Origin of the sequence: Pseudomonas arsenicoxydans, from assembly GCF_006438915.1 — a bacterium.
Classification (GTDB): Bacteria; Pseudomonadota; Gammaproteobacteria; order Pseudomonadales; family Pseudomonadaceae; genus Aquipseudomonas; species Aquipseudomonas arsenicoxydans_A.
The window spans coordinates 113,681-169,504 of sequence record NZ_RCZE01000002.1 but is presented as its reverse complement, the minus strand read 5'-3'; the positions used below and the strand labels follow the sequence as shown (position 1 = coordinate 169,504).

The 55,824-nt window shown below is 59.9% G+C and carries 52 protein-coding genes, 1 tRNA gene, 1 pseudogene and 1 riboswitch (2 of these 55 only partly in view); of the genes and pseudogenes, 32 read left to right on the top strand and 22 right to left on the bottom strand.

Annotation, left to right across the window (positions count from 1 at the left end; translation table 11 throughout):
* The 8 genes from EAH78_RS04225 to EAH78_RS04185 form a co-directional block, all read right to left on the bottom strand.
* Positions 1–1,144: the 5' portion of a sensor domain-containing diguanylate cyclase gene (locus EAH78_RS04225; RefSeq protein ID WP_140666057.1), read on the bottom strand. It extends 344 nt beyond the left edge of the window; 1,144 of the gene's 1,488 nt are visible here — the first part of the coding sequence; its start codon is at positions 1,142–1,144; its stop codon lies off the left edge, out of view.
* A gap of 193 nt (positions 1,145–1,337) precedes the next feature.
* Positions 1,338–3,116, bottom strand: coding sequence for an allophanate hydrolase (gene atzF, locus EAH78_RS04220; protein WP_140666055.1), 1,779 nt, complete (start codon positions 3,114–3,116; stop codon positions 1,338–1,340).
* Positions 3,117–3,141: 25 nt separating this feature from the next.
* Positions 3,142–6,780: an urea carboxylase gene (gene uca, locus EAH78_RS04215; protein WP_140666053.1), complete on the bottom strand. Its 3,639-nt coding sequence runs from the start codon at positions 6,778–6,780 to the stop codon at positions 3,142–3,144.
* A 306-nt stretch (positions 6,781–7,086) separates the two neighbouring features.
* The gene (locus EAH78_RS04205; protein ID WP_007979832.1) at positions 7,087–7,740 is read right to left on the bottom strand and encodes an urea amidolyase associated protein UAAP2; all 654 of its coding nucleotides are present in this window, start codon (positions 7,738–7,740) and stop codon (positions 7,087–7,089) included.
* 11 nt (positions 7,741–7,751) lie between these two features.
* On the bottom strand, positions 7,752–8,477 hold the full coding sequence (locus EAH78_RS04200; protein ID WP_140666051.1) for an urea amidolyase associated protein UAAP1: 726 nt from the start codon (positions 8,475–8,477) through the stop codon (positions 7,752–7,754).
* Between the two features lie 12 nt (positions 8,478–8,489).
* Positions 8,490–9,278, bottom strand: a complete 789-nt coding sequence (locus tag EAH78_RS04195; protein WP_140666049.1) for an ABC transporter ATP-binding protein — start codon at positions 9,276–9,278, stop codon at positions 8,490–8,492.
* Complete coding sequence (locus EAH78_RS04190) at positions 9,275–10,090, bottom strand: ABC transporter permease (protein ID WP_140666047.1); 816 nt, start codon at positions 10,088–10,090, stop codon at positions 9,275–9,277. The genes EAH78_RS04195 and EAH78_RS04190 overlap by 4 nt, the downstream gene beginning before the upstream one ends.
* 16 nt (positions 10,091–10,106) lie before the next feature.
* The gene (locus tag EAH78_RS04185; protein WP_140666045.1) at positions 10,107–11,174 is read right to left on the bottom strand and encodes a putative urea ABC transporter substrate-binding protein; all 1,068 of its coding nucleotides are present in this window, start codon (positions 11,172–11,174) and stop codon (positions 10,107–10,109) included.
* A 61-nt stretch (positions 11,175–11,235) separates the two neighbouring features.
* A riboswitch (guanidine-I (ykkC/yxkD leader) is annotated at positions 11,236–11,336 on the bottom strand.
* A 389-nt stretch (positions 11,337–11,725) separates the two neighbouring features.
* Here EAH78_RS04185 and EAH78_RS04175 point away from each other — a divergent pair.
* Positions 11,726–12,169, top strand: coding sequence for a hypothetical protein (locus EAH78_RS04175; protein ID WP_140666043.1), 444 nt, complete (start codon positions 11,726–11,728; stop codon positions 12,167–12,169).
* A gap of 51 nt (positions 12,170–12,220) precedes the next feature.
* On the opposite strand, the gene EAH78_RS04170 is transcribed toward EAH78_RS04175, so the two are convergent.
* Positions 12,221–13,333 carry an enoyl-CoA hydratase/isomerase family protein gene (locus tag EAH78_RS04170; RefSeq protein WP_140666040.1) on the bottom strand — a complete coding sequence of 371 codons (1,113 nt, stop codon included), beginning with the start codon at positions 13,331–13,333 and terminating at the stop codon, positions 12,221–12,223.
* A gap of 132 nt (positions 13,334–13,465) precedes the next feature.
* Between EAH78_RS04170 and ung the strand changes: the two genes are divergently transcribed.
* Positions 13,466–14,158: a uracil-DNA glycosylase gene (gene ung / locus EAH78_RS04165; protein ID WP_140666037.1), complete on the top strand. Its 693-nt coding sequence runs from the start codon at positions 13,466–13,468 to the stop codon at positions 14,156–14,158.
* 123 nt (positions 14,159–14,281) lie between these two features.
* Here the strand turns inward: ung and EAH78_RS04160 are convergent, their stop codons facing one another.
* From EAH78_RS04160 to EAH78_RS04145, 4 genes are read right to left on the bottom strand one after another with little or no spacing between them, the layout of a single operon-like run.
* Entirely contained in the window at positions 14,282–15,316 is a 1,035-nt protein-coding gene (locus EAH78_RS04160; protein WP_140666034.1) for an AbrB family transcriptional regulator, read from the bottom strand.
* Positions 15,309–16,823: a tripartite tricarboxylate transporter permease gene (locus EAH78_RS04155; protein WP_140666031.1), complete on the bottom strand. Its 1,515-nt coding sequence runs from the start codon at positions 16,821–16,823 to the stop codon at positions 15,309–15,311. Before EAH78_RS04155 ends, EAH78_RS04160 begins: the two co-directional genes overlap by 8 nt.
* A 1-nt stretch (position 16,824) precedes the next feature.
* Positions 16,825–17,283: a tripartite tricarboxylate transporter TctB family protein gene (locus tag EAH78_RS04150; protein WP_140666028.1), complete on the bottom strand. Its 459-nt coding sequence runs from the start codon at positions 17,281–17,283 to the stop codon at positions 16,825–16,827.
* A gap of 58 nt (positions 17,284–17,341) precedes the next feature.
* Complete coding sequence (locus tag EAH78_RS04145) at positions 17,342–18,319, bottom strand: Bug family tripartite tricarboxylate transporter substrate binding protein (protein WP_140666026.1); 978 nt, start codon at positions 18,317–18,319, stop codon at positions 17,342–17,344.
* Between EAH78_RS04145 and EAH78_RS04140 the strand changes: the two genes are divergently transcribed.
* From EAH78_RS04140 to EAH78_RS04130, 3 genes are read left to right on the top strand one after another with little or no spacing between them, the layout of a single operon-like run.
* Positions 18,307–18,663 (top strand): hypothetical protein, encoded by a 357-nt coding sequence (locus EAH78_RS04140; RefSeq protein WP_140666024.1) that lies wholly within the window; start codon positions 18,307–18,309, stop codon positions 18,661–18,663. The two genes, EAH78_RS04145 and EAH78_RS04140, sit on opposite strands and share 13 nt — an antisense overlap.
* A gap of 51 nt (positions 18,664–18,714) precedes the next feature.
* Positions 18,715–19,386 carry a response regulator gene (locus tag EAH78_RS04135; protein WP_140666022.1) on the top strand — a complete coding sequence of 224 codons (672 nt, stop codon included), beginning with the start codon at positions 18,715–18,717 and terminating at the stop codon, positions 19,384–19,386.
* A complete protein-coding gene (locus EAH78_RS04130; RefSeq protein ID WP_123433856.1) occupies positions 19,379–20,764 on the top strand; it encodes a sensor histidine kinase in 1,386 nt (461 codons plus the stop codon). Before EAH78_RS04135 ends, EAH78_RS04130 begins: the two co-directional genes overlap by 8 nt.
* A gap of 141 nt (positions 20,765–20,905) precedes the next feature.
* On the opposite strand, the gene EAH78_RS04125 is transcribed toward EAH78_RS04130, so the two are convergent.
* Both EAH78_RS04125 and EAH78_RS04120 read right to left on the bottom strand, forming a co-directional pair.
* The gene (locus EAH78_RS04125; protein ID WP_140666019.1) at positions 20,906–21,727 is read right to left on the bottom strand and encodes an HDOD domain-containing protein; all 822 of its coding nucleotides are present in this window, start codon (positions 21,725–21,727) and stop codon (positions 20,906–20,908) included.
* 34 nt (positions 21,728–21,761) lie between these two features.
* Positions 21,762–22,703 carry a YgfZ/GcvT domain-containing protein gene (locus EAH78_RS04120; RefSeq protein WP_140666016.1) on the bottom strand — a complete coding sequence of 314 codons (942 nt, stop codon included), beginning with the start codon at positions 22,701–22,703 and terminating at the stop codon, positions 21,762–21,764.
* Between the two features lie 149 nt (positions 22,704–22,852).
* Between EAH78_RS04120 and EAH78_RS04115 the strand changes: the two genes are divergently transcribed.
* Both EAH78_RS04115 and EAH78_RS04110 read left to right on the top strand, forming a co-directional pair.
* Positions 22,853–23,107, top strand: coding sequence for a succinate dehydrogenase assembly factor 2 (locus tag EAH78_RS04115; protein WP_007944081.1), 255 nt, complete (start codon positions 22,853–22,855; stop codon positions 23,105–23,107).
* On the top strand, positions 23,091–23,543 hold the full coding sequence (locus EAH78_RS04110) for a protein YgfX (protein WP_140666013.1): 453 nt from the start codon (positions 23,091–23,093) through the stop codon (positions 23,541–23,543). Before EAH78_RS04115 ends, EAH78_RS04110 begins: the two co-directional genes overlap by 17 nt.
* Here the strand turns inward: EAH78_RS04110 and nadB are convergent.
* Entirely contained in the window at positions 23,512–25,128 is a 1,617-nt protein-coding gene (gene nadB, locus EAH78_RS04105) for an L-aspartate oxidase (protein ID WP_140666010.1), read from the bottom strand. The genes EAH78_RS04110 and nadB overlap by 32 nt on opposite strands.
* A gap of 557 nt (positions 25,129–25,685) precedes the next feature.
* Between nadB and rpoE the strand changes: the two genes are divergently transcribed.
* The 4 genes from rpoE to EAH78_RS04085 all read left to right on the top strand — a co-directional run bounded on the left by rpoE (position 25,686) and on the right by EAH78_RS04085 (position 29,457).
* Positions 25,686–26,267: an RNA polymerase sigma factor RpoE gene (rpoE, locus tag EAH78_RS04100; RefSeq protein WP_007944079.1), complete on the top strand. Its 582-nt coding sequence runs from the start codon at positions 25,686–25,688 to the stop codon at positions 26,265–26,267.
* A gap of 30 nt (positions 26,268–26,297) precedes the next feature.
* A complete protein-coding gene (locus EAH78_RS04095; protein ID WP_140666007.1) occupies positions 26,298–26,885 on the top strand; it encodes a sigma-E factor negative regulatory protein in 588 nt (195 codons plus the stop codon).
* Between the two features lie 8 nt (positions 26,886–26,893).
* Positions 26,894–27,850, top strand: coding sequence for a MucB/RseB C-terminal domain-containing protein (locus EAH78_RS04090; protein ID WP_140666004.1), 957 nt, complete (start codon positions 26,894–26,896; stop codon positions 27,848–27,850).
* Positions 27,851–28,032: 182 nt separating this feature from the next.
* Positions 28,033–29,457, top strand: coding sequence for a DegQ family serine endoprotease (locus tag EAH78_RS04085; RefSeq protein ID WP_140666001.1), 1,425 nt, complete (start codon positions 28,033–28,035; stop codon positions 29,455–29,457).
* Between the two features lie 75 nt (positions 29,458–29,532).
* Here the strand turns inward: EAH78_RS04085 and EAH78_RS04080 are convergent, their stop codons facing one another.
* Positions 29,533–30,966 carry a M48 family metalloprotease gene (locus EAH78_RS04080; RefSeq protein ID WP_140665998.1) on the bottom strand — a complete coding sequence of 478 codons (1,434 nt, stop codon included), beginning with the start codon at positions 30,964–30,966 and terminating at the stop codon, positions 29,533–29,535.
* Between the two features lie 98 nt (positions 30,967–31,064).
* On the opposite strand from EAH78_RS04080, the gene EAH78_RS04075 reads away from it, so the two are divergent.
* A complete protein-coding gene (locus EAH78_RS04075) occupies positions 31,065–31,304 on the top strand; it encodes a sulfurtransferase TusA family protein (RefSeq protein ID WP_020300476.1) in 240 nt (79 codons plus the stop codon).
* A gap of 31 nt (positions 31,305–31,335) precedes the next feature.
* On the top strand, positions 31,336–32,406 hold the full coding sequence (locus tag EAH78_RS04070) for an AI-2E family transporter (RefSeq protein ID WP_140665995.1): 1,071 nt from the start codon (positions 31,336–31,338) through the stop codon (positions 32,404–32,406).
* A gap of 131 nt (positions 32,407–32,537) precedes the next feature.
* Here EAH78_RS04070 and EAH78_RS04065 read toward each other — a convergent pair whose 3' ends face one another.
* Entirely contained in the window at positions 32,538–33,011 is a 474-nt protein-coding gene (locus EAH78_RS04065) for a peroxiredoxin (RefSeq protein WP_140665992.1), read from the bottom strand.
* Between the two features lie 10 nt (positions 33,012–33,021).
* The gene (locus EAH78_RS04060) at positions 33,022–33,582 is read right to left on the bottom strand and encodes a glycine cleavage system protein R (protein ID WP_027925530.1); all 561 of its coding nucleotides are present in this window, start codon (positions 33,580–33,582) and stop codon (positions 33,022–33,024) included.
* Positions 33,583–33,907: 325 nt separating this feature from the next.
* On the opposite strand from EAH78_RS04060, the gene dapA reads away from it, so the two are divergent.
* The 8 genes and pseudogenes from dapA to EAH78_RS04015 all read left to right on the top strand — a co-directional run bounded on the left by dapA (position 33,908) and on the right by EAH78_RS04015 (position 39,645).
* Entirely contained in the window at positions 33,908–34,786 is an 879-nt protein-coding gene (gene dapA, locus EAH78_RS04050) for a 4-hydroxy-tetrahydrodipicolinate synthase (protein ID WP_140665989.1), read from the top strand.
* A 17-nt stretch (positions 34,787–34,803) separates the two neighbouring features.
* On the top strand, positions 34,804–35,919 hold the full coding sequence (gene bamC, locus EAH78_RS04045; protein WP_140665986.1) for an outer membrane protein assembly factor BamC: 1,116 nt from the start codon (positions 34,804–34,806) through the stop codon (positions 35,917–35,919).
* Between the two features lie 4 nt (positions 35,920–35,923).
* The gene (locus EAH78_RS04040) at positions 35,924–36,682 is read left to right on the top strand and encodes an MBL fold metallo-hydrolase (protein WP_123433871.1); all 759 of its coding nucleotides are present in this window, start codon (positions 35,924–35,926) and stop codon (positions 36,680–36,682) included.
* A gap of 28 nt (positions 36,683–36,710) precedes the next feature.
* Positions 36,711–37,424 carry a phosphoribosylaminoimidazolesuccinocarboxamide synthase gene (purC, locus tag EAH78_RS04035; RefSeq protein ID WP_007944067.1) on the top strand — a complete coding sequence of 238 codons (714 nt, stop codon included), beginning with the start codon at positions 36,711–36,713 and terminating at the stop codon, positions 37,422–37,424.
* An 84-nt stretch (positions 37,425–37,508) separates the two neighbouring features.
* Positions 37,509–37,598 (top strand) — tRNA-Ser (locus EAH78_RS04030).
* Positions 37,599–38,087: 489 nt separating this feature from the next.
* Positions 38,088–38,632: pseudogene (locus EAH78_RS04025) on the top strand (PAAR domain-containing protein).
* Positions 38,633–39,361 (top strand): peptidoglycan recognition protein family protein, encoded by a 729-nt coding sequence (locus tag EAH78_RS04020; protein WP_140665983.1) that lies wholly within the window; start codon positions 38,633–38,635, stop codon positions 39,359–39,361. It abuts the pseudogene before it with no gap.
* Complete coding sequence (locus tag EAH78_RS04015; protein WP_140665980.1) at positions 39,358–39,645, top strand: hypothetical protein; 288 nt, start codon at positions 39,358–39,360, stop codon at positions 39,643–39,645. Before EAH78_RS04020 ends, EAH78_RS04015 begins: the two co-directional genes overlap by 4 nt.
* A 94-nt stretch (positions 39,646–39,739) precedes the next feature.
* Here EAH78_RS04015 and EAH78_RS04010 read toward each other — a convergent pair whose 3' ends face one another.
* Positions 39,740–40,030, bottom strand: coding sequence for a DUF3077 domain-containing protein (locus EAH78_RS04010; protein WP_140665977.1), 291 nt, complete (start codon positions 40,028–40,030; stop codon positions 39,740–39,742).
* 574 nt (positions 40,031–40,604) lie between these two features.
* Here EAH78_RS04010 and EAH78_RS04005 point away from each other — a divergent pair.
* Positions 40,605–40,937, top strand: coding sequence for a hypothetical protein (locus EAH78_RS04005; protein ID WP_140665974.1), 333 nt, complete (start codon positions 40,605–40,607; stop codon positions 40,935–40,937).
* Positions 40,938–40,952: 15 nt separating this feature from the next.
* Here EAH78_RS04005 and EAH78_RS04000 read toward each other — a convergent pair whose 3' ends face one another.
* Both EAH78_RS04000 and EAH78_RS03995 read right to left on the bottom strand, forming a co-directional pair.
* Positions 40,953–41,558, bottom strand: a complete 606-nt coding sequence (locus EAH78_RS04000; protein WP_140666802.1) for a cupin domain-containing protein — start codon at positions 41,556–41,558, stop codon at positions 40,953–40,955.
* 65 nt (positions 41,559–41,623) lie between these two features.
* Complete coding sequence (locus EAH78_RS03995; protein WP_140665971.1) at positions 41,624–43,585, bottom strand: FAD-dependent oxidoreductase; 1,962 nt, start codon at positions 43,583–43,585, stop codon at positions 41,624–41,626.
* 217 nt (positions 43,586–43,802) lie between these two features.
* On the opposite strand from EAH78_RS03995, the gene EAH78_RS03990 reads away from it, so the two are divergent.
* The 10 genes from EAH78_RS03990 to EAH78_RS03940 all read left to right on the top strand — a co-directional run.
* On the top strand, positions 43,803–44,852 hold the full coding sequence (locus tag EAH78_RS03990; RefSeq protein WP_140665967.1) for an ABC transporter substrate-binding protein: 1,050 nt from the start codon (positions 43,803–43,805) through the stop codon (positions 44,850–44,852).
* Positions 44,853–44,927: 75 nt separating this feature from the next.
* Positions 44,928–45,710, top strand: coding sequence for a class II aldolase/adducin family protein (locus EAH78_RS03985; RefSeq protein ID WP_140665964.1), 783 nt, complete (start codon positions 44,928–44,930; stop codon positions 45,708–45,710).
* A 249-nt stretch (positions 45,711–45,959) separates the two neighbouring features.
* Positions 45,960–46,607 (top strand): TetR family transcriptional regulator C-terminal domain-containing protein, encoded by a 648-nt coding sequence (locus EAH78_RS03980; RefSeq protein ID WP_140665961.1) that lies wholly within the window; start codon positions 45,960–45,962, stop codon positions 46,605–46,607.
* Positions 46,608–46,699: 92 nt separating this feature from the next.
* Positions 46,700–47,416: a response regulator gene (locus tag EAH78_RS03975; protein ID WP_140665958.1), complete on the top strand. Its 717-nt coding sequence runs from the start codon at positions 46,700–46,702 to the stop codon at positions 47,414–47,416.
* A gap of 5 nt (positions 47,417–47,421) precedes the next feature.
* On the top strand, positions 47,422–48,195 hold the full coding sequence (locus tag EAH78_RS03970) for a substrate-binding periplasmic protein (protein ID WP_140665955.1): 774 nt from the start codon (positions 47,422–47,424) through the stop codon (positions 48,193–48,195).
* The gene (locus tag EAH78_RS03965) at positions 48,192–50,453 is read left to right on the top strand and encodes an ATP-binding protein (RefSeq protein ID WP_140665952.1); all 2,262 of its coding nucleotides are present in this window, start codon (positions 48,192–48,194) and stop codon (positions 50,451–50,453) included. The genes EAH78_RS03970 and EAH78_RS03965 overlap by 4 nt, the downstream gene beginning before the upstream one ends.
* A 193-nt stretch (positions 50,454–50,646) precedes the next feature.
* The gene (locus tag EAH78_RS03960) at positions 50,647–52,059 is read left to right on the top strand and encodes an amino acid permease (protein ID WP_140665949.1); all 1,413 of its coding nucleotides are present in this window, start codon (positions 50,647–50,649) and stop codon (positions 52,057–52,059) included.
* A 333-nt stretch (positions 52,060–52,392) separates the two neighbouring features.
* Positions 52,393–53,184, top strand: coding sequence for an enoyl-CoA hydratase/isomerase family protein (locus tag EAH78_RS03950; RefSeq protein ID WP_140665946.1), 792 nt, complete (start codon positions 52,393–52,395; stop codon positions 53,182–53,184).
* A 41-nt stretch (positions 53,185–53,225) separates the two neighbouring features.
* Positions 53,226–54,386, top strand: a complete 1,161-nt coding sequence (locus EAH78_RS03945) for an acyl-CoA dehydrogenase family protein (protein WP_059181450.1) — start codon at positions 53,226–53,228, stop codon at positions 54,384–54,386.
* 18 nt (positions 54,387–54,404) lie between these two features.
* A protein-coding gene (locus EAH78_RS03940) for an acetate--CoA ligase family protein (RefSeq protein ID WP_140665943.1) crosses the window boundary here: on the top strand, positions 54,405–55,824 show its 5' portion. Its footprint extends 680 nt past the window's final position; the window shows 1,420 of its 2,100 coding nt (coding positions 1–1,420); the start codon lies at positions 54,405–54,407; its stop codon lies beyond the right edge, outside the window.

Genomic DNA, 55,824 nt, shown 5'->3' with positions numbered 1-55,824 from the left:
CGGCCAGATGGCCGTAGGTGTCGTTCAACACCTTGAAGTGGTCCAGATCCAGCAGCAACGCGGTCAGCGGTTTCGGCTCGCGCTGGGCTTCGTGCATGGCTTGCGCGGCCAGCAGGTCGAAGCCGCGACGGTTCGGTAATTCGGTCAGGGTGTCGAGAGTGGCCTGGGCCTGGATCTTGTCCTGATATCGCTTGATCACCCGGTTCAGCAGGGCCAGCACAATCAGCGTGACGAGCAGGCAGATCAGCAGGTTGAGGTACAGCGACTGACGGATTTCACTGAGCGCACCGTCTTCGCGCTTGTCGACGAACAGGTACCAGTTCAGCTCCGGAATGAACCGCACGTTGAGGAAATGGCCCTGGCCCTGCACGGAATATTCGTAGCTGCCGCTGTGGGGTTTGGGCAGTTGGCTGACCAGGGTTTTCATGCTGTCGAGCTCAGCGAGGCTCTGCCCGATCTTCGCGCCTTGCGGGCCGCCCTCGGCGCCAGTGAGCACCAGGCGCCCGAAGTTGTCGACGAAATACACACTGCGCTGATAGCGCTGCTGATACTTGTCGATCAGCTTGATCACCGCATCGACTGTCAGGCCGACGCCCGCGGCGCCGATGAAACGGTCGTTGTAGTCGTAGACTTTGTAGTTGATGAAGAAGGTCAGGTTGTCCTTGTTGGCCATGTCCGGGTCGACATTGATTTCGTACGGTTCGGCCATGTCCCGCACGCGGAAATACCAGGTGTCCCGGGGCTCAGTGGCCTTGATCTGTTTGAGCACGCCTTTGGCGTGGTAGTAGGTCAGGGTGCTGTTGGAGACGAAAAACGCGGTGTAGGCGCCGTAGTGGGTCATGACCTCGTTAAGGTAACGGGTCATTTTTTCCGGGTCGTGCTCGCCGTTGACCACCCAGTCCCGCATGAAGGTGTCGCGGGACATCATCGAGGAAATCAGGATTGGCCTGACCAGGTCTTTCTGGATTTCCGAGTAGACCGTGTCCGAAGTCAGCGGCAATTCGGTGTTGACGATGTTGTCGCGAATCGACGCTCGCGAGGCGTAGTAACTGAGGAAGGACGTGGCGAGGAAGCCTGCGCCCAGTAGCGCAATCAGTGTGAGGACCAACGAACGTTGCGAATACAGCGGCGAGCGAAGCGGCATGACGATTCCGTTGGCAGTGACCCGATGGCAGGCATTCTAATGGCACTGCCGGGAAATAACTGCTCTATGCGAATGATCGTTCCCACGCTCTGCGTGGGAACGCATCCTGTGACGCTCTGCGTCACGACCGCAAAGGGACGCGGAGCGTCCCGGGCGGCATTCCCACGCAGAGCGTGGGAACGATCTCACGATCTCAGGCAAGGGATTGCAGGTAGGCGCGCCAGCCGCCTAGATGGCTGATATCCACCGCGCCTTCCAATCCATATGCCTCGCAGATAAACCCGCTCTCCCAACGTCCGTCGGCTAGTTGCACTTTGCCCAATCCGAGCGGTGCCGGGATGCCGGTTAAAAACGAACCCAACTCGCTGCTCGGCAGTTCCCAAACCTCCACCGCAATCGCCACGCCGCCATCCTTCACCCGGACCATCCCCGGACGAAACGGCGGGCCGCCGGCCAAGGCATGCAGTTGATAGTCCGGCGAACTGAACGTCGTCTCGACCAACCGGGCCCCGCGGCGTTTCAATTGCCAGTTCAGCGCCAAACCGTCCAGATGCGCGCCACACACCACCAACCGCGCCCGGTCATTACGCGCCACCGTTGTTGACGCCGCAGTGGTCAGGCCTTGCTGGCGCTGGAAAGCATCCGCCACGCTTAGCAAATATTGATCGGTAAACGCCCGGCCAAACAATGTCACGCCCCATGGCAGGCCATTGCCCATAAAGCTGCTGGGCACGGCGACGGCGGCGTAGTCGAGCAGGTTCATGAAGTTGGTGTAGTAACCCAGTTCCGAATTGCGCAGCACCGGTTCGGCGTCCAGTTGCGCCAGTGTCACCGGGCGGCCGATGGTCGGCGTGAGCACACAATCGAGTGCTTCGAGCGCCTTGTCGCACAGCGCTTTCAAGGCTTGCAGTCGATACTGCGCGCGAAAGGTTTGCACACCTGTCACCGCCGGCGCCTTGGCCAGCACTGCACGAATCACCGGCAGCACCGCTTGTGGATTTTGCTCCATCAGTTCCCCGGCGACGCTGTAGCGCTCGGCCACCCACGGTCCTTCGTAGAGCAAACGGGCCGCTTCGAGAAACGGCGACATGTCCAGTTCGACCGCTTCACCGCCCAACGCCTTGAGCCGGTCGATGGCATTTCCAAACAACAGCGGGCCTTCGGCGCAGCCGAAGAATTCCAGGTCCTGCGCGCGCGGCACACCGAAGCGGAAAGGGCGCGGCGTACCGAATGCCGCACCGTCATTCCACTGCGGGTTGCTGCGGCTGTATTCATCTCGCGGGTCGAGGTGGGCGGTGAGCGCGAGCAACTGGCTGGCCTCGCGAGCGGTCGCGGTGAAGGTCGTGACGCAATCGAGCGTGCGACAGGCCGGCACCACACCCGCCGTGGAGATCAAGCCTTTGGTGGCTTTCAATCCCACCAGATTGTTCAAACCAGCCGGTACGCGCCCCGATCCCGCCGTGTCGGTGCCCAACGAAAAACTCGCCACGCCGAGCGCTACCGCCAGCGAAGAACCGGCGCTGGAACCGCCCGACGGATACTCCGGCAACATACTGTTCGGGCACGCGCCATACGGTGAGCGGCTGCCGTTGAGGCCTGTGGCGAATTGATCAAGGTTAGTCTTGCCCAACGGAATCGCCCCCAGCGCCAGTAACTGCTCGACGATGGTCGCCGATTGCTCCGGCACATAGGCAAAGTCGGGGCACGCCGCGGTGGTCGGAATGCCGGCCAGGTCGATGTTGTCCTTGATCGCAAACGGCACGCCGTACAGCGGCAGGCTGTCGATGTCGCGGCCGTCGAGGGCGGCGAGGTACGGTTCCAGTTCTTCGACACTGAGCAAGTGGATGAACAGGTGATAGTCCGGGTTAAGGGCCGCGGCTTTGTCGCGCAGACTCAGCAGCAATTGACGGGGCGTGATGTTGCCGAGGCGATAAGCACTGCGCAGGGCGTCGAGTTGCAGATTGATGTTCATGGCGTTAATCCTTTTCGAAATGGGTTCAGTCGCGTTCAAGCACCACGACGCGCTGTCCGGCGCGCACGGCGGAACCGGGCTGCACACGAATCTCACGCACCACGCCAGCGGTCGGCGCGAGCAGCGGAATTTCCATCTTCATCGACTCCAGAATCACCAGTACATCACCGGCTTCCACGCGACTGCCGGTCTCCACCTGAACCTGCCAGAGGTTGCCGGCAATGTGGCTGTCGACGCTTATTTCACCGCTGGCGAGGGCGGCATCTTCGGTCGCTTCCGGGACCAGTTCTTCGCTGTCGAAATGCGCCTGGCCGCTGGCAATCCAGCGTTCGCGTTCAGCGTTGAATGCACCTTGCTGCTGATCGCGAAACGCAGCGATGGTCTCGGCTTCTTTCGCCAGGAATGCCTGGTAATCCGCCAGGTTCAACTGGCTGTGTTCGATGTTCAGCTCGAAACGCCCGAGCGGGAAGTCCTTGCGGATGCGCAGCAGTTCATCGGCGCTCACCGGGTAGAAACGGATCTGGTCGAAGAAGCGCAGCAACCACGGTTTGCCATCGAACGCAGCGACTTCGCGGTAGCGGTTCCACATCTGCAGCGTGCGCCCGACAAACTGATAACCGCCGGGGCCTTCCATGCCGTAGACGCACATGTAGGCGCCGCCGATGCCCACCGAGTTTTCGGCGGTCCAGGTGCGGGCCGGGTTGTATTTGGTGGTCACAAGGCGATGGCGCGGATCGAGTGGAGTGGCGACGGGAGCACCGAGGTAGACGTCGCCCAGGCCCATCACCAGGTAGCTGGCGTCGAACACCGTGCGCTGCACTTCGTCGAGGTTGGGCAGGTCGTTGATGCGGCGGATGAACTCCAGATTGCTGGGGCACCACGGCGCGTCCTTGCGCACGGTGGTCATGTATTTCTCGATGGCGAGCTGGCAGGCCGGATCATTCCAGGACAGCGGTAAATGCACGATGCGCGAGGGCACTTGCAGGTCCTTGGCGGCGCACACGGCATCCCACTCACCGGCGACGATACCGAGCAGGTCGGCCAGCGGCAGTTGCTCGGGTTGGTAGTGCACTTGCAGCGAACGGATGCCGGGGGTGAGGTCGATCACGCCGTGCAGGTGTTTGCTTTCCAGGGCTTGCATGAGGGCGTGGGCGCGGAAGCGCAGGACGAGGTCCAGTTCCGGCGCGCCGATTTCGAGCAGCAGGTGAGTGTCCCCGGAAAGGCGTGCAACCAGCCGCGTATCGCCCTGACCCAAATCCAACACCACGGGCGACACAACCCCCGGTGGGAGCGGGCTTGCTCGCGAAGAGGGCGTGTCAGTCGAAATAGATGTGTCTGATACACCGCTTTCGCGAGCAAGCCCGCTCCCACATTGACTCCATTTCAAGGCGAGGGTGCGGGCGGTCTGAATATCGACGGGGAGGAACTGCACTTTGTCCCCTGCCTTGAGCTGCCCAAGCTGCCAAAGGTCCGCCTCGATCACCGTCACCGGGCACACAAACCCGCCAAGACTCGGACCGTCCGGCCCCAGAATTACCGGCATATCCCCGGTAAAATCCACCGCACCAATGGCATACGGATTGTCATGAATGTTCGACGGATGCAGCCCCGCTTCACCGCCGTCGGCACGCACCCACTCCGGCTTCGGCCCGATCAGGCGCACGCCGGTTCGGCTGGAGTTGAAATGCACTTCCCACTGGGTCGCGAAGAACGTGCCGATGTAGTTTTCGGTGAAGTATTCGGGGGCGCCATGCGGGCCGTAGATCACGCGAATTTTTCGTACGGCGGGCAACTCGGCGATTTCAGACAGTTCGGCACCGACACTACGGTCACTCAACCCCGGCACATGCAACACATCACCCGCCCGCAACGCACGACCGCCATGCCCACCAAACTGACCGAGGGTGAAGGTGCTTTTACTCCCCAGATAATCCGGAACCTGCAAGCCACCGCGCACGCACAGATAGCTGCGCGCACCCGCACCGGACATCGTACCGAGGCTCAACGTGGCGCCGGCCGGAATCAACAGCGTGGTGTTCATCGCGACGCTTTCACCGTTCAGCGTCAGCGGAATTACCGCCCCCGTCACCGCTATCACCGCATCACAATTGAAGCGCAGCAACGGCCCGCTCATGGTGATTTCCAGCGCGGCGGCACCTTCTTCATTGCCCAGTAAAAGATTGCCCAGACGCAACGCGCGACTGTCCATCGGCCCCGACGGCGGCACGCCTACGGCCCAATAACCGAGGCGGCCTGGATGGTCCTGAACGCTGGTCTGCGTCCCGGCGCTGAGCACTTCAAAGGTGTTGGCCTGATACACCAGACCTTCCAGGCAACGCGTCCACGGCTGGCCGCTGGCGAAAGGCGCATCCAGCAAAATCTGCCGCAGGTAATCGCGGTTGGTTTCCACGCCATAGAGCAGGCTGTCACCCAATGCCTGATGCAGATCGGCGCGTGCTTCTTCGCGGGTTGGTGCCCAACTGATGACCTTGGCGATCATCGGATCGAAGTACGGCGGGATCTCGCAACCGGCCTCGACCCAGGTGTCGATGCGCAGCTGGATGCCGTTGGCGACCGGGAAATTCACGGCGGTGAGCAAGCCGGGGCTTGGCTGGAAATCACGACCCGGATCCTCGGCATACAACCGCGCTTGAATCGCATGCCCCTCGGCTTTCAGCCCTTGGCTCAACTCACGCAGCGACGGCAAATCACCCGCCGCGAGTTCGACCATCCAGCGCACTAGATCGACGCCCCAGACTTGTTCGGTAACGCCGTGTTCGACCTGCAAACGGGTGTTCACTTCAAGGAAGTAGAAGCGCTGGTCTTCGCTGTCGAAGACAAATTCCACGGTGCCGGCGCTGCGGTAGCTCACCGCTTTAGCCAGTTTGATCGCCGCTGCGCACAGGTCGTCGGCCATGCCTTCGGGCAGGTTCGGCGCCGGGGTTTCTTCGAGGACTTTCTGGTTGCGGCGCTGTACCGAGCAGTCGCGCACGCCGAGGGCAATCACCTCGCCGCGACCATCGCCGAACACCTGGACTTCCAGGTGCCGCGCACGCTGGATGTACTTTTCGATGAACACGCCGGCATCGCTGAAGTTGTTCTGGCCGAGGCGTTTCACGGCTTCAAAGGATTCGCTCAGTTCAGCCGCGCTGCGGCACACGCGCATGCCGATCCCGCCACCGCCGGCCGTGCTTTTGAGCATCACCGGGTAGCCGACCTGTTCGCCGGCGATCAGGGCGGCGTCGAGGCTGTCGAGCAGTTCGGTGCCTTCGAGCATCGGTACGCCGTGTTGCTTGGCCAAGGCGCGGGCGGTGTGCTTGAGGCCGAACACGCGCAGCTGTTCCGGAGTCGGGCCGATGAAGGCGATGTTGGCGGCTTCGCAGGCTTCGGCGAACGCGGCGTTTTCCGAGAGGAAACCGTAGCCGGGATGAATCGCCGTGGCCCCGGTGGCTTTGGCGATGGCGAGGATCTTGTCGACCGCCAGATAGGTGCCGGCGGCCGCGCCTTCTCCGAGGCTGTGGGCCTCGTCGGCTTGCAGGAGATGCAGGCTGGCGGCATCGGCTTCGGAATACACGGCGACGCCTTTGACCTGCAAATCACGCAGGGTGCGCAGGATGCGGCAGGCAATGGCGCCACGGTTGGCAATCAGGACTTTTTCGAACATGGCATAACCCCCGGAGGCGATTGCGCATCAGCCTCGACCTGGGATGCGGGCCGTCCCGCAGTTTTTCTTGATGCACCAGGGCCGTCCCCGGTGAAAAAACAGTTCATTCCAAACACCACTGATCAAATGTGGGAGCGGGCTTGCTCGCGAAGGGGTCGTCACATCCAGCATTGATGTCGACTGACACTCCGCTTTCGCGAGCAAGCCCGCCTCCCACATTTGAGTTGCGGTGTTTTTACTTTTTCAGGCACTGGCCGGATCGGGCCTGGCACAGGGTGAACAACCATTTACGCAACCGCGCGATTTTCAGTTCCATACCAGTAACTCCGCAGGTGTCGGGTTGTAGGCGTTGCACGGGTTGTTCAATTGCGGGCAATTGGAGATCAGCACGATCACGTCCATTTCCGCCCGCAGGTCGACGTACTTACCCGGCGCCGAAATCCCGTCTTCAAAGGTCAGTCCGCCGTCCGCCGTGACCGGCACGTTCATGAAGAAGTTGATGTTCGGCCCGATGTCGCCCTTGCCCAGGCGCCCGTCGTGGACGCAGGCGCGCAAGTAGTTGTCGCGGCAGCTGTGCATGTAGCGTTTTTCCAGGGCGTAGCGCACGGTGTTGCTCTCTTGCGCGCAGGCGCCGCCGAGGGTGTCGTGACGGCCGCAGGTGTCGGCAACGATGGTCAGCATCGGTTTGCCGAGGTTGGAATACAGGACGCTGCCGGTGCTCAGGTACACGCTGTTTTGCCGACGCAGCGTGCGTTGCACGTCGTAGCGTTCTTTCGGATTGGCCACGCTGTAGAACAACGTATCGACGGCTTGATTGCCTTCCAGATCGAGGATACGCAACGTCTGGCCGGCCTTGACCTCCATCAGCCACGGTTCACCGGCCGGGATGGTTGCACGGTAGATCGCGGTGTCGGGTTGTCTGCTGGTGTGAACGGCAGCGGTAGCGATTGCAAGTGACATGGCAGCGATCCTCAGGCGAACAAACGGTCGGTGTTGATGAAGCCGCGCTCGTTTTCCGGGCGCGAAGTGCGGCAGTGTTCGGCGACGCTGGCGTCGGCGTTCATCCAGCTGAGCTTCAGCGGTTTTGGCGCGTAGTCGGGCGACGGGTCCATCGGGTGTTGCAGGGCGGTGAGCACCACCAGTGTGTCCATCGGCGCGTACAACTCGATGTAATCGCCAGCCCGCGAATTGCCTTCGACGAAGTGGAAACGCCCGGCTTCGTCGACGTCGACGCGGCTGAACAGGTTCAGGGTCATCAGCAAGTCCGACAGGCCTAATCCCCACTTGCCGAGTTCCACCAACAGGTTGTCGGTGCCATTGCGGAAGAAGCCGTTGCGCAGTTCTTGATAGCGGCCGGCACCGTATTTTTCCGCGACCTCTTCAGCGCAGAGCACGCCGCCGAGGCTGTCGCTCCAGCCGCAGGTGTCGGCGGTGATTGCGGCCAGTACGCGGCCCATGTCCGAATACAGGCAATGGCCGCGGGTGAGCTTGGCGGTGTGTTGGCATTTGAGGCTGTCGGGCAGGTTCAGGCGTTCGGTTTTTTCATGGGCGTTAAGCAGCGTCAGGCTGACGTTGGCGCCGCCGCGCAGGTCGGTCAGGCGCAGCAGTTGGCCGCGCTTCAGCACGAATGAACGATGGCCGCCACCGGGCAGCAATTCTTCGGCGAAGGGTGTGAACAGTTGGGTCGAATCAGTCATGTGCAGAGTCCTCTAAGCGATACGAAGCGTGCCTGCCATTGGCATCGGCAAGGCGTCGACGGCGGCACGGGTGGTGCGGCGGTCGCTGTTCAAAGGGATGTCGTAGGTGATGCGCGCGCCATAGGCACCGGGGGCATGCGGGTCGACGCGAACCTTGTCGAACACCAGCAGACGCGTGCCGAGGCTGAAACCTTCGGACAGGTCGTGGGTGACCATGAAAACGGTCAGTTGCGTCTCGCGCCACAGCTCCAGCAGCAAAGCGTGCATGTCTTTGCGGATACCCGGATCAAGCGCGCCGAAGGGTTCGTCGAGCAGCAACACGCGGGGTTTCATGATCAGCGCCTGGGCGATGGCCAGCCGTTGCTGCATGCCGCCGGACAGCTGCGCCGGGTATTTGTCCAGCGAGTGACCGAGGCCGACTTTGTGCAGCAACACCGACGCCTGTTCCCGCGCGTCACGCTTGGCGCTGCCGAACAGGCGTCCGAGCAACGGCGAGCGCGGCAGTTCGAGGCCGAGGGCGACGTTGTCCAGCACCGTCAAATGAGGGAACACCGAGTAGCGCTGGAACACCACGCCACGGCTCGAATCCGGCTCGCCGGCCAGCGCCTGGCCATCGAGCAGAATTTCGCCGCGACTGGCGCGTTCCTGGCCGAGCAGCAAGCGCAGGAACGTCGATTTGCCACAACCGGAGGCACCGACGAGTGTGCAGAACTCACCCTCGTTGACGTTCAGGTTCAGGCCCTCAAGCACCACCTGATCTCCATACTGCTGCCAGACGTTTTTCACCGTGATGAAGCTCATGCGCGCGCTCCTTCATACCAAGGGAAAGCACGTTGGGTCAGGCGCTTCAGGCCCCAGTCCATCAGCCAGGCGAGGAGGGTAATCCACACCACGTACGGCAGGATCACATCCATCGCCAAGTAGCGGCGCACCAGGAAAATCCGGTAGCCGAGGCCGTCGGTCGAGGCGATGGCTTCGGCGGCAATCAAGAACAGCCACGCCGAACCGAGCATCAGCCGCAACGAGATCAGCAGACGTGGCAACAGTTGCGGCAGCACTACGCGCAGCATCAAGGTCCAGGTCGAGGCACCGAGGGTCTGGGCCTTGATCAGCAACTCGACCGGAATTTCCCGGGCGCGCTGTTCCAGATCACGGGCCAGGGCCGGGGTGATGCCGATCACGATCAGCATCACTTTCGACAACTCCCCAAGGCCGAACACGATGAACAGAATCGGCAGGATCGCCAGCGGCGGCACCATCGACAGCACCGTCAGCAAGGGTGACAACGGCGCGCCGAACAGCGGCAACGTCCCGGCCGCCATGCCCAGGCACAACCCTGCCAATGCGCTGATGCCAAGGCCGATCGCCAAGCGCCGCAGGCTCGAAGCGCTGTCCTGCCAGAGCAGGTATTCACCGGTACGGGAGTCGGCGACGAAGGCCAGGCGTTTCACCGCGTCGGTCATCTGCACGGCGCTCGGCAGCAGCTTGTCGTTGGGGTTATCCGTCAGCCGCTCGGCCGAGCCCATGAAGTAGGCGAACAGCACCAGGGCGAACGGCAGGATCACCAGCAACAGGCGACTCGGGCGATCCGGGTGGCGATTGATCAGGCGCATGGCCAGCTCCTCGTGATTACAGCTTGGCGTCGGCCGCCATCTGCACGTAAGTCGGATCGAAGCGCAGCTTGAGGTTGGACTTGTCGCCGCTGGTCACGCCATTGGCGAACGCCATGCCGACCGCACTGGTGTCCTTGGCGCCTTCGCCGAGCAAGCCATGCTGGAGCGAAAACTCGGCGACTTTGCGCATGGTTTCCGGCAGTTGCTTGCTGGTGGAGAAGTCCAGGGCTTCTTTAGGCGTGGCGAACAGTTTGGTGGTGTCGAGTTGCGCCTGGAAACCCGGCAGGTCGGTGCCGGACGCCTTGGCCATGTGTTCAAGCGCGGCTTTGCTGGCGGCATTTTTCGCGTTCATCAACTCGACCACTTCGAACCAGGCGCCGGTCAGCGCTTTACCCAGGGCCGGGTTGTCTTTGAGGGTGGCGCTGTTGACCACCATCATGTCCATGATTTCACCGGGGATCTGGCTGGAGTTGAACACTTCGGTCACGTCCGGCTTGGCCTTGATGTCCGAGAGCATCGGGTTCCAGGTGGTGACGGCGTTGACCTGTTCGGTGTTGAAGGCGGCCGAGATGTCAGCGTCGGAGGTGTTGACCACTTTCAGGTCTTTCTCGGTGAGGTCGACCGAATCCAGCGCGCGGGCCAGCAGGTAGTGGGAAACCGAGAGCTCGACCAGGTTGACGTCCATGCCCTTGAGGTCGGTGATTTTCTTGCCGTCACCCTTGAGCACGATGCCGTCATTGCCGTTGGAGAAGTCGCTGACGATCAGCGCGGTGCTGTCGACGCCGCCGGCGGCCGGAATGGTCAGCGCGTCCATGTTGGTCATGGTGCAACCGTCGAACTGGCCAGCGGTGTATTGATTGATCGATTCGACGTAATCGTTGAGCTGCACCACATCAATCTTGATGCCGTACTTCTTCGCCCATTTGTCGACGATGCCTTGGCTGCCGGCGTATTCCCACGGCATCCAACCGGCGTAGATGGTCCAGCAGACGCTGAAGTGGTCTTTCTGAGCGGCCTGGGACGAGAAACTCACGAAGGCTGCGAACGCAGCGGCGAGCAGGGCGGGTAAACGAAGCTGGGACATGGTGATTCTCCAGTTGATCAGGGGCGGGCAGGAGTCAACGCGGCACCGCGAACGGTGGCTTGTCTCCCGGGCTTTTGTCCCGCCGTGTAACCTCAACTGGAGGTCGCCAACTCTCGGACCAGCCACTCGCTCAAGCGAGCCGGAACCCTAGTCAGCCATTGCAAATTGTGGTGCCGCGAACCTGTGATGAACTCCTGCACACTGTTACTAAAGCGAGAGGCGTGCCAAGTCCATGCGGGCGCTCTAGCGCGGGGGCGGACATGCGGACTGGTGCCGGAAGAGTAGGCGGGTTGCCTTCTGATGGTGCGCGCCTGCACCGCAATGGGACGGGCGGGTCACGGATCGCGTTATTACGGCGGTGGATATCACGGCTGGCACCATTAATCAGCGTGTGAATAGATGAAAAACCTTTCATCGGGCAGATGTTTCAATGTGTTTCATGGGCGCACCAGATTTCGAAATCGATGTCTGATCTATCGACAGTCACCGAATAATTGACTGTCGCTCGCCAGCGTCGCTGGTGTGGCTCACTCGCGGTCCAGGAGGCCGCCATGAACTGTCGAAAACAGCTCAGCCGAATTCTTCTGATTGCTCTGTCCGGATTGTCGCTGGGTGCGTGCGTGCCCTATTCCGATGGAGGAGACAGCTACTACAGTTCCGAGGTCTATACCTCGCCAGCGCCCACCTATTACGCCGGTGGCAGTTCTTACTATTCCGGTGGCGGCGGTTACTACTCACCGCCACCCCGGTACTACTCACCGCCAGCGCGGTATTACCAGCCGACACCGCGCTATTACTCTCAACCAAGGGTGTATCAACCGGCCCCGCGTTATTACCAATCGCGGGGTGATTACCGGGGCCATCAGAATCAAGGGTGGGACGGTCGTAACCGAGGCAGTTGGAACAATGACTACCGGGGTGGCGGCGGACGCAACAACAACCACGGGGGACGCGGGGACCACAATGGTCGTGGTGATCACGATGGCCACCGTTAATTCGAACTAAATACAAAACCTGTGGGAGCAAGCGCGCTCCCACATTTTTGTTCAGTATTCCGACAAATCCGCCAATGGATGCCGGCCTTCCCAAGCCTTCTGGAAGTGCGCCTCCACCACCGCATCCGGCACATTATTGATGTCCGGCCAATGCCAATGCGGTTTCTGGTCCTTATCAATCAACCGTGCCCGCACCCCCTCGCTGAATTCCGGATGACGGCAGCAGTTGAGGCTCAGGGTGTATTCCATCTGAAAAACCTGAGCCAGCGACATGTGCCGGGCCCGAACGATTTGTTCCCAGACCAGATGCGCGGTCAGCGGCGAGCCTTCGCTCATGGTTTTTGCCGCACGGCTGAGGAGCGGGTCGGCGCTGTCGCGTTGCAGGCTGATGGTCTTCCAGGCGCAACTCACATCACTGACATCCAGCAGTTCATCGATGTGCTGGCGCCGTGGCAGCCACTGGGCTTCGGGCATTTGCGCAACCGCTTCCTGCTGCAAAGCCTTGAGCAAACTGTTGAGCTGCATCGGCGTTTGCTCCTGCCAGTTCAGCTGCAGCAACCCTTGGATCAGTTCCTCTTGCTGTTCATCGAGCAGGAAACGGTCGGCCAGGCCCAGGTCGATGGCATCGCGTCCGTTCATGTGAGCGCCGGTAAGGCCCAGAAACAGGCCGAGTTTGCCGGGCAGTCGCGAGAGGAACCAACTGGCGCCAACGTCCGGGTACAGGCCAATACTGATCTCTGGCATCGCCAGTCGACTGCTCGGCGTGACAATCCGGATGCTCGCGCCTTGCAACAACCCCATCCCGCCGCCGAGCACATAACCATGACCCCAGCAGATCAACGGTTTCGGGTAGGTGTGCAGTTTGAAGTCCAGGCGATATTCCGCTGCAAAGAAGTGCGCGGCCAGCGGCGGCACCTCCCCGGGATGCGCGCGACAGGCTTCCACCAGGCTGCGCACTTCGCCGCCGGCACAGAAGGCCTTGGCGCCGTTGCCGCGCAGTAACACGCAGACTATTTGCGGGTCCTTGGCCCAGGCGTCCATTTGATCGCTCAAGGCGTTGATCATCGGCAAGGACAGGGCATTGAGAGACTTTTCGGCATCGAGGCTGGCGATGCCGATGCGTGCGCCGTCGGTGCCGGTGAGTTCTTCGAAGTGCAGATTCATCGTGACCTCGATCGGGAATTTGAGCGTTCAGTATGATCGCTGTTGAGGAAAGTGCCGGATGTGCGTCAGATCAATTGACAAGCGTGATGGGCTTTCCTAGGGTTCGCCCCATTGTTTTTGCCGGATGTAACCATGACTGCTGACGACCGTATCAAACTCGAACCGAGCTGGAAGGAGGCACTGCGTGCCGAATTCGACCAGCCCTATATGGCGCAGTTGCGTGAATTCCTGCAACAGGAGCGTGCGGCGGGCAAGGAGATCTATCCACCGGGCCCGATGATCTTCAACGCACTCAACTCCACGCCGCTGGACAAGGTCAAGGTCGTCATCCTCGGTCAGGACCCGTATCACGGCCCGGGCCAGGCCCATGGCTTGTGCTTCTCGGTGCAACCGGGTGTGCCGGCGCCGCCGTCACTGGTGAACATCTATAAAGAGTTGAAGCGCGACCTGAATATCGATATTCCCAACCATGGCTATTTGCAGAGCTGGGCCGATCAGGGCGTGCTGATGCTCAACACCACCATGACGGTTGAGCGCGCCAATGCCAACGCGCACAAGGACAAGGGCTGGCAGTTTTTCACCGACCGGATCATAGAGGTTGTCAGTCAGCAGCAGCCGCACCTGGTGTTCATGCTGTGGGGCGCGCATGCCCAGAGCAAGCAGAAACTGATCGACGCGACCAAGCACCTGGTGTTGACGTCGGTGCATCCGTCGCCCTTGTCCGCGTATCGCGGATTTCTGGGATGCGGGCACTTTAGCCGCACCAACAAGTTTCTTGAGCAGAATGGTGAAACGCCGATTGAGTGGCGGTTGCCGCCGGTTTGATGCGTTGGCGGTGACGGCCTCTTCGCGAGCAAGCCCGCTCCCACACTTAACCGAATTGGCCGGACGAACTCGGTCAAATGTGGGAGCGGGCTTGCTCGCGAAGGCGGAGACTCGGTTTATCGCCTAATCCGGCATCCGGTTCCAATACTTGAACAACGGCTCCGCCAGAAACAGCACAAACAACAACCGCATCACCTGCATCGCGGTCACCAGCGGCACCGACAATTGCAGCGTCTCCGCCGTCAGGCTCATCTCCGCAATCCCGCCGGGCATCATGCCCAGGGTCAGCGAGCGCAGATCCAGATGGGTCAACGCACTCAACCCCAGCGCCGCTGCCGTGGCGATCAACATGGTCAACACCGTGCCGATCAAGGTCCGGCCCATGAACGAAGGCGCACGCCGGAAAAACTGTCGGTTGAAGTGACAGCCCAGGCCGCTGCCAATCAGCCATTGGCCAATCTGACTGCCGCCATGTGGCAAACCGATGTGCAAATCCCAACCGATGCTCACCGCCGCACTCACCAGCAACGGCCCGAACAGCCACGGATTGGGTTGACGAAGACGCTCCCAGAGCCACGCCGCCAGGGCGCCCGCCGGGAACAAAAGGGCCAGCCACCACCAATTAATGGCTGTCGGATGAACAACCGGCGCACCGTCCCCCAACAAATACTTGAACGCCGCCGGCACACACAGCACCACCACCAGCACCCGCAGACTTTGCCCCGCCGCCACGCGGCTGAGCACTGCACCGTTGCGGGCGCCGAGATTGACCATCTCCCCTGAGCCGCCGGGCATGCTGGAAAAAAATGCAGTGGCGCGATCCTCACCGGTACGGCGCATCAACCAGACACCGACCACGGCCGACAGGCTGGTGATCAACGCACCGAAGAAGATCAAACCGAAATGACTCAACACCTGCTCCATCACCACCGGGGTGAAGTGCAGGCCGATGCCGATACCGACAATCCACTGGCCGCACTTGCGGCCGCCAGGGATTTCCGCCAATTGCCACGGCGTTAGACAACGCACGAGGATGATCGCCAGCAACGAGCCGACCATCCACGGCAACGGCCAGCCGATCTGGCTGGCGAGGTAACCGCCTAACAGACCGACCAGCGGTGTTCCCCACCAGGCGTTGAGCGGTGTTCGATCAGACATCGGCAATCGCGCGCTGAGCGGCCGAACGCTTGCGCCAGATGCGGATAATCGGCATCAACAGCATGATCGCGGTCAATACCCAGACACCGAAGGTGATCGGACTCGACCAGAGGATTTCCAGCGCGCCGTTGGAGATCGACAGGGCGCGACGCAGGTTCTGCTCCATCAGGCCGCCGAGGATGAAACCCAGCAAGACCGGCGACAACGGGAAGTCCAGCTTGCGCAGGATGTAGCCGAAGATACCGATGCCAATCATCAGGAACAGGTCGAACGTGGTGGCGTGCACTGCGTAGACGCCGATCCCGGTGATGATGGCGATTACTGGCACCAGTGCCCAATTCGGCACGGCGAGGATGCGGGTGAAGATGCGGATCATCGGAATGTTGAGGATCACCAGCATGATGTTGGCGACGAACAACGAGGCGATCAGACCCCAGACGATGTCGGGTTGCTGTTGGAACAGCAGCGGCCCCGGTGTGATGTTGTACAGCGACAAGGCGCCGATCATCACCGCCGTGGTGCCCGAACCCGGAACACCGAGGGTCAGCATCGGCACGAGTGCGCCGCACGCAGCGCCGCCGATGGCGGTTTCCGGTGCCGCCAGGCCACGCATGTCGCCTTGGCCGAAGGTGCCTTTGGCGCCGGCGATACGTTTTTCGGTCATGTAGGCCACGGCGCTGGCGAGGGTCGCGCCGGCGCCCGGCAACACGCCCATGATGAAGCCCAGCACACCGCAACGAATGTTCACCACGAACACCGCCGACGCTTCCTTGAAGTTGAACATCATGCGTCCGGTGGCTTTCACCGCTTCCTGGCCGTGATGGGTTTTTTCCAGCAACAGGAGAATTTCACTGATGGAGAACAGCCCCAGCACCAGCACGACAAATTGAATGCCGTCAGTCAGGTGGATGTTGTCCCCGGTGAAGCGGTACACGCCGCTGTTGGCGTCGATGCCGACGGTCGACAAAAACAGGCCGATCAACGCTGCAATAAACGTCTTCAGCGGTCGGTCACCCGCCATGCCGCCAAGGCAGACGATGGCGAATACCATCAGCACGAAATATTCCGCCGGGCCAAAGGCAATCGCCCATTTCGCCAGTAGCGGGGCGAACAGCACCATGCCACAGGTGGCGATGAACGCACCGATGAACGAACTCCATGCCGACAACGACAGCGCGACACCGGCCAGGCCTTTGCGGGCCATCGGGTAACCGTCGAGGGTGGTCATGACGGTGGAGGCTTCACCGGGAATGTTCAGCAGGATCGAGCTGATTCGCCCGCCGTATTCGCAACCCAGGTACACCGCCGCCAGCAGGATCAATGCCGATTCCGGTGGCAGCCCCAAGGCAAACGCGATCGGGATCAACAGCGCCACGCCGTTGATCGGGCCCAGGCCCGGCAACAGGCCGACCACGGTGCCGATCAGGGTGCCGCACAAAGCGGTCACCAGGTTGTACGGGCTCAGCGCGACGCCGAAACCCTGACCCAAATAGCCAAGCGTATCCATATCAGTTCTCCAGAACGTCGAGCACGCCCAAGGGCAGCGGGACATCCATCACCTTGTCGAACAGCAGATAAAGGCCGACGGCCATTAGCGTGATGATCACAATGCTGGGCACCCAGCGACCGCCGTACAGGCGCGCCATCGGAATGCCGATCAGGATGCTGGCGACGATGAAACCAAGGGGTTCGAAGGTGCCCGCGAACACCAGCAACAGCACCACGCAGATGCCGATTTTGGTCAGGGTCTCGCGGTCCATCGGGGGTTCGTCAGCGTCGTGCTTGATCGGTGCGGGACGAAACACCATGTACATCAGCGCAAGGCCCATCAGCCCGAGCATCAGCAGCGGAAAGGCTCGCGGCCCTACCGGTTCGTAGGAAAAAGCCGCTTGATACGGCCACGCCATTAGCGCCAGGCCAACACAGGCCAGTAGCAGCACCGAAGCAAAAATGCGTTGTAAGAGCATGGGAAACTCCTGTGCCGCAGCCCCGCGAAACGGGGCTGCAGCCGCTAGACAGAGGCGATCACTGGATCAGGCCGAACTCTTTGGCCAGCACTTTGTAGTCCGCTACCTGCTTCTTCACGTAGGTGTCCAGCTCCGGACCGGTCATGGCGAACGGGAACAGTTCACGCTGATCGCGCAGTTTGGCGAAGTCTTCGGAAGCCAGAAGCTTGTCGAAGGCCGCTTTCCACCAGGCGTAGTCTTCGTCGCTGACTTTTGGCCCGAGGTAGAAGCCACGAACCACCGGCCAGACGATGTCGTAGCCTTGCTCTTTGGCGGTCGGGATGTCTTTCATTTCCGGCTCATTCAGACGCTTGTCGGCGAACACCGCCAATAAGCGCATGTCGCCGCTCATGATGTGCGGCATGGAGTCGGAGATGTCGGTACTGCCGACCTGGATGTGGCCGCCGAGCAGGGCAGTGGCGATTTCACCGCCGCCTTCTAGGGCGACGTAACGCAGGTCACGCGGGTTGATCCCCGCGGCCTTGGCGATCAGCGCGGTTTGCATCCAGTCTTGACTGCCCACAGTGCCGCCGGAGCCGATCACCACTTTGCTCGGGTCTTTTTTCAGCGCCTGAACCAGATCGTCCAGGTTCTTGTAAGGCGAATCACTTTTCACTGCGATGGCGCCGTAGCTGGTGCCGACAGCGGCCAGCCAGCGAACGTTGGTTTCATCGAAACGTCCGAACTTGCCTTGGGCCAGGTTCAGCAACGAACCGCTGGACCATGCCACCAGCGTGCCGGCGTCGGCCGGGCGCTGAGCGACCACTGCGTTGTAGGCCACAGCGCCGACACCGCCGGGCATGTAGGTCACGCGCATTGGTTTGGTCAGCAGTTTTTCATTCACCAGCGCGCTCTGCGCCAGTTTGCAGGTGAGGTCGAAACCACCACCCGGTGACGCCGGGGCAATACATTCCGGACGTTTTGGTTCGGCCATGAGTTGGCCGGCGAACAGCATGCAGCTGGCGGCGAGGGCGAAACGGCGCAGTGAACGATTCATTTTTTGTCTCCACGGGAGTTTTTGTTTTTGGGGATGTTTCAGGCGCGGCAGTTTCGCGCCGTGCAGCCGGCAACGGCGCGGACAAGCGAGAACAATGGGAATCGGATGAAAGGGTGGGGGATGTAGGCCTGAAGCGGTATGCGCAGCATGGTGCAGTACCTCAGTTTATTGTTCTTATTGGCGAAAACGCGTCGTGGCGTTTTTCGGGAGCTACATTTCAAAGCACGATTGGAAGGTCGGCAGTCGAGACCATCCGTGTGCGGACTCTAACGGCCCAACCTTTCACTAACCTTTCAGCAGGCTTTCACGGTTTTCGGGCTTCACAGCAGCGGATGCGGCTGTAAACTCCGCGCCAAAGAATGGCGTTGACCATCCCCAGAATGAGGTAAAGATTCATGCGCGTTCTGCTCGTCGAAGACCATTTACAGCTGGCCGAAAGTGTCGCTCAGGCGCTCAAGAGCACCGGGCTGACCGTGGACGTGCTGCACGATGGCGTGGCCGCAGACCTGGCCTTGAGCAGCGAGGAATACGCGATGGCCATTCTCGATGTCGGCCTGCCGCGCATGGACGGTTTTGAAGTGCTCGCGAGATTGCGTTCCCGGGGGAAAAACCTGCCGGTGCTGATGCTGACCGCGCGCAGCGACGTCAAGGATCGGGTCCATGGCCTGAACCTTGGCGCTGACGATTACCTCGCCAAACCCTTTGAACTGACCGAACTCGAAGCGCGGGTCAAAGCCTTGCTGCGCCGCAGTGTGCTGGGCGGTGAACGTCAGCAGCGCTGCGGCGTGCTGGTCTACGATCTGGACACCCGGCGCTTCACCCTTGGCGAAGAACTGCTGACCCTGACCTCCCGCGAACAGGCCGTTCTCGAGGCACTGATCGCCCGGCCCGGTCGGGTGATGAGCAAAGAACAACTGGCCTCCCAGGTGTTCGGCCTGGACGAAGAAGCCAGCCCTGACGCCATCGAAATCTACGTGCATCGCTTGCGCAAAAAACTGGATGGTCAACCGGTCGCAATCGTGACTTTCCGGGGTCTTGGCTATTTGCTGGAAAGCCGCGATGCATAAGCCCAGCAGCCTGCGCTGGCGGTTGCTGTGGAACCTCGCGCTGTTGCTGGTGGTGTTAATGCTGGCCAGTGGTTTGAGCGCTTACTGGAATGGTCGCGAAGCCGCTGACACGGCGTATGACCGCACCTTGCTGGCGTCGGCGCGGACCATTGCGGCGGGGGTATCCCAGCGTGACGGCACGCTCAGTGCCGACGTGCCTTACGTGGCGCTGGATACGTTTGCCTATGACAGCGCCGGGCGGATTTTTTACCTGGTCAATGACATCCACCAGAATCTGATTTCCGGTTACGAAAACCTCCCTGCGCCCCCGCCGGGAACGCCGCGCACCGATGACTACCCGGCGCTGGCACGCTTTTACAACGCTACGTACCGCGGACAGAACGTGCGGGTGGTCAGCTTGCTCAAGCCGGTCAGCGAGCCGAACATGAATGGCATGGCGGAAATTCGCGTGGCGGAAACGGATGAGGCACGGGTCAGCATGGCGCGCAGTCTGGCGGCGGACACGTTGCTGCGGCTGGGCATGCTGGCGATTGGCGCGTTGTTGTTGGTGTGGTTCGCGGTGAGTGCGGCGTTACGTCCGCTGGAACGCTTGCGCACGGCGGTGGAAGAACGTCAGTCGGATGATCTGCGACCATTGCCGCTGGTGGAAGTGCAGCGCGAGCTGTGGCCGCTGGTACGGGCGCTCAATCACTTTACCGAGCGGCTGCGTGGGCAATTCGAACGTCAGGCGCAGTTCATCGCCGATGCTGCCCATGAACTACGTACGCCCTTGGCAGCGCTCAAGGCGCGGCTGGAACTTGGCCTGCGGGCGAGTGAACCCGAAACTTGGCGCAGCACTCTGGAAACGGCAGCCCAGGGCACGGATAGATTGACGCACCTGGCCAATCAATTGTTGTCGCTGGCACGGGTCGAAAACGGTGCCCGGGCCATTGCCGAGGGCGGCGCGCAGTTACTGGATTTGAGTCAGTTGGCGCGGGAGTTGGGCATGGCCATGGCGCCACTGGCCCACGCGCGCGGCGTGGCCCTGGCACTGGAAGCGGATGAGCCGGTGTGGCTGCGTGGTGAGCCGACGTTGCTGAACGAGCTGCTGAGTAACCTGGTGGATAACGCGTTGGCCCATACACCGTCGGGCGGCAATGTGATTTTGCGGGTCACGGCACCGGCGGTACTGGAGGTCGAGGATGACGGGCCGGGGATTCCGGTGGATGAGCGGGATCGGGTGTTTGAGCGCTTTTATCGGCGTAATCAACAGGTGGCCGGGTCGGGGCTGGGGCTGGCGATCGTGGGCGAGATCTGCCGCGCGCATCTGGCGCAGATCAGTTTGCATGATGGTGAGACGAAGGGGTTGAAGGTGCGGGTGAGTTTTATTGCCGGGTAGTTTTGTATTGTCTGGACTGGCCTCTTCGCGAGCAAGCCCGCTCCCACATTTGACCGCAATCCTTCTGGAGGAACCCGATTAAATGTGGGAGCGGCGGTGCGACGATTCGACTTGCTCGCGAAGGGCGCGCTGCGGTCTCGCCTAGTAAAACATCGACCGCGACTCTTCCAGATCCTTGATCACCGAATCATTCTCCAGATCAATCCCAAGCTTCTTGAATGAAGGCACGCTGGTCAGGTCGAAACGGGCCAACGGGTGTTCGCTGTCCTTGTGGCAATACAGACTGGCCACTTGCACCAGATCCACATAATCAATCCGCTCAGACTCACGCTTGAAGTCCAGATATTGCCCCGGAACCTTCACCAGCTTCTCCGGAAACTCCCAGACCCTGAGCAGTTTGTCGCCGATCAAGGGGTGAATGTGGTCGATCACATGGTTGAGGCTGACCGGGTCGGACAGCAGCTCATAGTGATCTTCGGCGTAGGTCAGAATCGGCAACACGCCAATCTGATGCACCAGACCGCCGAGGGCGGCCTGATCGGGCTTGAGTTGCGTGTAACTGCGGCACAGCGCATAGCTGACCCCGGCGATTTCCAGGCTTTTGCGCCAGACATCGTGCATCTTCTGCTGCACCACCTCGGAGCGGGCGTGGAAAATCTGTTCCATCACCAGGCCGATTGCCAGATTGCTGCTGTAGTTGACGCCCAGACGCGTGATCGCCGTGTGCAGGTCGGTGACTTCTTGAGTCGCGCGCAGCAGTGGACTATTGACCACTTTAATCAGGCGCGCCGACAACGCCGTATCGCGGCCGATCACTTTGCTCAGGGTGCTGACACTGATTTCCGGGTCTTCGGCGGCCTTGCGAATCTGCATGGCCACTTCCGGTAATGTTGGCAGAACCAGGTCATCGTTATCGATGGCCTCAACCAAATCCTGTTGGACCTTTTCCGCCAGATCGCTCATTTCGTTTCTCTAGGTGTTGCAACAGATGCTGCGGTTAACGCTGGATTTCGCGATCGCGGTCCAGTGAATAAGGCAGGTCGAGCAAGTTTAAGGCGGGTCCTTCCAGGGTGCCGAGATGAATGTCGCCACCCTCAGCTGCTTCGGCTTGCAGCACAGCAAGGAGTTCAATGTTTTGTTCCGCGTTGGCCGCCAGCACCACTTCGCCGATGGAACTGCCATGGCTCGGGGAAAACAGCGGCGTGCCGGGGGCGGGCAATTCGCTGGCGTCCAGAGTCAGACGGTACAAGCGGCGCTTGAGTTTGCCCAGGTACTGCATGCGCGCGACGATTTCCTGGCCGGTGTAGCAGCCTTTCTTGAAGCTCACGCCACCGACGGCTTGCAGATTGAGCATCTGCGGGATGAACAGCTCGCGTGTTTCTGGCATGACCTGGCCGATCCCTGCGCGGATCTGGCCCAGCAACCATTGATTCAGACTGCCTTCGGCCAGCAGGGCGGACAACTTGCCCTTGATGGCGTCAGCCTGATCGGCGGCGACCCACAGTTCAGCGCGATCCGGCGAGACGCGGATGGCGATCAGACCTTCAAGACGCACGACACTGTCGGTATCAGCCGGCAATTGCAAACCGAGGCTGCTCAGCGCGGCGTCGCCATGATCGAGTCCGAAGCGGACCCAAGCGGCGCTTTCGTCGGTCAATTTGGATTTGGAGAACACGGCGTATTTTTTCAGGTCCGCCAGTTGCGGCTCCAGCAGTTCGGTGGCCATGGCCATCACCACGCCGTCACCTTCCAGCAGAATGCGGAAACTCGACTGCATCCGGCCTTTTTGCGTACAGCGCGCGCCCAGGCTGGCTTGGGTTTCACTCAGGTAATTGAGGTTGCAGGTCAATTGGCCTTGCAGGAATTTGCCGGCATCCGCGCCGCGGACCGCGAGAACGCCTTCGTGAGACAGGGTGCAGAAAAAAGCAGAATCGGCCATGGGTCATCGCAGGGTAAAGAGTCTGGGGGACATCATAAGGTGGCGCCCGTGAAATGGGTAGTTCACAAAAGGTCGACAGTGCCCGACCAAAGCCGACTGTTCGACGGGGCGCGGGGCTGTATACTTGCCGCCTATTTGAGGAGCGCTCCATGGTCGAAGATGTTGAACTGAATCGCCTCTACTGGCACAGCCGCCGCGGCATGCTTGAGCTGGACGTATTGCTGGTGCCGTTTGTAAAAGAAGTCTACCCGCACCTCAATGATGTCGACCGCGATTGCTACCGCAAGCTGCTCGAGTGCGAAGATCAGGACATGTTCGGCTGGTTCATGGAACGCGCCGAATCGGAAGATCCGGAGCTTCAGCGCATGGTTCGCATGATCCTGGACCGTGTCCAGCCCAAGTAATACGTTCGAATGCCGCTGGCATGCCTCGCGGCAGTTGCTGGCGGCGTATCTACTGGCCCAGTTGTTTGCACTGGGTTCGTTGTTTCTTCTCTCTATACCGATCTGGGCCAGTCTGCTCGGCGCTTTTTGCTGTCTGGCGCATGGCGTTTGGGCATTGCCCCGTCAGATTCTGCTGACACACCCGCAGGCATTTCGCGGCTTGCGTCGCGATGCCGAAGGCTGGCAGTTGTGGAATCAGGCGCGGGGTTGGCAACCGGTGCAGTTGCGACCGGACAGTCTTGCGCTGCCATTGATCGTAGTGCTGCGGTTTCGCCTGCGCGGTGAACGACGGGTCAGATCGATCTGCGTGCCTCGCGACTCGCAGGCGACGGATGTGCACCGACGCCTGCGGGTTCGACTGACGTTCAGTCGACGTAGGTGGGCGGCACCAGAATAGTGTCCAGGGCAACCGGGAGCATATTCGGATAGTCGAGTGTGTAATGCAGGCCCCGGCTTTCCTTGCGCTCCATCGCTGACTGGATCATCAGTTCTGCCACCTGAGCCAGGTTACGCAATTCGATCAAGTCGCGGCTGACCTTATAGTTGCTGTAAAACTCGTCGATCTCGTCCAGCAACAGCCGCACGCGGTGCTGGGCCCGCTGCAGGCGTTTGTTGGTGCGCACGATACCGACGTAGTCCCACATGAATCGGCGCAGTTCATCCCAGTTGTGCGCGATGATCACGTCTTCGTCGGAATCGGTGACCTGGCTCGCATCCCAGATGGGCAGGGCGGCTGGAATCGACACGTGCGGCAGCTGTTCAAGAATATCCGCCGCCGCCGAACGGGCGTAAACGAAACACTCCAGCAGTGAGTTGCTGGCCATGCGGTTGGCGCCGTGCAGGCCGGTGAAGCTGGTTTCGCCAATGGCATACAGCCCCGGCACGTCGGTGCGGCCGTTCTGATCGACCATCACGCCACCGCAGGTGTAGTGCGCCGCCGGAACCACCGGGATCGGCTGCTTGGTGATGTCGATGGAAAACTCGAGGCAGCGTTCGTACACCGTCGGAAAGTGCGTCTTGATGAACGCTTCGGGCTTGTGGCTGATGTCCAGATAGACGCAGTCGACCCCCAGGCGCTTCATTTCATGATCGATGGCCCGGGCAACAATGTCCCGTGGCGCCAATTCCGCGCGCGGGTCGAAGCGCTGCATGAAACGTTCGCCGTTAGGTAGTTTCAGGTGCGCACCTTCGCCGCGCAGGGCTTCAGTGATCAGGAAGCTTTTTGCCTGCGGGTGGTATAGGCAAGTGGGATGAAACTGGTTGAACTCAAGGTTCGCCACCCGGCAGCCGGAACGCCAAGCCATGGCGATGCCATCACCGCAGGCGCCGTCGGGGTTGCTGGTGTAGAGGTAGACTTTGGCAGCGCCACCGGACGCGAGGATGACGAAGCGTGCGCCGTAGGTGTCGACTTCGCCGGTCCCGCGATTGAGTACGTAGGCCCCGAGGCAGCGGTCGCCTTCCAGGCCGAGGCGTTTTTCGGTGATCAGATCGACTGCGACGCGCTGTTCCAGCAGTTCGATGTTGGGCCGTTGTCTGGCCTGAGCCAGCAGCGTTCTGAATATCGCGGCGCCTGTGGCATCGGCAGCATGAATGATGCGCCGATGGCTGTGGCCGCCTTCGCGGGTCAGGTGAAACTCGAATCCGCCGTCTTCGGTGCCAGATTGTTCATCGCGGGTAAACGGTACGCCTTGGTCGATCAGCCATTGGATCGCCTCTTTACTGTGCTCGACGGTGAAGCGCACAGCGTCTTCATGGCACAGGCCGCCGCCGGCGTTGAGGGTGTCATCGACGTGGGACTCGACGGTGTCGGAGTCATCCAGCACGGCAGCGACGCCGCCTTGGGCCCAGAATGTCGAGCCGTTGGCGAGGTCGCCTTTGCTCAGTACCGCGATGCGCAAGTGACCGGGCAAGGTCAGCGCAAGACTCAAACCGGCAGCGCCGCTGCCAATCACCAGAACATCGTGTTGAAACTGTTGGCTCATTTCAGGATTCCGCTCAAAGCGACCCGGGTCGGGGTTGGCGCAAGACTGCTGGAACGGCGAGTCGAGTCGGCCACACAGCCCACTAGTATATAGAGGGGGGGAGCGGCACAATACCCGAGCGCATATGGCATTGTGAAACTACTGTGACAGGAAATACCCGACGCTTCGTCGGATGGTTTTTTGACCGAATCAACGACAAGACGACTGTATCGTGGATTTAACAGTATTTTTCCATTCACGGTTGCACAATGTCGGTGCCGTCTGGTTATAAATAATGGAACTTTTGCCAAAGGCCCAAGATCAATAGACGGTTGCCTGATTCAAGGAACAGTGTCGGCTTCAGGGCAGGATCTGCAGTTTGATCCTTGCTGGCGAATCCGACGACAAGATTATTCGCGCAGCCGGGTAACCCGCGCTGCGCTTTTCGTGCGTGCCAAATCAGAGCCCGCAGGAAACTTGCTTGGAGGGGGAGAACTTTTGCGAAAAGCCCGAGTCTATGTTTGCAAGTCTGGTCGTTTAGTTCTGCAAGTCTCCTCTGAGCTTATCGAGGAGTGTTCATGCTAACCCAGGAAGAGGATCAGCAGCTGGTCGAGCGCGTTCAACGTGGCGACAAGCGAGCTTTCGATCTGCTAGTGCTGAAATACCAGCACAAAATTCTCGGGTTGATCGTGCGTTTCGTGCACGACACCCATGAAGCCCAGGATGTGGCTCAGGAAGCCTTTATCAAGGCGTACCGAGCCCTTGGAAATTTTCGCGGAGACAGTGCGTTTTATACGTGGCTTTACCGCATCGCCATTAACACGGCGAAAAACTATCTGGTTTCACGCGGCCGCCGGCCGCCGGATAGCGATGTCAGTTCCGAGGATGCAGAGTTCTACGATGGCGATCATGGCCTCAAGGATCTCGAGTCGCCAGAACGAGCATTGCTGCGGGATGAGATCGAAGGCACCGTCCATCGGACCATCCAGCAACTGCCAGAAGATTTGCGTACGGCTTTAACTTTACGTGAATTCGATGGTCTGAGTTACGAGGACATTGCGGCCGTCATGCAATGTCCGGTGGGTACCGTGCGCTCCCGGATTTTCCGCGCCCGGGAGGCCATCGATAAAGCCCTGCAGCCGTTGTTGCAGGAAAACTGAGACAGCGGCGATAGCCAAGAGAGGAACGCCATGAGTCGTGAAGCCCTGCAGGAATCGCTGTCCGCAGTGATGGATAACGAAGCGGACGAACTGGAATTGCGTCGGGTATTAAATGCCTTTGACGATGTAGAAACCCGTGAAACCTGGGCTCGTTATCAAATCGCTCGGGCAGTCATGCACAAGGACTTGCTGCTTCCACGCCTGGATATCGCTGCGGCAGTGTCTGCTGCGTTGGCCGATGAAGCCGTACCGGCAAAAGCCACCCGTGGTCCATGGCGCAGCCTGGGTCGCCTGGCAGTAGCCGCCTCGGTAACACTGGCTGTACTGGCCGGCGTTCGTTTGTACAACCAGGACGAGATCGCTGGTGTCGAACTGGCTCAGCAATCCAATCAACCGGGTCTGACCGTTCCTCAGGTTAAAGGCCCAGCTGTATTGGCAGGCTACAATGAGAGTTCGGATGCCACTGGCCCTATGGCCAGCGGTGTATTGCAAGGTCAGCCAGGCTGGCACGATCAGCGTCTGCCAAGCTACTTGCGCCAACATGCTCAACAAGCTGCATTGAAAGGCACTGAAAGTGCTCTGCCTTACGCTCGTGCAGCAAGCCTGGAAAACCGTTAAGGAGGATCATGCGCGCCATACCTCTACTTTCGCTTCTGCTCGCAGGCTGGTTTGTCGTACCAGCCCACGCTGATGAAGCCCAGGACTGGTTGACCCGTCTGGGCCAGGCCGAGCAACAGCAAAGCTTTTTCGGTACATTCGTTTACGAGCGTAACGGTAGTTTTTCTACCCATAACATCTGGCATCGCGTCCAGGATGGCAAAGTCCGAGAGCGTTTACTCCAGCTCGACGGATCCGCACAGGAAGTCGTGCGCATTGATGGGCATACTCAATGCGTTAGCGGCACCCTGATAGCAGGACTGGGTGACTCACCCAATTCCGCTGCTCGTGCACTGGATCCACAGAAGTTAAAGAATTGGTATGACCTTGCTGTCATCGGCAAGTCGCGTGTGGCTGGGCGTGCGGCAGTGATTGTTTCGCTGACGCCACGCGATCAGCATCGATACGGTTTTGAGCTTCATCTGGATAAAGAAACCGGCCTGCCACTCAAGTCATTGCTGCTTAATGACAAAGGGCAGTTGCTGGAGCGATTCCAGTTCACACGACTGGATACCGCCGACGTGCCGTCTGACAAAGACTTGCAGGCGGGCGACGATTGCAAGGCTGTCACTCTCGACAGTGACAAAGCTTCCGCCATCAAGGCCGCACAGGTTTGGCATTCGGACTGGCTACCACCCGGTTTCGAATTGACCAGCAGCAGCGCTCGCAAAGACCCGGAGACCAAAACGCTGGTGAACAGTCTGATGTATGACGACGGCCTGGCACGTTTCTCGGTATTCCTTGAACCTTTGAATGGCGCAACCGTGACGGACACCCGCACGCAGTTGGGCCCCACCGTTGCTGTATCCCGCCGTCTGACTACGCCTCAGGGTGAAGTTATGGTGACGGTGGTCGGTGAGATCCCGATCGGTACTGCTGAACGGATTGCGCTGTCCATGCGCACCGATGCCACTGCGACCAAATAGTGGGCCACTACCGAAATGTTTGGTGAGCATTTCAATTTGCAAAAAATCCTTAATCTTTCTATAGGTCAGAGCCTCACGGCTCTGGCCTTGTTTTTTTGTTCCTGGAACAAAAATACCGGCGTATTGTTCCCGGTGTTCCTTGCTCCATATCGCTTAACCATGCTCGTCGTAACGGGAGCCGTATGTCGATACCACGCTTGAAGTCTTACCTTTCCATTGTTGCCACCGTGCTGGTGCTCGGTCAGGCGGTCACTGCGCAAGCGGTTGAACTGCCTGATTTTACCCAGTTGGTCGAGCAGGCCTCGCCTGCCGTGGTGAACATCAGTACCACCCAGAAATTACCGGACCGCAAAGTCTCCGGGCAAATGCCGGACCTTGAAGGACTGCCGCCACAGCTGCGCGAGTTTTTCGAGCGGGGCATGCCTCAACCGCGTTCACCTCGCGGTGATCGTCAGCGTGAAGCCCAGTCGCTGGGTTCGGGTTTCATCATATCGCCGGATGGTTACATCCTGACCAACAACCATGTGATTGCCGATGCCGATGAAATCCTCGTGCGTCTTGCCGATCGCAGTGAGCTGAAAGCCAAGCTGGTCGGCACTGATCCACGTTCCGACGTGGCGCTGTTGAAGATTGAAGGCAAGGACCTGCCAGTGCTTAAACTCGGCAAATCCCAAGACCTGAAAGCCGGTCAGTGGGTGGTTGCCATCGGTTCGCCGTTCGGTTTTGACCACACCGTGACCCAAGGCATCGTCAGCGCCATCGGGCGTAGCCTGCCGAACGAAAACTATGTGCCGTTCATCCAGACCGACGTGCCGATCAACCCGGGTAACTCCGGTGGTCCGCTGTTCAACCTGAACGGCGAAGTGGTCGGGATCAACTCGCAGATCTACACCCGCTCCGGGGGCTTTATGGGCGTATCGTTCGCGATCCCTATTGATGTTGCCATGGACGTTTCCAATCAGCTCAAAGACGGTGGCAAAGTCAGCCGTGGCTGGTTAGGTGTGGTGATTCAGGAAGTGAATAAGGACCTGGCCGAGTCGTTTGGTCTTGAGAAACCGGCCGGTGCGCTGGTCGCTCAGATCCAGGACGACGGCCCTGCGGCGAAGGGTGGTCTGCAAGTGGGCGACGTGATTCTGAGCATGAACGGTCAACCGATCGTCATGTCAGCTGACTTGCCACATCTGGTGGGCGCGCTGAAGGCGGGCGCCAAAGCCAATCTGGAAGTTATTCGCGAAGGCAAGCGCAAGAACGTCGAACTGACGGTCGGCGCGATTCCTGACGAAGGCAAAGAACTGGATTCGATGCCTAAGTCGGGCGTTGAAATCAGCAGCAATCGTCTGGGTGTCTCCGTCGCCGAACTGTCCGATGAACAGAAGAAAACCTACGACCTCAAAGGTGGTGTGGTGATCAAGGAAGTTCAGGACGGCCCTGCCTCGCTGATTGGCTTGCAACCAGGTGACATCATCACTCACCTGAACAACCAGGCCATCGGCTCCAGCAAGGAGTTCACCGAGATTGCCAAGGCGCTGCCGAAGAACCGTTCGGTCTCGATGCGGGTTCTGCGTTCGGGTCGTGCCAGCTTCATCACCTTCAAACTGGCTGAATAAACCGGTTGTTGGCTGAATAAAAAAACCGCCTCGAAAGAGGCGGTTTTTTTGTACCCGGAATTTACAGCTGAACCGTTAGCCCATCATGTCCTTGATCATGCGCTCCTGCTCCATCAACTCACGCTGGCGTGCATCGATTCGCGAAGACAACGGGAAGTTGCTGCCAGCCTTACGCTTGGCGAAATCCAGTTGCTGAATGGCCTGGCGATAGTCGCCGACCAGCGCAAAGTACTCTGCGCGAGCCTGATGCAGGCCGATGATGTTGCCCGACAGGCCGCGAGTTTCGGCCACCTGATACCACACGTCCGGATCGTCCGGCCGCGACTTGAGCAGGCCTTCCAGCGCCTTTTCAGCATCGGCGGTGCGGTTCTGTTTCAACAGCAGATCGACACGCACCTGATTTAGCGGATAGTTACCGGGGTATTGCGTGAGCATCCGGTCGACGCGTGATTGAGCATCCGGCAGGCGATTATTGGTAATGTCCAGGTCGATCTCAGCCAGGTTATAGATGATCTCGTTCGGCGCCTTGGCCAACAGCGGCTTGAGGTTCTCCCGAGCTTCATTCAACTGGCCACCCTTGATCTGGGCGATTGCCAGGCCATAACGCGCGACGTCGTTTTTCGGGTTTTCTTCAAGCAAGGCACGAAAGCGCTTGGCGCCCAAGCCTGGGGTTTCTTCATAGAACAACTGCACGCGCGCGCGAATCAACTGATAACGCAGGGTGTCTTCGATGCCGCCCTGTGGGGCCTGTTCGGCGCGGTTGCGGGTGTCGGCGATCCGCGATTCGGTAACCGGGTGAGTCAGCAGAAACTCCGGCGGCTTGGCATCGAAGCGGTACTGACGCCCCAAGCGCTCGAACATGCTCGGCATAGAACGTGGGTCGTAACCGGCTTTTTCCAGATTGACGATGCCGATGCGGTCGGCTTCCTGTTCGTTCTGGCGCGAGAATCGCCGCTGCTCCTGAATCGCCGCCGCTTGCGTACTTGCAATGGCCGCAATCCCGGCATCGCCGGCGCCGGCTGCCGCAATCACGATCCCGGCCAGCAAGGCGGCCATCATCGGCACCTGCATGCGCTGCTGCGCTTCAATGCCCCGGGCGAAGTGGCGTTGCGACAAGTGAGCCAATTCGTGAGCCAGCACCGAGGCGTATTCGCCTTCGGTCTGCGCATAGAGGAACAAGCCGCCGTTGACCCCGACAATCCCGCCCGGCGCAGCAAAGGCGTTGAGCTGTGGGCTGTTGATCAGGATGAACTCCAGGCGCCGGTCATTGACCTGGCTGGTTTCCACCAGTCGGTAAACGCTGGATTCGACGTAATCCTTGAGCTGCGGGTCGTTGAGCTGCGCAACCTGGCTGCGCAACAGCGCCAGCCAGGCACGGCCCAACTGGTATTCCTGTTGCGGCGAGACGATGGCAGAACTGGCGTCGCCGAGTGACGGCAGGTCGTCGGCAAAGCCCGGTGAGGCGAGCAGGCAAGCGAGCGTCAGCAGGGTAGGGCGCAAAAAAGTCATGCACAAAGCCTTAGTCGACAAAGACCTTACTGTAGCCGGACACTGGGCTTGGGACCAGATATTCTAGGCAACTCAACCACGTGCCCCGGAGTGAAACAATGACCGACGCTGTAGCCCATGACGCCGAACTGGACGCCAGCGGCCTGAATTGTCCGTTGCCGTTGCTCAAGGCCAAGTTGGAACTCAATCGTCTTGCCAGCGGCGCGGTGCTCAAGGTGATCGCCACGGATGCGGGGTCTCAGCGCGACTTCCGCACCTTTGCCCGATTGGCCGGTCATACGCTGCTTCGTGAAGAAGATGAGGCGGGTGTTTACCGCTACTGGTTAAAAAAAGCCTGACAGCTGCTGCGTTCGTTGCTAAGGAATATTGATGTTCAAGGTGTTACGCGACTGGATTCAGCGCTACTTTTCCGATGAAGAAGCCGTGGTGCTGGCGGTGCTGCTGGTCCTGGCATTTACCGCCGTGCTCACCTTGGGCGGCATGCTCGCGCCGGTACTGGCCGGGATGGTGCTGGCGTACCTCATGCAAGGCCTGGTGGCCACCCTCGAACGCCTGCGCATGCCCGGCGGCGTGGCAGTGGGGCTGGTCTTTGCGTTATTCATGGGGGCGCTGCTGGTCTTCATGATTGTGGTGGTGCCATTGCTATGGCATCAGCTGATTACGCTGTTCAACGAGTTGCCCGGCATGCTCGCCAAGTGGCAGTCGCTGTTATTGCTGCTGCCCGAGCGCTACCCGCATCTGGTGTCCGACGAGCAGGTATTGCAGGCCATCGAAGTGGCGCGAGGCGAGATCGGTAAATTCGGCCAGTGGGCGCTGACGTTCTCGCTGTCGAGTCTGCCGCTGCTGGTGAACATCATGATCTACCTGGTCCTGGTGCCGATCCTGGTGTTCTTTTTCCTCAAGGACCGGGAGATGATCGGCCAGTGGGTGCGCGGTTATCTGCCCCGTGAACGGGCGCTGATTACCCGCGTCGCTCACGAAATGAACCGGCAGATCGCCAATTACATTCGCGGCAAGGTCATCGAGATCTTCATCTGCGGCGGCGTGACCTACATCGGATTTGTCGTACTGGGACTCAACTACGCGGCACTGCTGGCATTGCTGGTGGGCGTGTCGGTGGTGGTGCCATACGTCGGCGCCGTGGTGGTGACCGTGCCGGTCATGCTGATTGCGCTGTTCCAATGGGGCTGGAGTGACCAGTTCATCTATTTGATGGCGGTCTACGGGATCATTCAGACGCTGGACGGCAACGTGCTGGTGCCGTTGCTGTTCTCGGAGGCGGTCAACCTGCACCCGGTTGCGATCATTTGCGCGGTGCTGTTGTTTGGCGGGTTGTGGGGGTTCTGGGGCGTGTTCTTTGCGATTCCGCTGGCAACGCTGTTCAAGGCCGTGCTGGATGCGTGGCCGCGTAAGGAGCCGGAAGTCGCGCCATTGCTTTGAGTCTTCAGTGAGGCTGATGGCCTCTTCGCGAGCAAGCCCGCCCCCACATTTGATCGCATTCCTTCAGGAAAAACCCGGTCTAATGTGGGGGCGGGCTTGCTCGCGAAGGCGCCCGAACAGGCGCCAAAAAATCAGGCCTTGTTCAACGCCTGAGCAGCCGCCAACACCGCATCCACATGCCCCGGCACCTTCACACCACGCCATTCCTGACGCAGCACACCGTTCTTGTCGATCAGGAACGTGCTGCGATCGACGCCCATGTATTCCTTGCCATACAGCTTCTTCAGTTTGATCACATCAAACAGCTGGCAAAGCGCTTCTTCCTTGTCGCTGATCAGCTCGAAGGTGAACGCCTGCTTGGCCTTGAAGTTCTCGTGGGACTTGAGGCTGTCACGCGACACGCCGAACACTTCGGTGTTGGCCGCTTTAAACGCGTCAAGCTGATCGCGAAAACCCTGGCCTTGAGTGGTGCAACCCGGCGTGCTGTCCTTCGGGTAGAAGTAAATCACCACTTGCTTGCCTTTAAGGCCCGCGAGGCTGACGGTCTGTCCATTGGTGGCGGGTGCTTCGAAGTCGGCAACCGGTTGGTCGATGGCAACGGCCATGAAAGCTTCCTTACATTGGGTTTTGTGGGCGCCACGGTTCGATCAGCGCATCCAGGTTCAGCGCGTCGGCGAAATCCAGGAACTGATCGCGCAGCCAGCTGATTTGCACGCCGGCCGGCAACGTCACGGTAAACGTGGCATTGAGCATGGTGCCGCCGGTTTGTGGCGCCTGATAGGTGTCACAGGTCAGGTTTTCCAACTCGACGTTGTGGTCCATGAAGAACTGGCACAGCTCATTGATGATGTCCGAGCGGTACGCCGAGCTGACATAAGCCACGTAAGGCAGTGCCTGAGGACGGTTCTCCAGGGCCGCGCTGCGCACCACATTGACGGTGAACGCATGCTTTTTGGAGAGGCTCGGCAAGCTGCCTTCCAGACGCGCCAGGGCGTCCCAGCTACCGGAAATCTCGAGGATCAACGCACTGCACTCGCCATGACGGGTCAGGCGGGAAGTAACCACGGCGCAGCGATTTTCATGGCTGGCGCGGCACAGGACGTTAGTCAGCTCCATGGGGTTGGCGCCGAGGGCACTGATGACAAGGAATTGTTCGCGAACTGTGGGGGTGGACATGCAGCATTCCTAAAGCGATGAGCGGTCGGTACGACTAAGGGCTTTTTCCTGGAACAAGCCTGCGGATGCGAATTCAGAAAACCCGAGCCACAAGTTGCAACGTGCTCCAGTGAGGCAGGAGCGAGGGGTGGCAACGCTGGATCGGGGCTTGTGATGCCGTAAATGGAGGCTGGAACCTGGCGTACGAGCTTATCAGTACCGATCAAAGTCTGAAGGGTAGCGAAAAGCAACGCCAAGGGGAATGGCGGCAGCGCAGTACTTTGCTTGTGCAAGCATCTTGGCGCCAGTACCATTACCGCTCTCTTTTTCCGGCAGGAGCGGTTTCATGATTGCGGGCAGTATGGTGGCACTGGTCACACCCATGGATGCACAAGGGCGTCTTGACTGGGACAGCCTCAGCAAACTCGTGGACTTCCACCTTGAAAACGGCACCCATGCCATTGTCGCGGTCGGTACTACCGGCGAGTCGGCAACCCTCGATGTCGACGAGCACATCGCGGTCATCAAGGCCGTGGTCAAGCAGGTCAATGGCCGTATTCCGGTGATCGCCGGTACCGGCGCCAATTCGACCCGCGAAGCCGTCGAACTGACCCGCAACGCCAAAGCGGCCGGCGCCGATGCCTGCCTGCTGGTCGTTCCGTACTACAACAAGCCGACTCAGGAAGGCTTGTACCTGCACTTCAAGCACATCGCTGAAGCGGTCGACATTCCACAGATCCTCTACAACGTTCCTGGCCGCACCTCCTGCGACATGCAGGCCGAGACCGTGATTCGCCTGTCCACCGTGCCGAACATCATCGGTATCAAGGAAGCCACCGGCGACCTGAAGCGTGCCAAGGCAATCATTGATGGCGTGAGCAAGGACTTCATCGTGCTGTCCGGCGATGATCCGACCGCGGTCGAGCTGATCCTGATGGGCGGCAAGGGCAACATCTCCGTCACCGCCAACGTCGCCCCGCGCGAAATGGCCGACCTGTGCGAGGCCGCGCTCAAGGGCGACGCCGAGACTGCACGGGCCATCAACGAAAAATTGATGCCGCTGCACAAGGACCTGTTCATCGAAGCCAACCCGATTCCGGTGAAGTGGGCTTTGGTCGAAATGGGCCTGATGCATGAAGGCATTCGCCTGCCGCTGACCTGGCTGAGCACACCTTGTCATGAAACGCTTCGCTCGGCCCTGCGCCAGTGCAGTGTCCTGGTTTAATTGAGGAAGTACAACGCATGAAGCGAATGGCCGGACTTTCCGCACTTGCCTTGATTATCTCCAGCACCAGTGGCTGTGGATGGGTCTGGGGCCCGGAAGGTTATTTCCGTGACCGTGGTAGCGACTACCTGGAAGCGCAACAGACTGCACCCATGCAATTGCCACCGGATGTCACCACTGCCAAACGTCTGGATCCGCTGCTGCCGATCCCGCGTAACGTGGCCGATGACACCGCCAAGGGCGAATACGTCGTTCCTCGTCCGCAGCCGTTGTCGGCGTCGGCCGATGCCAGTGCCTACTCCCTGCAGAAAGTCGGCGATTCGCGTTCGATCCTGGCGCAGAACCCTCCGGCCGAAGCCTGGCCTGTGGCTGTGCAGTTCTTCCAGGACAACGGTTTCCGTCTGGATGAACAGAAGCCACAGACTGGTGAATTCACCACGACCTGGCAGCATTCCGACGAACTGTCTGCAGCGATGGCTAAACGCCTGAGCGCAGCCGGCGTCAGCACCGACAGCGAAACCCGCGTGCGAGTTCGGATCGAGCCGGGCGTGCAGCGCAACACCAGTGAAATCTATGTGGTCAGCGCCGAGCGTCCTGCCGGCAGCACCGCCGATGTGGACTTCACCAACCGTTCGGTCAACACCGGCCTGGACGCAGCACTGGTCGACGACATGCTCGCGAGCATGAGCCGCATTTCGGAGAAGGGCGGTTCGGTCTCCATGCTGGCTTCGCGTGATTTCGATACGCCAAGTCGTATCAGCCTGAGCGAAGACGGCAGCGGCAACCCGGTTCTGAACGTCGGCAACGACCTGGACCGTGCCTGGTCGAGCGTCGGTCGTGCGCTGGAACAGGGCGAATGGCGCGTTGAAGACATCAACCGCAGCCTGGGCCTGTACTACATCAACCTGTCCGAAAAAGCCGAGAAGAAAGACGAGAAGCCTGGCTTCCTCAGCGGCCTGTTCGGCAGTGCGCCGAGCAAGGAAGAAGTTGAAGCCCGTGCCGAGCGTTATCAGGTTCGCCTGAGCAAGGTCGGTGAAAACGTCCAGGTCACCGTCGAGAAAAACATCAACACCGTGGCGCCAGCAGACGTGGCGCGTAAAGTGTTGAGTGAGATTCAGGACAAACTGGGCTGATCACATGCGTTTTGCCGTTCTCGGCAGCGGTAGCCAAGGGAACGGCACGCTGGTAGCCAGCGATGACACGTACGTGCTGGTGGATTGTGGTTTCTCCCTGCGAGAAACCGAAAAACGCCTGCTGCGCCTGGGTGTGAACCCTGCGCAGTTGAGCGCGATACTCGTGACCCACGAACATGCCGACCACGTGCATGGCGTGGGTTTGCTGTCTCGGCGCTACAATCTGCCTGTCTACCTCAGTCGCGGGACCCTGCGCGGGATGCGCAAACCGATTGAACCGGCTGGCCTTCTGGCTGGCGGCGAGCAACTGCAGATCGGCGCTCTGAGCATCGGTGTCATTGCCGTGGCCCACGATGCGCAGGAGCCGACGCAATACGTCTTCAGCGACGGCGAGCGGCGCTTCGGCCTGCTGACCGACCTGGGCTCGTATTGCAACACGGTGCTGGACGGCTATCGGGACCTCGATGCGTTGATGATCGAGTCCAACCATTGCCGTGACATGCTGGCTCGCGGTCACTACCCGTACTTTCTCAAGCAGCGGGTGGGCGGTGAACTGGGACATTTGAACAACCACCAGGCGGCATTCCTGGTGTCCGAGTTGGGCTGGCAAGGCCTGCAACATCTGGTCCTGGCCCATCTGAGCAGCAAGAACAACCTGCCGCAGCTGGCCCGGCAATGTTTTGTCGACACCCTCGGGTGCGACCCCGACTGGCTGCAACTGGCCGATCAAGATTCAGGGCTCGACTGGCGACACATCGCCTAGCCCACCTACTTAGCAAGCGGAGCCCATCATGGAAAAACGTGAAGAACTCTACCGCGGCAAAGCCAAATCGGTTTACAAGACCGACGACGCTAACCGCTTGATCCTGCTGTTTCGCAACGACACCTCGGCGTTCGACGGCAAGCGCATCGAGCAGCTCGACCGCAAAGGCATGGTGAACAACAAGTTCAACGCCTTCATCATGCAGAAACTCGAAGCCGCCGGCGTGCCGACCCAATTCGACAAACTGCTGGGCGACAACGAATGTCTGGTGAAAAAGCTCGACATGATCCCGGTCGAGTGCGTCGTGCGTAACTACGCCGCCGGCAGCCTGGTCAAGCGTCTGGGCGTCGAAGAAGGCATGAAGCTCAACCCTTACACCTTCGAACTGTTCCTGAAGGACGACGCCAAGGGCGACCCGTTCATCAACGAATCCCACGTCGTGGCGTTCGGTTGGGGCACCGCCGAGCAACTGGTTCGCATGAAAGAACTGTCGCTCAAGGTCAACGAAGTCCTGAGCAAACTGTTCGACGACGCCGGCCTGCTGCTGGTCGACTTCAAACTCGAATTCGGCGTATTCCACGACGGCTCCATCGTCCTGGGCGACGAATTCAGCCCGGACGGCTGCCGCCTGTGGGACAAGGCCACCGGCAAGAAAATGGACAAGGACCGCTTCCGTCAGGGCCTCGGTGACGTCATCGAAGCCTACGAAGAAGTCGCCAATCGTCTGGGCGTACCGCTTTAATCGACGCAAGCATCTGATAGCACAGAATTATTTTGCTTAGGGGGGTTCGCTTCCGGCAAAAGTGTTGTTATGATGCGCGCCGTTGGAGAGATGCCAGAGTGGCCGAATGGGACGGATTCGAAATCCGTTGTACCTTCACCGGTACCTAGGGTTCGAATCCCTATCTCTCCGCCATTATTGAATAAGACTAAGCCCCCGTAATCGTTGAAGATTACGGGGGCTTTTTCGTTTATGGTGTTTCGTTTAAGGCAAATTTAGGGCAAAACACCCTCGTACTAACCCGGCCATTACCTCTCAGTGCCTTAACACACACCTCAATCTGAGACTCTCCAAGTTGCTGTGCTATGGGGAAAGGGAGAGTAAAAAGAATGAGTTACGACGCTAAGGTTTTCAAGTGATGGTCGGCTTGACTTGGGGACGTCGTCGATGAAAGGTTCTCCATAGCCAGCGCGATGAGTTCCGAGAGAGATAATCCGCTCCTGACGGAAATAGAGTAGGGCTGTTGGTCAAACCAATAATGAATGACGCAAATGAAATAGAGGAACCCGGCCTAGTGCCGGGTTTTTTGTTTGTCTACCGGCGTGCGTCGTCTTTCTGGAGCCTTTCGAAACGCCCGGTGGTACATTGCTGCCCTCATTAAGCGTAACCAGAAAGGAATCTGAAATGGCAAAGCCTGCCGCCCGAATTACTGACCCTACCGCGTGTCCCTTGCCTGGGCATGGTACAAACCCCATCGTTTCCGGCTCCCCCGATGTTTTTTTTGACGGTTTGGCCGCGGCCAGAAAAACTGATCAGAGCGCATGCGGAAGCCCCATAGTCGGTGAGTTTTCCACCACTGTATTTATCAACGGTTAAATGCCGCGACCGTGGGGAGCATTGGAGCTCATGGGAACACCGTCACAGCGGGTTCGAGCACCATCATTATTGGAAGCAGTCACACACCCGCACCTTTCATTCCTCCGTTGCCGTTGCCGTTGTCGATTCAAAAAGTATTCGGGCAGACGTTCAGTGTTAGTGATAGCGAAACTGGGCAGCCTTTGGCTTTACGGGAATTTGTCGCCACTGTTGATGGTGTGCAAATCCCGGGCGTGACCGATGCGAACGGTATCGCCCACGTGAAGGCACCTTCACCCGACTCTAAAATATCCCTGCATATTAAATTCAGCGCCCCCGCGCGCACCCTTCACGAAATGACGGAGGGCATTTGAATGGGTGCCAAATTTGCTACAGAGGCGACCGCCCAGGAAATCAAGCCGGGCGAATTCATGTGCCCTGTTCCAATCACCATCAATGACCGTGCTGCCACTCGCGAGGCGATTATTAAAACGGTGCAGTCACTTGGGCACACCTTCACGGAGCGCTCAGCGTGGGGCGCCGTGAAAGGAAAGCCGGACATGGTGAAGGACTGGGACTACACCATGATCGCGTTACACCATGCTGGCCGGTCATACGAATGCACGCCCGGTGGAGTCAAACAGATGCAAGGCGTTCAAGCCCATCACATGGGGAATAAATACGACGACATCGGCTATCACTACGGCATCGCCTGCGACGGCACCGTTTTAGAAGGCCGTGATATTCGGTTGCAGGCATCCAGCGTCAAGCTATTCAACACAGGTGTTATCGGCATCGTCCTTCTGGAAAATCTGACAACCGCAGAAGAGGGCGGAGACATGGTTGCCAAAGGTCGTGAAACCCTTGAGTACCTGGGCTACAACACAACGAATGTGATACCTGCGCCGCAAATAGACGCATTGCTGCACCTGGTGGAAGCTCTGAAAAGTGTATTTGTCATTGAGCGCTTTGGTGGGCACAGAGAATTTCCGGGCCAGGACAGAGACGGCAAGATTTGTCCGGGGAATATCGGTATGGAACTGGTCAGAAACATCCGCACGAAAACACAGCTTCTGCCACCCCCTCGGCCGGCCGCAGAATGAAGTACGTCCTATTAGCAGGCGTGCTTGCATTGCTGGTGGTGCTAAATATTGGCTATTACAACGAGGTTTCAGACGGTGAGGTCAACACCATCTTCTTCGTGAAAAGAACACCGACGTTGAGAATGAAGTTTTTCAACATACACGCCAACGACGGTGACTACCGAAAGGTAGAGACCCTGAGCGATGAGTTACGCCAGGACATCATCGACTACTGCAAATACAGATTGGGCATTGAAACGGAAGTGAAGACGCAGTCTGATGTTGAGATGTGCGCGAAAATGTAGGTGCGTTGCGGCGGGTAGGTTCGTTGCTCATGCACAGCGTCAATTGTTCAGAGGCCCCGACATGGTCGGGGCAAACATCTGGAATGAATAGTCGCTATTTTGCGACTTTCATACTCGGTCTAACAGGTCGTGGCGAAACAGCCTTCACCACATCATCGATCAGCGCTTTTCCCATCGAAGTCAAATAGTGCGCAGCCCAAGCATGACGGTCGGTGTCTTTTGCATAAGCAGCATCCTCTGTTAGCGCCTTGGCCAGGAACAGGAAATCAGAGGCCTGTTCCAATGCAACACTGATGGGCACACCCGCGCTGACGTGGAACATTGCGTTGTCTGAGCAATAGATAGGGGTAAAGCCGATCGTTTTTGCTTCTGCAGGCTCGGTCATTTTCCACCTCCAGTGAAGGGGCGGTTTTGGAAGAGGTCGAGCGATGGAGCATTACGCAACATGGCGTCGCGCGGAGAGAAAAGACCAAATTTGTACGTATTTACAGTGTGCATTTGTCCAACTCCTTGACATAAGGAGCTGCCACTTTCGTTACCAAGCGAATGGGTGGCAGCTGCGCGCAGGTTGGTAAACCGGGAGTCAAGGAAACCGGCACGCCAGAAGGCGTCCCACGCACAGCCGCCATAACACAAGGTCCGCAGGCGTAAGACTGCCAGAAAGTGTGAAGGAAGCGCTGTTGCGTAACTCGACGGGTTACCAAGCCCGATCGCTGAATGTTCAGCGACGTCTGGAGAGTATCCCGCCGAATATATGGCCAACAAGGTGGCAACCTGCTCAAAAGCACAGCAAGCGTACCCCCTTACGCAACTCTCGGATTTTGCCTACAACTTCATCAAGAGTCACTCGGATAGTCAGCTAACCGTGCAACACAAAACCTGAAGCGACTGCTCGAAGGCAAATCCCTGTCATTAGCTATCATGCAATACACAACAAATATCCGCATGACGGAGGACGCATGAACAGATGGCAACGGCTTTGGTTGTCTGTGAAGCTGATAGCAGCCGTAGCGGCCTGTGTGGCCGCGGGTGTTCAGGCCTTCTTTTACATGATGGACAGCTCTGACGCTTCCCGAATACACCCGTTGAGTATTCTGGTCGCGGGGCTGATTTTCGGCTTCGTCACCTTTGGCCTCCTCACATCGATTGAAAGAGGTATACGGCGACTATTAGCCCCATTGTTCACCGCCAAACCCCAACCTCAAGCGCACGCTGACACCGATTCAGAGCTGGCCGCGCAGCCGCCGCTCATGCTGTCTGTTGACGAGCCAGCTCAACAGAAAAGTCTCTGAGCGAATATCCAACCCTCAAAACGTAGGCGGCGTCACCACCCAAATCACCACCGCATCCACCTCCCCAGGATTTCCATAACGATGCGGTTCCTGGCTGGAAAAACTAAAACTATCCCCTTCACCCAGCAAAAAATGCCGCTCCCCGACCCACAGCTCAAAACTCCCCGACAGCAAATACCCAGCTTCTTCGCCTTCATGGCTATAACTCTGCTGACTGTAAGCCCCCGGCGGAAAACGCGAGTGCAGCATTTCCAATTGCCGATTCGGCTGTGGCGTCAGCAGATGATCCACAATGCCATCTTCGTAATGCACGCTCATCCGGGTGTTTTTACGCACGACAATGCCGTCATCTTCCGGCGCCGTTTGCGTTTCGCTGGCGAAGAACCATTGAATGGTCACGCCCAGGCTCCGGGCGATGTTGAACAGGGCCGGGATGGAAGGGTAGGCGAGGTTGCGTTCGAGCTGGCTGATGTAGCCCGCGGTCAATTCGCTCATCTGCGCCAGTTCGGCCAGGGTCATGCCGCGGCGCTTGCGCAGGCCTCGAATCCGAGTACCGAGAAAATGCGGTTCCGCCGAAGGCGTGGCGCTGTCCTGTGTGGGCGCGCCGGTGGCAGGCTGCATCTTGCTGCTGTTGCTCATGGCGTGCTCCAAACCGGGGTTCGCAAAACCCCGGAGTATAAACAGCCTTAAAGCTCCCAGGCGACTTTCAAACCCTCGTAGATGGCTTCTTCGGCGGTGCGTGGGGCGAGGCAGTCGCCGATGCGGCGAAACTCCACCAGGCCTTGCAGTTCTGCGCCGAGGGTGTCGACGGGTTGATGGCCTTGGCAGAGCACCAGGGTGTCGATGTTTTCGAACAGCATTGGTTCGCCGCTGGCGGTGTGTTGCAGGTAGACGGTGTTGTCGTCGCAGCCATACAGGCGGGCGTAGGGGGTGATCGGGATGCCAAGTTTGTGCAGTTCGCCGGCCAGTTGATCGCGCACGTACAGCGGTAGGTTTTCGCCGCAATGGGTGCCGTTGACGGCCAGTTGCACTTGATGCCCGGCGCGGACCAGGCGTTCGGCGATGCCGGGGCCGATCCAATCGCAGCGCCAGTCGACCACCACCACCGAACGACCGATTTGTACCTCGTCGCGCAGCACTTGCCAGGCGTCGACCACCTGCAATTCACCGCCGCGCTCGAACGCCGGCCAATACGGTTCGGCGCCGGTGGCGACGATCACCATGTCCGGCCGTTCGCGTTCCACCAGTGCCCGGTCGACGCGGGTGTTGCGCACCACGCGCACGCCGGCCAGTTCCATTTCCCGTTGCAGGTTGGTGCTGGCACCGCCGAATTCAGCGCGCTTCGGTAAAAGTTGCGCGAGCAAAACCTGGCCGCCGAGTTGCGAGCTGGCCTCGTAGAGGGTCACGTCGTGTCCGCGCTGGGCGGCGACGGCGGCGGCTTTCATGCCGGCGGGACCACCGCCCGCGATCATGATGCGTTTGCGTTGCTTCGCCGGTTGCCGTTGGCCGAAGATCAGCTCGCGCCCGGTTTCCGGATGCTGGATGCAGGAAATCGGCAAACCTTTGTGGAAGTGGCCGATGCACGCCTGATTGCAGGCGATGCAGGCGCGCACATCTTCGACGTGGCCAGTGTCGGTCTTGTTGGGCATTTGCGGGTCGCAGATCAGCGCGCGGGTCATGCCGCAGACATCGGCCTGACCGCGCGACAGAATCAATTCGGCTTCCTGTGGCTGGTTGATGCGCCCGGTGACGAACAATGGAATCGACAGGCTGGCCTTGAACGTGCCGGCCTCCTTTGCCAGGTACGCGGCTTCGATCGCCATCGGCGGCACGATGTGCACTGCGCCGCCCAAGGAAGCGGAGGTGCCCGCGACGATGTGCACGTAATCCAGCAACGGTTGCAGCGATTGCACGGCCGACAAGGACTCGTCTTCGGTCAGCCCTTCGGGATCGCGTTCGTCGGCGGAGATGCGCAAGCCAATGATGAAGTGTTCATCGGTGTTGGCGCGCACGGCGGCGATCACTTCGCGCAGAAAACGCAGACGCTGTTCGAGCTCGCCGTTGTAGCCATCGGTGCGACGGTTGACCCGTGGATTGATGAATTGCGCGGGCAAGTAACCATGGCTGGCGACCACTTCCACGCCATCGATTCCGGCCTGATACAAGCGCCGGGCGGCCGCCCCGTAGCCGGCGATGATCTCGTCGATCATCGTTTGATCCAGCGCTCGCGGCATCACCCGGAAGCGTTCGTTGGGCACCGCCGACGGTGAATACGCGACGGCTAGCAGGCCATCGCTGGACTCCATGATTTCGCGGCCCGGGTGGAAAATCTGCGACAGCACCACGGTCCCGTGAGCATGGCAACTGTCAGCGATTTTCCGATAACCCTCGATGCAGGCGTCATCGGTCGCCATCAGCACATGCGAGGTGTACCGCGCGCTGTCATGCACCCCGGCCACTTGCAGCACGATCAGCCCGACACCGCCTTCGGCGCGCGCGGTGTGATAGGCGATCAGTTGTTCGTTGACCAGGTTGTCGGTGGGCATCGACGTATCGTGACCGCTGGACATGATGCGGTTTTTCAGGCGTTTGCCCCGCAGCTGCAAGGGTTCGAACAGGTGTGCAAAAGCGGCGGAAGAGGACGGCATGGTGCAGGTACTCCAGGCAGGCTGAAGCCGAAAGGCCGGGTTTTCGGCGTTGTTATTATTTGCCTATAGAAATTTACCTTCAGTAAAAAATCAACTTGTTTTTTTACTGGCGCTCGCAGTAGATTCATTTGGCGCCCGCACCAGGGGCGAACCTCACAACAATAAAAATGGGTCACGGCGGCGTTGAGTCGCGTGGCACCTGCAAGAGGAACCACTGATGAAATCGAACACACTCAAGCACGGTTTTTATCCCTTGATGCTGTCGCTGGCCATGGGCCTGGGCAGCGCTCAGGCAGCACCGGACATGGTGGTGGTAGGTTACGGCGGCGCCGGCCAGAAAGCCCAGGATGTGGCGTTTTTCCAGCCGTTCAGCGTCGCGGATCACAGCAAGCTGATCCAGAGCGAATACAACGGCGAGATGGCCCGGATCAAAGTGATGGTCGACACCGGCAACGCCGATTGGGACGTGGTGCAGATCGAAGGCCCGGACCTGATGCGCGGCTGCGACGAAGGCATGTACGAGAAACTCGACTGGACCAAACTCGGTCACGCCGACCAACTGATACCCGATGCGGCACAGGCGTGCGGTTCGGCGGCGCTGGTGTGGAGCGTGGCGATTGCCTACGACACGCAGAAACTGGCGCAGGCCCCGACGTCATGGGCAGACTTCTGGGACGTACAGAAAATCCCCGGCAAGCGCGGCCTGCGGAAACGCGCGGTGTACAACCTGGAATTCGCCTTGCTGGCCGACGGCGTGAAGGTCGAGGACGTGTATTCCGTGCTGAACACTCCGCAAGGTGTCGACCGCGCCTTCGCCAAACTCACCCAGCTCAAGCCGTATATCCAGTGGTGGGAAGCCGGCGCGCAACCGGCGCAATGGCTGACGGCCGGGGATGTGGTGATGACCTCGACCTACAGCGGACGTGTGGCCGCTGCCGCGCAAAGCGGTAGTCACCTCGGGCTGGTCTGGCCGGGCAGTCTGTATGGCATGGATTACTGGGCGATCATCAAAGGCTCGAAACATGTCGATCAGGCCAAGCGCTTTATCGCCTTCGCCAATCAACCGGAGGCTCAGGTCAAGTACGTCGAGCAGATCCCGTACGGCCCGACCAATACCGAAGCTGCCGCGAAACTGGACAGCAAGCTCGCGCAATGGGTGCCCACCGCGCCGCAAAACCTGAAGGGTGCGCTGTCGATGGACGTGGCGTTCTGGGTTGATCACGGCGAAGAGCTTGAAGAGCGATTCAACGCCTGGGCCAGCAAGTAGTCGCAAACGGCTGGACGTGGCAGCGCGTCCAGCCTTACTGTTTCGCCCAGTCGATCAGCCTGGAGACCTAGAACAATGAACGAGATCGCCACGTTTTCTCAGCGCAGCGCCACCGAGCAACGCCTGCGTGAGGAGTTGGCCGCCTGTTACCGATTGATCGCGCATTTTCGCATGACCGATCTGATCTTCACCCACATCTCGGTGCGCATACCGGGGCCTGAGCATCATTTCCTGATCAATCCGTATGGGTTGATGTTCGATGAAATCACCGCGTCCAATTTGGTGAAAATCGGCCTGGATGGCCGGGCGGTGGAGGCGTCGCCGTACCCGGTGAATCCGGCGGGGTTTGTGATTCACAGTGCGATTCACGGGGCTCGTGAGGATGCGCAGTGCGTGCTGCACACCCACACCAAATCCGGTTGCGCGGTCGCGGCGTTGAAGTGCGGGTTGTTGCCGGTGAACCAGATCTCGATGGAGTTCTATGGCCGGGTTGCGTACCACGATTACGAAGGTGTGGCGCTGGACCTGAGTGAGCAGGAACGTCTGGTGCAGGACCTCGGCGATAAGCCGGTGTTGATGCTGCGTAACCATGGTTTGTTGACCGTTGGGGAGACCGTCAGCCAGGCGTTTTTGCGGATGTATTACCTGGAGAAAGCTTGCGAAATACAGCTTGCTGCGCAGGCAGCGGGGGAGTTGGTTTTGCCGCCGGCGGAGGTTTGTGAACACACCGAGCGTCAGTTCAATGATCCGGGCCGGCCGCTGGAAGATGGTGAGTTGAGCGACCCGGATGCCATGCAATTGGCTTGGGCTGCGATGCTGCGATTGCTTGATCGGGTGGCGCCGGGTTATCGGGATTGACTGATGTTCCTGTATTAATCGGCGGGCCCCATCGCGGGCAAGCCACGCTCCCACAGGGTTTTGTGTCTGGCACAAAATAGCCGGTTTACACAGATCAAATGTGGGAGCGTGGCTTGCCCGCGATGGGCGCGACACGGTCTCAGCCCCATGCAACCGACTAGAGACTTTCCACCCTCTTGCTGTACAGTCGTTCAGCGCGCGGATTAACCCACCGCGTCCCTAACGATTGATCCACGGAGAGTGTCGCGCATGAGTCAGGAAGCCCGTTTTTCCCGCATGGAGCCGGAGCTGCGCAAGGCCAATCTGATCGAGGCGACGCTGGTGTGCCTCAAGCGCCACGGTTTCCAGGGCGCCTCGATCCGCAAGATTTCCGCCGAAGCCGGTGTCTCGGTCGGGCTGATCAGCCATCACTATTCCGGCAAGGATGAACTGGTGGCCGAAGCCTACCGGGCGATCACCGGCCGGGTCATGAGCTTGCTCCGCGACGCCATGGCCCACGCCGCCCCCAACGCCCGCGAACGTCTGTCGGCGTTCTTCCGCGGTTCGTTTTCCGCCGAATTGCTCGATCCGCAATTGATCGACGCCTGGCTGGCATTCTGGGGCGCGGTGCGCACGGCCGAGTCGATCAACCTCGCGCACGAGCATTCCTATGGCGAGTACCGCGGCATCCTGCGCAAGGTCCTGACCGACCTGGCACAGGAAGAAAACTGGGAAAATTTCGACGCTGATCTCGCCGCCATCAGCCTCAGCGCCTTGCTCGACGGTTTATGGCTGGAGTCGGGCCTCAACCCCGGCACTTTCACCCCGGAGCAGGGCATCCAGATTTGCGAAGCCTGGGTCGACGGATTGCAGGCGGGCGGCCGCCAGCGGTTTTGCGTCCAGACGACGGGCTGTTGATCAGTCGTTCAGCAGTCGATACTCTCTGGCGCCACAGCAACAAAACACTCTAATAAGAAACACGCCTTCGGGCACACGCGGGACACCATGCGATGACTCCTCGGGTATTGATCGTCGACGACGATCCGCTGATTCGCGAACTGCTGCAGGCCTACTTGTCCCAGGAAGGTTACGAGGTGCATTGCGCCGCCACAGCGGAGCTGGCCGAGACTTTCCTGGCGAGCCAGACGGTCGATCTGGTGATGCTCGATATCCGCCTGCCGGGCAAGGACGGCCTGACCCTGACCCGGGAGTTGCGGGTGCGTTCGGAAGTCGGGATCATTCTGATCACCGGGCGCAACGACGAAATCGACCGCATCGTCGGCCTTGAATGCGGCGCCGATGACTACGTGATCAAACCGCTCAATCCACGCGAACTGGTGTCCCGGGCGAAAAACCTGATACGCCGGGTGCGTCACGCGCAAACGCCGCAACCGGCAGCGGCCATCGCCAAACCGGTCAAACAGTTCGCCGACTGGGCGCTGGACACCGACCGCCGCCGGCTGATCGACCAGACAGGCGCCGAAACCCTACTGACCCACGGTGAATACCAATTGCTCAGCGTGTTCCTGCGCAACAGCGGCCACACCTTGAGCCGCGATCAATTGATGGACCAGATCCGCAACCGCGAATGGGTGCCTAACGATCGCTCCATCGACGTGCTGGTCGGACGCTTGCGCCGCAAGTTGCACGACGACCCGGCCGAGCCGCAATTGATCATCACCATTCACGGCGCCGGTTACCTGTTCACCGCCAGCGTGGCGGCCTGAGCCTGATGTGGCGGGTGTTTGGCCTGCTGTTGGCGTTGTTCGCGAACAGCTTGATGGCCGCGGAAAAAGTTCGCTACTGCGACTACCCGGTGTACCCACCGATCTCCTGGAGTGACGGCAGACACGTGCGCGGCCTGGCCCCGAGCGTGGTGAAAAACCTCTTCGGTCGTTTGGGCTACGACGTCGACATCGTCGTGCTCGGCAACTGGAAACGCTGCCTGCTCGACGCCGCCGAAGGTCGGGTCGATGTGGTGTTGGCCTACAGCACCGCGCAACGCGAGCAGAGCATGGTTTTTTCGACGGTGCCGGTGTTGCGCGAGGAGGTTGCGTTGTTCATCAATCGTCAGCACCCGGTGAAATTCGAGCGTCTGGAGGACCTGGCCAACTACCGTGGCGGGTTGCTGTTCGGTGAAAGTTACGGCGTGGGTTTCGACCGTTTGGTTGCCGAACACCAGAACATCGAATGGGTCTCCGACAGCGGCCAGAACTTCGGCAAACTGATTCGCGGGCGCATCGATTTCATCACCTCGGAACGGCGCACCGGTCAGCTTTACGTCGAGAACCTGCCGGGCGCGCAAGACATCGTCGCGCTGCCCCATGCCTTGAGCGTCGACTATTTGCGCGTGGCCGTCTCACGCCAATCCCCTTTGGCCACTCGCATGCCGGAGATCGATACGCAACTCAAACGCATGGTCAAGTCCGGGGAGGTCGACCGTCTGTTGAATGAAAGCGAAGTCACCTACCGCGACATGATCAACTTGCCGGCGAACTCCAAATGATCCGCGCGCGTCCGGGTGGCCTGTTGCGGCGCTTGCTGCTGTTCATTCTGTTGTTCAGCCTGTGTTTCACCGTGCTGGCGAGCACCGTGCAGCTGTACTTCGAATACCGCCGCGAAATGCGCGACATCGACTCGCGCATGGAGCTGATTCGGGCCGGTTACCTGGCCAGTCTGGAGCGCAGTCTCTGGGACTTGAACCAGGAACAACTGAACGTGCAGTTGCGCGGGCTGGTGGATTTTTCCGATGTGGCGCGGGTGCACCTGATCAGCCCCGATTTCGATTTGCTGCAAGGCAATGCCGAGCCGGTCGGGCCGTTACGCATCGAGCGTTTTGAATTGGATTATCAGCCGCCGACCGGGCCGCAACGGCACTTGGGCCAGTTGGAAGTCAGCACCGATCTGGGTGCGGTGCATCAGCGCCTGTTCGCCACCGGTTTGACCAGCCTGCTGTGGATGAGCGTGTTTCTGTGCGGTCTGGCCGTGGCGTTGTCGGGGCTGTTCTACCGCTTGGTCACCCGACACCTGCAAGTCATGGCCGAGTTTGCCCGACGCATCGCTGCCGGTGACTGGCACGAGCCGTTGCATCTGGACAAGCGCCGCCACGCCCACGAAGACGAAATCGACACCGTGGCCCATGCGCTGGACGACATGCGCCGAGCGATTCTCAGTGACATTGACCGCCGTGAAACCGATCGGCTGGCCCTGCAAGACAACCGCGATGAACTGCTCCGGCTGGTCGAGCGTCGCACCGCCAGCCTGATGCGCGCCAAGGACGAAGCCGAGGCCGCCAACCTCGCCAAGTCGCGTTTTCTGGCGACCATGAGTCATGAGTTGCGAACACCGCTCAACGGCATTCTCGGCATGGCCGAACTGCTGCGCGACGCACGTCTGGATGAGCGTGACGGTAAACGTCTGGATGCGCTGTACAAGGCGGGAGAAGGGCTGCTGTCGATTCTCAATGAAGTGCTGTATTTCGCTCGATTGGAGGAGGGCGTCAGCCATCCGGAACCGGTCGATTTCTCGATCCGGCAACTGCTCGATGAGGTGCTGACCCTGCTGGAACCGCGCGCGCTGAGCAACGACACGACGCTGCACTGTCGAATCGATCCACGGGTCGCCGAGCGGCATCATGGGGCCGAGCAATTCTTGCGTCAGGTGCTGAGTAACTTGCTGGCCAACGCGATCAAGTTCACCGAAGGCGGCAAGGTTGAGGTCGACGTCGCGCTGCTTGCTCAAGGTCCGGAACAGACCGGACAACGGCTGCGCGTGAGCGTGACGGACAACGGCATCGGCATCGCTGCGGCCATGCAGGAAAAGATTTTCGAGCGCTTCACCCAGGCCAGCGAAGAGGTGGCGCAACGCTTTGGTGGAACCGGGCTAGGGCTGGCGATCAGCAAACACCTGGTCGAGCAATTGGGCGGACGGATCGGTGTTGAAAGTGAAGTCGGGCGGGGCAGTTGTTTCTGGTTCGAACTGACCTTGCAGGCGTCTACCGGCATCACCACGGTCGCGCAGAGCAGCGAATCCGTGCAGGCGCTGAAGGTGCTGGTGGTCGAGGATGTGGCGCTGAACCGCGAGGTGGTCAGCGGTTTGTTGCAGCGCGACGGGCATCAGGTCTGGCTAGCCGAAGAAGGCGAACAGGCGCTGGCGCACTGTGCCGGGCAGGCCTTCGATTTGATCCTGCTCGATGTGCACCTGCCGGGCATCAGCGGCGTCGAGCTGTGCAAACTGATCCGCCACAACCAAGGCCCGAACCGTCGGACGCGGATCTTCGCTTTGACCGCCAGCGTGCAGCCGACCTTGATGCGCGGTTATCTGGAGGCCGGGATGGATGGCATTCTCGCCAAGCCGCTGAAGCTCGAAAACCTGCGAAAAGCGCTGGCCGGGCAATTGCCGGTGTCCACGCCACAACCGGATGACGAGGCGATGGATTGGCCGCTGCTGGACACCCATCGCGCCTTGCTCGGTGAACAGAAACTTCAGGGCTTGCTGGCGGTGTTGCGCGACTCGATCAATCAGCATCGCGACGCACTCACTGAAGCCATCGAGGCCGACGACTGCACTGAAGTCGCCCACCTGGCGCATCGACTGGCCGGTAGCAGCGACTCACTGGGCTTTCGCGGTTTGGCCAATGTGTTGCGCGCGTTGGAAGAGGCCGCGATGGTCAACGACGAGTCGGCATTGCGGGCGCTGGCGCCTAAGGTTCAGGAGCAACTGAGAGTCTCGCAGCAGACGCTGGCGGACCTTTTGCGCCGCTGAGATACAAGTTCGTTACGACTTTTTACAACTTCGATCTTTACGGTCAACCAGACCTTACATGCGCTTCCAATAATCGAGGCAACCGCCACAGCGCGGTCTTCGAAGCTTATTGGAGATAATAATAATGAACTGCCGTAAAGCTGAACCTTCCCCGCGCCATGCCGCATCCCTTGCTGATTATTGAGGTGCGGACATGAACGAATCTACCGAAACCAAAGGCATCCAACTCACCCGCGCCCTGAAAAGCCGGCACATTTTCATGTTGTCGCTGGGCGGCGTGATCGGCACCGGGCTGTTCATGGGCTCCGGCGTGACGATCAACCAGGGCGGGCCGGTGGGGGCGATTCTGGCGTATCTGGTCGCCGGTTTTCTGATGTACCTGGTGATGGTCTGCCTGGGCGAACTGTCCGTGCAAATGCCGGTGTCCGGCTCGTTCCAGACCCACGCGACCAAATTCATCGGGCCGGCCACCGGCTTCATGATCGGTTGGGTGTACTGGATGAGCTGGGCGACCACCGTGGGTCTGGAGTTCACGGCGGCGGGCATGTTGATGACGCGCTGGTTTCCGGCGGTGCCGATCTGGTATTGGTCGGCGCTGTTCGTGGTGGTGCTGTTCGGTTTGAACGCACTGGCGACCCGCGCCTTCGGTGAAGCGGAATACTGGTTCTCCGGAATCAAGGTCGCGGCGATCCTTGGCTTTATCGTCGTCGGCGTGCTGGTGATCTTCGGCGCCATCCCGCTGACCAGCGGTGCACCGGCGCCGATGACGAGCAACCTGATCGGCGACTCACTGTTCCCCAACGGCCTGTCAGCAGTGTTCGCGGTGATGATGACCGTGGTCTACGCGTTTCAGGGCTGCGAAATCATGGGCGTGGCCGCTGGCGAAACCGATCAGCCGGAGAAAAGCATCCCGCGCGCAGTGCGCAACGTGGTGTTTCGCGTGTTGATTTTCTATGTGCTGGCGATTGTGGTGTTGTCGGCAATTGTGCCGTGGCAGCAGGCCGGGTTGATGGAAAGTCCGTTCGTGCAGGTGTTCGACATGGTCGGCATTCCTTATGCCGCTGACCTGATGAACTTCGTGATTCTCACGGCGATTTTGTCGGTGGGCAACTCCGGCCTGTATGCCTCTACGCGCATTCTGTGGGCGATGTCGAAGACCGGCATGGCGCCGAAAAGCCTGTCGCCCTTGAGCAAGCGCGGCGTTCCACTGCGGGCGCTGAGCATCACCTTGTGCTTTGCGCTGGTGTCGCTGATGACCAGTTTTGTCGCGGCGGACACGCTGTTCATGGTGTTGATGGCGGTGAGTGGTATGTCTGGCACGGTGACCTGGATTGTGATTGCGCTGGCGCAGTACAAATTTCGCAGGGCCTATCTGCGTGATGGCGGCAAGCTCAGCGACCTGAAATACCGCGCGCCGTGGTTCCCGCTGCTGCCGCTGACGTGCATCGCGTTGTGCTGCTCGCTGTTTGTGTTCCTGGCGCTGGATGAAACGCAACGGCCTTCGCTGTACTGGGGCTTTGGATTTATTGCGCTGTGTTATGGCGCGTACTTCCTGATTCATCGCAAGCGCGAAGCGGTGCTGGCGCCGAGTTTGCCCACCGTTTAATTCCCTGATTCAAAACGCATTACCTGTGGGAGCGGGTTTGCTCGCGGAGAGGGCCTGTCAGTTGACATCAATGTTGACTGACAGGCCCTCTTCGCGAGCAAGCCCGCTCCCACAGTTGTTTTGCGGCGGGCTGTAGGCAGTTGTTCGAAGTTGTAACAGCGTCATCCTCATGGCGCCGACTGAATAAAATAAATCCGTTAAATTCAAACAGATAGACAGATTTTTAAGCTGTTACAGCTAATTTTCCTGCCGATTGCCGCCTTACTGAACACTCGTTTAGTATGGCTTCAAGTCGCACCACCTCAGACCAATCACAATAATTCGAGGATTCGCATGACTACTCAATCTTCTCTGCTCAGTCAGGTCGAAGCCGGCATTGCCTGGATCACCCTCAATCGCACCGCCCAGCGCAATGCGCTGGACATCCCGACCCTGAAAAACCTCCACGCCTTGCTGGACCAATTCAACGCCGACCCCGCCGTGCGCGTCGTTGTGTTGACCGGCAGCGGTCGCAGCTTCTGTGCCGGTGCCGACCTCGCCGAGTGGGCCGAAGCGGAAGCCCGTGGCGCCCTCGAAACCTACGGCTGGACCGAAACCGCTCACGCTTTGATGAGCCGTTTGTACAGCCTGGAAAAACCGACCATTGCCGCCATCAACGGCACCGCCGTCGGCGCCGGCATGGACCTGACGCTGTGCTGCGACTTGCGCATCGCTGCGCAATCGGCGCGCTTCAAGGCCGGTTACACCAGCATGGCCTACTCGCCGGACGCCGGTGCCAGTTGGCATCTGCCACGGCTGATCGGCACCGAACAAGCCAAACGCCTGCTGTTCCTCGACGAATTGTGGGGTGCTGATCGTGCTCTGGCCGCCGGCCTGGTCGGCGAAGTCTGCGGGGATGAGCAACTGTTCGACGTCGCCACCGAACTGGCCACCCGCCTGGCCAATGGCCCGACCTTCGCGTTCGCCCAGACCAAAAAACTCATGCGTGAAGGCGCCCAGCGCAGCCTGCCCGAGCAACTGCAAGCCGAACTCGCCGCCGGCCTGTTGTGCGGTCGCAGCGAAGACGGCAACGAAGCCCTGCGCGCCTCCATCGAAAAACGCCCGGCCCGATTCATCGGTCGCTAAGCCCCGACACCACCTCCAGCACACGAACAACAGGTAGCCCCATGAATTTCCAACTGACCCAAGAACAAGAAATGTTGGTGGACGCGGTACGCAGTTTTGTCGCCAAGGAACTGTTGCCCCATGAGGAAGCGGTCGACCGTGCCGACGAAGTCTCCCCGGAGCTGGCGGCGCAGATTCGCGGCAAGGCCATCGCCGCCGGTTTCTATGCTTTCAACATGCCGGAAGAAGTCGGTGGCGGTGGTCTGGACTACCTGTCGCAGGCATTGATCGAACGTGAACTGTCGAAGGTCTCATGGGCGCTGCATGTGTTCGTCGCACGGCCGTCGAAAATCCTCATGGCCTGCACGGGTGATCAGATCAACGACTACCTGTTGCCGTGCATCCAGGGTGAGAAAATCGACTGCTTCGCGCTGACCGAACCGGGTGCCGGTTCCGATGCGAACGCGATCAAGACCCGTGCCGTCCGCGACGGTGATGACTTCATTTTGAATGGCAGCAAACACTTCATCAGCCACGCCGGCCACGCCGATTTCGCCATTGTCTTCGCGGTCACCGACACCTACGAACACAACGGCCGCCAACGCAATGCCGTGACCTCGTTCCTGGTCGACCGCAACACGCCGGGCATGACCATCCGCCGTGGTCCGAAGTGCGTGAGCAACCGTGGCTACCACACCTACGAAATGTTCTTCGACGACTGCCGCGTCCCCGCTTCCAAAGTGCTCGGTGAAGTCGGCAAGGGCTGGGACGTGGCCAACGCCTGGCTGACCGCCGGGCGCGTCATGGTTGCCGCCAACTGCGTCGGTCAGGCGCAACGGGCACTGGATGTGTCGCTGCAATGGGCGGCGGATCGCAAGCAGTTCGGCCAGCCGATCGGTACCTATCAAGGTGTCTCGTTCAAGCTCGCCGACATGGTCACGCAGATCCGCGCGGCCGAACTGCTGACCTTGCACACCGCGTGGAAAATGGACCAGGGCACCATGACCGATGGCGAGGCCGGCATGGCCAAACTGTTCGCCAGTGAAGTGCTCGGCAAGGTCGCCGATGAGGCGGTGCAGATTTTCGGCGGCATGGGCCTGATGGATGAATGCCCGGTGGAACGCATCTGGCGTAACGCGCGGATCGAGCGGGTCTGGGAAGGCACCTCGGAGATCCAGCGCCACATCATTTCCCGCGAATTACTGCGGCCGCTGTTGCGCTGATCGGCCCGGAGAATTTTTATGTCGCAGACGATTCGTGACAACCTTAAACGCCTGCTCGCACCGCGCCATCTGGCGTTTGTCGGTGGCCGCAGCATGGCTCGCGCGCTCAAGCGCTGCGCCGAAGGTGGCTACCAAGGCGAGATGTGGCTGGTCAATCCGCAGCACGACACACTTGAAGGCGTGCCGTGTGTACGCAGCATCGCCGAACTGCCGTGCGGCCCGGACGCGGTGTTCATCGCGACCAACCGTGAACTGACCCTGACCTGCGTCGCCGAACTGGCGGCCAAGGGCGCAGGCGGAGCGATTTGCTATGCCTCCGGGTTTGCCGAAACCGGCGCTGAAGGCCAGGCCTTGCAGCAACAATTACTCAAAGCCGCTGGCAACATGGCGTTGCTCGGCCCCAACTGCTACGGCTTGCTCGACTACTTGCACAGCTCCGCGCTGTGGCCGGTGGCTCATGGCGGCAAACCGGTGGAGAAGGGCGTCGCCGTGCTGACCCAGAGCGGCAACTTCGCCTACAACCTGTCGATGAGCGACCGTTCGTTGCCAGTGGCCTACATGGCGTCCGTCGGCAATCAGGCGCAATTGGGCATCGCTGAATTGATGGACGTGTTGCTCGATGAGCCGCGCGTCACGGCCATCGGCTTGCACCTCGAAGGCCTGAAAAACGTGCCGGGATTCGCCCGCGCCGCCCACAAGGCGCTGGAGAAAGGCATCCCGATCATCGCCCTGAAAACCGGCGTGTCGCAGATCGGTGCCGAACTGGCGCTCAGTCACACCAGTTCGCTGTCCGGCTCCGATGCGCTGTACGACAGTTTGTTTGCGCGCCTCGGCGTGATCCGCGTCAGTGGCCCAGTGAGTTTTGTCGAAACCCTGAAAGCCGCGGCGTGCGGCCAGTTGCCGGCGGGCAACAGCCTGATCGCGTTGGCCTGTTCCGGTGGTGATGCCGGGTTGATTGCCGACTACGCCGAACGCAATGACTTGAGCCTGCCCAAGCTCGACGAAGGCCAGGTCGGAGAACTGGCGCAGGTGCTGCCCACCTACGCCAACCTGGTCAATCCGCTGGACTTCACCACGGCGATCTGGGGCGACGGCGAAGCCTTGAACCGCATGCTCGACAGCGCCCTGCGCACCGAAGCCGACGCCGCGATGCTGGTGCTCGATTACCCGGCTGAGTTCACCGGTGAGCGCAAGGAATGCGACCTACTGCTGGAGCTGTATTGCGCCGCATTGGTACGCCACGGCAAGACCGGTTTCGTCACCTCGGCGTTTCCCGAATTGCTGCCGGTCCACGCCCGTGAACGTCTGCATGTGCAGGGCGTGGCAGCGCTGCAAGGCGTTGAGGATGGCTTGGCGGCGTGGGGGCGAATCGCCGGTTATCAGCGCAATCGTCAGGCGCTGCTGGCGCTCGGTGAATCGGCGCTGGTGCCGCACTGTC

Excerpts from the sequence above, each read along its gene's own strand:
- EAH78_RS03960 (WP_140665949.1), top strand. The coding sequence starts at position 50,647 with ATGAACGAATCTACCGAAACCAAAGGCATCCAACTCACCCGCGCCCTG.
- EAH78_RS04000 (WP_140666802.1), bottom strand. The coding sequence starts at position 41,558 with ATGCAGCCTGCCACCGGCGCGCCCACACAGGACAGCGCCACGCCTTCG.
- ung (WP_140666037.1), top strand. The coding sequence starts at position 13,466 with ATGACTGCTGACGACCGTATCAAACTCGAACCGAGCTGGAAGGAGGCA.
- EAH78_RS04185 (WP_140666045.1), bottom strand. The coding sequence starts at position 11,174 with ATGTCCCAGCTTCGTTTACCCGCCCTGCTCGCCGCTGCGTTCGCAGCC.
- nadB (WP_140666010.1), bottom strand. The coding sequence starts at position 25,128 with ATGAGCCAACAGTTTCAACACGATGTTCTGGTGATTGGCAGCGGCGCT.
- EAH78_RS04115 (WP_007944081.1), top strand. The coding sequence starts at position 22,853 with ATGGTCGAAGATGTTGAACTGAATCGCCTCTACTGGCACAGCCGCCGC.
- atzF (WP_140666055.1), bottom strand. The coding sequence starts at position 3,116 with ATGAACATCAATCTGCAACTCGACGCCCTGCGCAGTGCTTATCGCCTC.
- EAH78_RS04175 (WP_140666043.1), top strand. The coding sequence starts at position 11,726 with ATGAACTGTCGAAAACAGCTCAGCCGAATTCTTCTGATTGCTCTGTCC.
- EAH78_RS04170 (WP_140666040.1), bottom strand. The coding sequence starts at position 13,333 with ATGAATCTGCACTTCGAAGAACTCACCGGCACCGACGGCGCACGCATC.
- EAH78_RS04190 (WP_140666047.1), bottom strand. The coding sequence starts at position 10,090 with ATGCGCCTGATCAATCGCCACCCGGATCGCCCGAGTCGCCTGTTGCTG.
- EAH78_RS04070 (WP_140665995.1), top strand. The coding sequence starts at position 31,336 with ATGTTCAAGGTGTTACGCGACTGGATTCAGCGCTACTTTTCCGATGAA.
- uca (WP_140666053.1), bottom strand. The coding sequence starts at position 6,780 with ATGTTCGAAAAAGTCCTGATTGCCAACCGTGGCGCCATTGCCTGCCGC.
- EAH78_RS04060 (WP_027925530.1), bottom strand. The coding sequence starts at position 33,582 with ATGTCCACCCCCACAGTTCGCGAACAATTCCTTGTCATCAGTGCCCTC.
- EAH78_RS03950 (WP_140665946.1), top strand. The coding sequence starts at position 52,393 with ATGACTACTCAATCTTCTCTGCTCAGTCAGGTCGAAGCCGGCATTGCC.
- EAH78_RS03995 (WP_140665971.1), bottom strand. The coding sequence starts at position 43,585 with ATGCCGTCCTCTTCCGCCGCTTTTGCACACCTGTTCGAACCCTTGCAG.
- EAH78_RS04075 (WP_020300476.1), top strand. The coding sequence starts at position 31,065 with ATGACCGACGCTGTAGCCCATGACGCCGAACTGGACGCCAGCGGCCTG.
- EAH78_RS03970 (WP_140665955.1), top strand. The coding sequence starts at position 47,422 with ATGTGGCGGGTGTTTGGCCTGCTGTTGGCGTTGTTCGCGAACAGCTTG.
- bamC (WP_140665986.1), top strand. The coding sequence starts at position 34,804 with ATGAAGCGAATGGCCGGACTTTCCGCACTTGCCTTGATTATCTCCAGC.
- EAH78_RS04080 (WP_140665998.1), bottom strand. The coding sequence starts at position 30,966 with ATGACTTTTTTGCGCCCTACCCTGCTGACGCTCGCTTGCCTGCTCGCC.
- EAH78_RS04015 (WP_140665980.1), top strand. The coding sequence starts at position 39,358 with ATGAAGTACGTCCTATTAGCAGGCGTGCTTGCATTGCTGGTGGTGCTA.
- EAH78_RS04095 (WP_140666007.1), top strand. The coding sequence starts at position 26,298 with ATGAGTCGTGAAGCCCTGCAGGAATCGCTGTCCGCAGTGATGGATAAC.
- EAH78_RS04010 (WP_140665977.1), bottom strand. The coding sequence starts at position 40,030 with ATGACCGAGCCTGCAGAAGCAAAAACGATCGGCTTTACCCCTATCTAT.
- EAH78_RS03985 (WP_140665964.1), top strand. The coding sequence starts at position 44,928 with ATGAACGAGATCGCCACGTTTTCTCAGCGCAGCGCCACCGAGCAACGC.
- EAH78_RS04200 (WP_140666051.1), bottom strand. The coding sequence starts at position 8,477 with ATGACTGATTCGACCCAACTGTTCACACCCTTCGCCGAAGAATTGCTG.
- EAH78_RS04065 (WP_140665992.1), bottom strand. The coding sequence starts at position 33,011 with ATGGCCGTTGCCATCGACCAACCGGTTGCCGACTTCGAAGCACCCGCC.
- EAH78_RS04155 (WP_140666031.1), bottom strand. The coding sequence starts at position 16,823 with ATGGATACGCTTGGCTATTTGGGTCAGGGTTTCGGCGTCGCGCTGAGC.
- EAH78_RS04160 (WP_140666034.1), bottom strand. The coding sequence starts at position 15,316 with ATGTCTGATCGAACACCGCTCAACGCCTGGTGGGGAACACCGCTGGTC.
- EAH78_RS04145 (WP_140666026.1), bottom strand. The coding sequence starts at position 18,319 with ATGAATCGTTCACTGCGCCGTTTCGCCCTCGCCGCCAGCTGCATGCTG.
- EAH78_RS04040 (WP_123433871.1), top strand. The coding sequence starts at position 35,924 with ATGCGTTTTGCCGTTCTCGGCAGCGGTAGCCAAGGGAACGGCACGCTG.
- EAH78_RS04130 (WP_123433856.1), top strand. The coding sequence starts at position 19,379 with ATGCATAAGCCCAGCAGCCTGCGCTGGCGGTTGCTGTGGAACCTCGCG.
- EAH78_RS04195 (WP_140666049.1), bottom strand. The coding sequence starts at position 9,278 with ATGAGCTTCATCACGGTGAAAAACGTCTGGCAGCAGTATGGAGATCAG.
- EAH78_RS03980 (WP_140665961.1), top strand. The coding sequence starts at position 45,960 with ATGAGTCAGGAAGCCCGTTTTTCCCGCATGGAGCCGGAGCTGCGCAAG.
- EAH78_RS03965 (WP_140665952.1), top strand. The coding sequence starts at position 48,192 with ATGATCCGCGCGCGTCCGGGTGGCCTGTTGCGGCGCTTGCTGCTGTTC.
- EAH78_RS03975 (WP_140665958.1), top strand. The coding sequence starts at position 46,700 with ATGACTCCTCGGGTATTGATCGTCGACGACGATCCGCTGATTCGCGAA.
- EAH78_RS04205 (WP_007979832.1), bottom strand. The coding sequence starts at position 7,740 with ATGTCACTTGCAATCGCTACCGCTGCCGTTCACACCAGCAGACAACCC.
- EAH78_RS04085 (WP_140666001.1), top strand. The coding sequence starts at position 28,033 with ATGTCGATACCACGCTTGAAGTCTTACCTTTCCATTGTTGCCACCGTG.
- dapA (WP_140665989.1), top strand. The coding sequence starts at position 33,908 with ATGATTGCGGGCAGTATGGTGGCACTGGTCACACCCATGGATGCACAA.
- EAH78_RS04120 (WP_140666016.1), bottom strand. The coding sequence starts at position 22,703 with ATGGCCGATTCTGCTTTTTTCTGCACCCTGTCTCACGAAGGCGTTCTC.
- purC (WP_007944067.1), top strand. The coding sequence starts at position 36,711 with ATGGAAAAACGTGAAGAACTCTACCGCGGCAAAGCCAAATCGGTTTAC.
- EAH78_RS04125 (WP_140666019.1), bottom strand. The coding sequence starts at position 21,727 with ATGAGCGATCTGGCGGAAAAGGTCCAACAGGATTTGGTTGAGGCCATC.
- EAH78_RS04150 (WP_140666028.1), bottom strand. The coding sequence starts at position 17,283 with ATGCTCTTACAACGCATTTTTGCTTCGGTGCTGCTACTGGCCTGTGTT.
- EAH78_RS03990 (WP_140665967.1), top strand. The coding sequence starts at position 43,803 with ATGAAATCGAACACACTCAAGCACGGTTTTTATCCCTTGATGCTGTCG.
- EAH78_RS03945 (WP_059181450.1), top strand. The coding sequence starts at position 53,226 with ATGAATTTCCAACTGACCCAAGAACAAGAAATGTTGGTGGACGCGGTA.
- EAH78_RS04005 (WP_140665974.1), top strand. The coding sequence starts at position 40,605 with ATGAACAGATGGCAACGGCTTTGGTTGTCTGTGAAGCTGATAGCAGCC.
- EAH78_RS04020 (WP_140665983.1), top strand. The coding sequence starts at position 38,633 with ATGGGTGCCAAATTTGCTACAGAGGCGACCGCCCAGGAAATCAAGCCG.
- EAH78_RS04090 (WP_140666004.1), top strand. The coding sequence starts at position 26,894 with ATGCGCGCCATACCTCTACTTTCGCTTCTGCTCGCAGGCTGGTTTGTC.
- EAH78_RS04135 (WP_140666022.1), top strand. The coding sequence starts at position 18,715 with ATGCGCGTTCTGCTCGTCGAAGACCATTTACAGCTGGCCGAAAGTGTC.
- rpoE (WP_007944079.1), top strand. The coding sequence starts at position 25,686 with ATGCTAACCCAGGAAGAGGATCAGCAGCTGGTCGAGCGCGTTCAACGT.